Origin of the sequence: Collinsella sp. CLA-ER-H11 (assembly GCF_040092445.1) — a bacterium.
Classification (GTDB): domain Bacteria; phylum Actinomycetota; class Coriobacteriia; order Coriobacteriales; family Coriobacteriaceae; genus Collinsella.
On the sequence record NZ_JBBNLN010000013.1, the window covers coordinates 1 to 45,301 of the forward strand.

The 45,301-nt window shown below is 59.7% G+C and carries 39 protein-coding genes and 7 tRNA genes; 38 read left to right on the plus strand and 8 right to left on the minus strand.

Translation table 11 applies throughout. The annotated features are described in order from the left end of the window. Window positions 1-512 precede the first annotated feature (512 nt). Window positions 513-588 (minus strand) — tRNA-Val (locus tag AAAX35_RS08285). A 187-nt stretch (window positions 589-775) separates the two neighbouring features. Here AAAX35_RS08285 and asnB point away from each other — a divergent pair. From asnB to AAAX35_RS08380, 19 genes are all read left to right on the plus strand, one after another. Beyond that, window positions 776-2,656, plus strand: a complete 1,881-nt coding sequence (gene asnB, locus AAAX35_RS08290) for an asparagine synthase (glutamine-hydrolyzing) (protein WP_349117312.1) — start codon at window positions 776-778, stop codon at window positions 2,654-2,656. A 111-nt stretch (window positions 2,657-2,767) separates the two neighbouring features. Next, window positions 2,768-4,330: a UDP-N-acetylmuramoyl-L-alanyl-D-glutamate--2,6-diaminopimelate ligase gene (locus AAAX35_RS08295; protein ID WP_227790888.1), complete on the plus strand. Its 1,563-nt coding sequence runs from the start codon at window positions 2,768-2,770 to the stop codon at window positions 4,328-4,330. Between the two features lie 107 nt (window positions 4,331-4,437). Beyond that, window positions 4,438-5,349, plus strand: coding sequence for an HAD family hydrolase (locus AAAX35_RS08300; protein WP_227790887.1), 912 nt, complete (start codon window positions 4,438-4,440; stop codon window positions 5,347-5,349). Window positions 5,350-5,400: 51 nt separating this feature from the next. Continuing rightward, a complete protein-coding gene (murI, locus tag AAAX35_RS08305) occupies window positions 5,401-6,285 on the plus strand; it encodes a glutamate racemase (protein ID WP_117745775.1) in 885 nt (294 codons plus the stop codon). A gap of 53 nt (window positions 6,286-6,338) precedes the next feature. Next, window positions 6,339-7,064 carry a ribonuclease PH gene (gene rph / locus AAAX35_RS08310; protein ID WP_148331908.1) on the plus strand — a complete coding sequence of 242 codons (726 nt, stop codon included), beginning with the start codon at window positions 6,339-6,341 and terminating at the stop codon, window positions 7,062-7,064. A gap of 141 nt (window positions 7,065-7,205) precedes the next feature. Beyond that, window positions 7,206-7,847, plus strand: a complete 642-nt coding sequence (gene rdgB, locus AAAX35_RS08315) for an RdgB/HAM1 family non-canonical purine NTP pyrophosphatase (RefSeq protein WP_349091315.1) — start codon at window positions 7,206-7,208, stop codon at window positions 7,845-7,847. Between the two features lie 3 nt (window positions 7,848-7,850). Next, the gene (dtd, locus tag AAAX35_RS08320) at window positions 7,851-8,297 is read left to right on the plus strand and encodes a D-aminoacyl-tRNA deacylase (protein WP_055286755.1); all 447 of its coding nucleotides are present in this window, start codon (window positions 7,851-7,853) and stop codon (window positions 8,295-8,297) included. A gap of 183 nt (window positions 8,298-8,480) precedes the next feature. Then, window positions 8,481-8,777 (plus strand): Veg family protein, encoded by a 297-nt coding sequence (locus AAAX35_RS08325; RefSeq protein ID WP_006234957.1) that lies wholly within the window; start codon window positions 8,481-8,483, stop codon window positions 8,775-8,777. Window positions 8,778-8,779: 2 nt separating this feature from the next. Beyond that, the gene (ispE, locus tag AAAX35_RS08330) at window positions 8,780-9,676 is read left to right on the plus strand and encodes a 4-(cytidine 5'-diphospho)-2-C-methyl-D-erythritol kinase (RefSeq protein WP_271730202.1); all 897 of its coding nucleotides are present in this window, start codon (window positions 8,780-8,782) and stop codon (window positions 9,674-9,676) included. Between the two features lie 49 nt (window positions 9,677-9,725). Next, window positions 9,726-9,802, plus strand: a tRNA-Pro gene (locus tag AAAX35_RS08335). A gap of 112 nt (window positions 9,803-9,914) precedes the next feature. Next, window positions 9,915-10,190, plus strand: a complete 276-nt coding sequence (tatA, locus tag AAAX35_RS08340; protein WP_022094895.1) for a twin-arginine translocase TatA/TatE family subunit — start codon at window positions 9,915-9,917, stop codon at window positions 10,188-10,190. A gap of 106 nt (window positions 10,191-10,296) precedes the next feature. Continuing rightward, complete coding sequence (gene greA, locus AAAX35_RS08345; RefSeq protein ID WP_006234960.1) at window positions 10,297-10,767, plus strand: transcription elongation factor GreA; 471 nt, start codon at window positions 10,297-10,299, stop codon at window positions 10,765-10,767. Window positions 10,768-10,846: 79 nt separating this feature from the next. Next, entirely contained in the window at window positions 10,847-12,811 is a 1,965-nt protein-coding gene (gene lysS / locus AAAX35_RS08350; RefSeq protein ID WP_349117313.1) for a lysine--tRNA ligase, read from the plus strand. 441 nt (window positions 12,812-13,252) lie between these two features. Further along, complete coding sequence (locus AAAX35_RS08355) at window positions 13,253-14,821, plus strand: threonine/serine exporter family protein (RefSeq protein ID WP_216596217.1); 1,569 nt, start codon at window positions 13,253-13,255, stop codon at window positions 14,819-14,821. A gap of 311 nt (window positions 14,822-15,132) precedes the next feature. Next, window positions 15,133-15,681: a DUF2798 domain-containing protein gene (locus AAAX35_RS08360; protein ID WP_349117314.1), complete on the plus strand. Its 549-nt coding sequence runs from the start codon at window positions 15,133-15,135 to the stop codon at window positions 15,679-15,681. Window positions 15,682-15,962: 281 nt separating this feature from the next. Beyond that, window positions 15,963-20,402: an acyl-CoA dehydratase activase gene (locus tag AAAX35_RS08365; protein ID WP_349117315.1), complete on the plus strand. Its 4,440-nt coding sequence runs from the start codon at window positions 15,963-15,965 to the stop codon at window positions 20,400-20,402. After that, complete coding sequence (locus tag AAAX35_RS08370) at window positions 20,386-21,075, plus strand: TetR/AcrR family transcriptional regulator (RefSeq protein WP_138339585.1); 690 nt, start codon at window positions 20,386-20,388, stop codon at window positions 21,073-21,075. Before AAAX35_RS08365 ends, AAAX35_RS08370 begins: the two co-directional genes overlap by 17 nt. Before the next feature lie 197 nt (window positions 21,076-21,272). Then, on the plus strand, window positions 21,273-23,915 hold the full coding sequence (locus tag AAAX35_RS08375) for an ATP-dependent Clp protease ATP-binding subunit (protein WP_349117316.1): 2,643 nt from the start codon (window positions 21,273-21,275) through the stop codon (window positions 23,913-23,915). Between the two features lie 214 nt (window positions 23,916-24,129). Further along, window positions 24,130-25,587 (plus strand): aminoacyl-histidine dipeptidase, encoded by a 1,458-nt coding sequence (locus AAAX35_RS08380; protein WP_349117317.1) that lies wholly within the window; start codon window positions 24,130-24,132, stop codon window positions 25,585-25,587. 127 nt (window positions 25,588-25,714) lie between these two features. Here AAAX35_RS08380 and AAAX35_RS08385 read toward each other — a convergent pair whose 3' ends face one another. The 3 genes from AAAX35_RS08385 to AAAX35_RS08395 all read right to left on the minus strand — a co-directional run bounded on the left by AAAX35_RS08385 (window position 25,715) and on the right by AAAX35_RS08395 (window position 28,206). Continuing rightward, window positions 25,715-27,019 carry a type II toxin-antitoxin system HipA family toxin gene (locus AAAX35_RS08385; RefSeq protein ID WP_349117318.1) on the minus strand — a complete coding sequence of 435 codons (1,305 nt, stop codon included), beginning with the start codon at window positions 27,017-27,019 and terminating at the stop codon, window positions 25,715-25,717. Window positions 27,020-27,022: 3 nt separating this feature from the next. Beyond that, complete coding sequence (locus AAAX35_RS08390; protein WP_349117319.1) at window positions 27,023-27,493, minus strand: helix-turn-helix domain-containing protein; 471 nt, start codon at window positions 27,491-27,493, stop codon at window positions 27,023-27,025. A 128-nt stretch (window positions 27,494-27,621) separates the two neighbouring features. After that, window positions 27,622-28,206, minus strand: a complete 585-nt coding sequence (locus tag AAAX35_RS08395; protein WP_349117320.1) for a manganese efflux pump MntP family protein — start codon at window positions 28,204-28,206, stop codon at window positions 27,622-27,624. A 347-nt stretch (window positions 28,207-28,553) separates the two neighbouring features. Here AAAX35_RS08395 and disA point away from each other — a divergent pair, with 347 nt between their 5' ends. From disA to AAAX35_RS08425, 6 genes are all read left to right on the plus strand, one after another. Then, window positions 28,554-29,621: a DNA integrity scanning diadenylate cyclase DisA gene (gene disA / locus AAAX35_RS08400; protein ID WP_040359001.1), complete on the plus strand. Its 1,068-nt coding sequence runs from the start codon at window positions 28,554-28,556 to the stop codon at window positions 29,619-29,621. Next, window positions 29,621-30,349 carry a 2-C-methyl-D-erythritol 4-phosphate cytidylyltransferase gene (gene ispD / locus AAAX35_RS08405; RefSeq protein WP_349117321.1) on the plus strand — a complete coding sequence of 243 codons (729 nt, stop codon included), beginning with the start codon at window positions 29,621-29,623 and terminating at the stop codon, window positions 30,347-30,349. Before disA ends, ispD begins: the two co-directional genes overlap by 1 nt. Then, on the plus strand, window positions 30,339-30,833 hold the full coding sequence (gene ispF / locus AAAX35_RS08410; protein WP_349117322.1) for a 2-C-methyl-D-erythritol 2,4-cyclodiphosphate synthase: 495 nt from the start codon (window positions 30,339-30,341) through the stop codon (window positions 30,831-30,833). The genes ispD and ispF overlap by 11 nt, the downstream gene beginning before the upstream one ends. Window positions 30,834-30,836: 3 nt before the next feature. After that, window positions 30,837-32,303 carry a cysteine--tRNA ligase gene (cysS, locus tag AAAX35_RS08415; RefSeq protein WP_349117323.1) on the plus strand — a complete coding sequence of 489 codons (1,467 nt, stop codon included), beginning with the start codon at window positions 30,837-30,839 and terminating at the stop codon, window positions 32,301-32,303. Window positions 32,304-32,489: 186 nt separating this feature from the next. Continuing rightward, window positions 32,490-33,404, plus strand: coding sequence for a 23S rRNA (guanosine(2251)-2'-O)-methyltransferase RlmB (rlmB, locus tag AAAX35_RS08420; RefSeq protein ID WP_349117324.1), 915 nt, complete (start codon window positions 32,490-32,492; stop codon window positions 33,402-33,404). A 3-nt stretch (window positions 33,405-33,407) separates the two neighbouring features. Next, window positions 33,408-34,085 carry an NYN domain-containing protein gene (locus AAAX35_RS08425; RefSeq protein WP_055285223.1) on the plus strand — a complete coding sequence of 226 codons (678 nt, stop codon included), beginning with the start codon at window positions 33,408-33,410 and terminating at the stop codon, window positions 34,083-34,085. Window positions 34,086-34,112: 27 nt separating this feature from the next. On the opposite strand, the gene AAAX35_RS08430 is transcribed toward AAAX35_RS08425, so the two are convergent. After that, window positions 34,113-35,453, minus strand: a complete 1,341-nt coding sequence (locus AAAX35_RS08430; protein WP_349117325.1) for a DNA-binding protein — start codon at window positions 35,451-35,453, stop codon at window positions 34,113-34,115. Between the two features lie 162 nt (window positions 35,454-35,615). On the opposite strand from AAAX35_RS08430, the gene AAAX35_RS08435 reads away from it, so the two are divergent. After that, window positions 35,616-35,690: transfer RNA gene (locus tag AAAX35_RS08435), tRNA-Thr, on the plus strand. Window positions 35,691-36,300: 610 nt separating this feature from the next. Here AAAX35_RS08435 and AAAX35_RS08440 read toward each other — a convergent pair. The 3 genes from AAAX35_RS08440 to AAAX35_RS08450 all read right to left on the minus strand — a co-directional run bounded on the left by AAAX35_RS08440 (window position 36,301) and on the right by AAAX35_RS08450 (window position 37,961). After that, window positions 36,301-37,146 carry a hypothetical protein gene (locus tag AAAX35_RS08440; RefSeq protein ID WP_349117326.1) on the minus strand — a complete coding sequence of 282 codons (846 nt, stop codon included), beginning with the start codon at window positions 37,144-37,146 and terminating at the stop codon, window positions 36,301-36,303. A 310-nt stretch (window positions 37,147-37,456) separates the two neighbouring features. Further along, a complete protein-coding gene (locus tag AAAX35_RS08445; RefSeq protein WP_349117327.1) occupies window positions 37,457-37,591 on the minus strand; it encodes a hypothetical protein in 135 nt (44 codons plus the stop codon). Next, complete coding sequence (locus tag AAAX35_RS08450; RefSeq protein WP_349117328.1) at window positions 37,575-37,961, minus strand: hypothetical protein; 387 nt, start codon at window positions 37,959-37,961, stop codon at window positions 37,575-37,577. Before AAAX35_RS08450 ends, AAAX35_RS08445 begins: the two co-directional genes overlap by 17 nt. Before the next feature lie 363 nt (window positions 37,962-38,324). On the opposite strand from AAAX35_RS08450, the gene AAAX35_RS08455 reads away from it, so the two are divergent. The 12 genes from AAAX35_RS08455 (at window position 38,325) to rplA (ending at window position 45,070) form a co-directional block, all read left to right on the plus strand. Then, window positions 38,325-39,035 carry a hypothetical protein gene (locus AAAX35_RS08455; protein WP_349117329.1) on the plus strand — a complete coding sequence of 237 codons (711 nt, stop codon included), beginning with the start codon at window positions 38,325-38,327 and terminating at the stop codon, window positions 39,033-39,035. Continuing rightward, window positions 39,032-39,964 carry a DUF4268 domain-containing protein gene (locus tag AAAX35_RS08460; protein WP_349117330.1) on the plus strand — a complete coding sequence of 311 codons (933 nt, stop codon included), beginning with the start codon at window positions 39,032-39,034 and terminating at the stop codon, window positions 39,962-39,964. Before AAAX35_RS08455 ends, AAAX35_RS08460 begins: the two co-directional genes overlap by 4 nt. A 724-nt stretch (window positions 39,965-40,688) precedes the next feature. Next, window positions 40,689-40,770: transfer RNA gene (locus AAAX35_RS08465), tRNA-Tyr, on the plus strand. Between the two features lie 10 nt (window positions 40,771-40,780). Further along, window positions 40,781-40,856, plus strand: a tRNA-Thr gene (locus tag AAAX35_RS08470). Between the two features lie 3 nt (window positions 40,857-40,859). Next, a tRNA-Met gene (locus tag AAAX35_RS08475) sits at window positions 40,860-40,936 on the plus strand. 96 nt (window positions 40,937-41,032) lie between these two features. Next, window positions 41,033-42,223 carry an elongation factor Tu gene (gene tuf, locus AAAX35_RS08480; protein WP_035137538.1) on the plus strand — a complete coding sequence of 397 codons (1,191 nt, stop codon included), beginning with the start codon at window positions 41,033-41,035 and terminating at the stop codon, window positions 42,221-42,223. A gap of 279 nt (window positions 42,224-42,502) precedes the next feature. Beyond that, complete coding sequence (rpmG, locus tag AAAX35_RS08485; RefSeq protein ID WP_022093895.1) at window positions 42,503-42,652, plus strand: 50S ribosomal protein L33; 150 nt, start codon at window positions 42,503-42,505, stop codon at window positions 42,650-42,652. A 13-nt stretch (window positions 42,653-42,665) separates the two neighbouring features. Next, window positions 42,666-42,741: transfer RNA gene (locus AAAX35_RS08490), tRNA-Trp, on the plus strand. 76 nt (window positions 42,742-42,817) lie between these two features. Then, window positions 42,818-43,156 carry a preprotein translocase subunit SecE gene (gene secE / locus AAAX35_RS08495; protein WP_035137537.1) on the plus strand — a complete coding sequence of 113 codons (339 nt, stop codon included), beginning with the start codon at window positions 42,818-42,820 and terminating at the stop codon, window positions 43,154-43,156. Window positions 43,157-43,159: 3 nt separating this feature from the next. After that, entirely contained in the window at window positions 43,160-43,696 is a 537-nt protein-coding gene (nusG, locus tag AAAX35_RS08500; RefSeq protein WP_006234984.1) for a transcription termination/antitermination protein NusG, read from the plus strand. Window positions 43,697-43,816: 120 nt separating this feature from the next. Further along, window positions 43,817-44,245 (plus strand): 50S ribosomal protein L11, encoded by a 429-nt coding sequence (gene rplK, locus AAAX35_RS08505; protein WP_022093893.1) that lies wholly within the window; start codon window positions 43,817-43,819, stop codon window positions 44,243-44,245. Window positions 44,246-44,362: 117 nt separating this feature from the next. Beyond that, window positions 44,363-45,070, plus strand: a complete 708-nt coding sequence (rplA, locus tag AAAX35_RS08510; protein ID WP_022093892.1) for a 50S ribosomal protein L1 — start codon at window positions 44,363-44,365, stop codon at window positions 45,068-45,070. Window positions 45,071-45,301 lie beyond the last annotated feature (231 nt).

A 45,301-nucleotide genomic window follows, 5' to 3' on the forward strand; every position in this document is an offset into this window, starting at 1 on the left:
GCTCGGGCGGCGCGCCAGGGAGATAGTGGACGAGATAGTCGAGAGGCGCGGTCTCAAGAAGGAGTAACATCGGGACTTGCAGCGACGGACCTCAGGACGCTCTTACACCACGTCTGCGCGCGCCACCGACTATTAGTCCTTATAATGGACATATGTTGTGTAACTTAAGCAAATACTATCTTTTTATATGTTGCAAACAAAGCAGCAGTACTCATTTTTGCCATTATTTGGCCACGGACCTTGCGATAGATGTGCTGGCGGGTTCGAATCCCTCTGCGATGGGCCCAAAAAAGAAAGGCTCCCATTGCTGGGAGCCTTTCAAATCAGTGGTGGGCGATGAGGGATGTCCGCGTGCGGCTGGCGCCGCCCGCTTCCGCTTCGGGCCTGCGGCCCTCGCGTGCTGCGCTGGAAAACGCTTCGCGTTTCCTCAGCTCCGCACCCTTGCGGGTTCGAATCCCATGAAATGGGCCCAAACAAAAACGGTCCCCTTTCGAGGACCGTTTCCAATTCAATGGTGGGCGATGAGGGATTCGAACCCCCAGCCTTGTGCGTGTAAAGCACCTGCGCTAACCGTTGCGCCAATCGCCCGTGCGGAGAGAGTATAGCAAAACAATCGCCCCATTCACCTCATATCCATTAAAGGTAACTGGCGCGTGTCACAGCGGAGCTGATTCAGTTGAGATTGCCTGAACATTCCGCCCCTCTTTACGCCCTCGGGTATACTCAAAAGCTACTGATTCGATTTGATGCCCAGCAACAGCAGAGGGGATAGTATATGTGCGGTTTTGTCGGTTTTGTCGGTGGGACGGATAACCAATCCGAGGTGCTCACCAAGATGATGGACCGCATCGTCCATCGCGGTCCCGACATGGGCGGTCAGTTTATCGACGGCCGCGTTGCCCTCGGCTTCCGCCGCCTGTCGATCCTTGACCTGACCGAGGCTGGCGCCCAACCCATGGCCAACGAGGACGGTAGCGTCGTCATTGTCTTCAACGGCGAGATCTACAACTTCCAAGAACTCCGTTCCGAGCTCGAGGCCAAGGGCTACAAGTTCCACTGCGGCGCCGACACCGAGAGCCTCCTGCACGGCTACGAGGAGTGGGGCGAGGCCGTCCTCGATCGCCTGCGCGGTATGTACGCCTTCGTCATCTGGGACAAAAAGAAGAACAAGCTTTTTGGCGCCCGCGACATCTTTGGCATCAAGCCGCTCTACTACTATCCCATGGCCGATGCGGGCGACGGCGCTCCGGGCGTGCTCTTTGGTTCCGAGATCAAGAGCTTCCTGGACTACCCGCACTTCCACAAGGCGGTCAACAAAAAGGCTCTGCGTCCGTACATGACGCTGCAGTATTCGGCGACTGAGGAGACCTTCTTCGAGGGTGTCTACAAGCTGCCGTCGGCGCACTACTTTACCGTCGATATCCCGACCGGCAAGATGAACATCGAGCGCTACTGGGATTGCGATTACTCTGCCGTCGAGAAGCCGTTCGAAGAGTATGTCGATGAGCTGGACGAGGTCGTGCACGAGAGTGTCGAGGCCCATCGCATCGCCGACGTCAAGGTCGCGTCGTTCCTCTCCGGTGGCGTCGACTCCAGCTACATCGCCGCTTGCCTCATGCCCGACAAGACCTTCTCGGTGGGCTTTGACTACAAGAACTTCAACGAGACCAACTACGCCAAGGAACTTTCCGATAAGCTCGGCGTCGAGAACGTTCGCAAGATGATTACCGCCGACGAGTTCTTCGGTGCGCTCGAGGACATCCAGTATCACATGGACGAGCCGCAGTCCAACCTGTCTTCCGTGCCGCTGTGGTTCTTGGCCGAGATGGCCCGCAAGGACGTTACCGTCGTGCTTTCGGGCGAAGGCGCCGACGAGCTCTTTGGCGGCTACGCCTACTACGAGGACACGGTCCCGGTGCGCAAGTACAAAAAGATGGTGCCGCTGCCCATCCGTCGCGCGCTCGGTAACCTGGCGCTGCATATGCCGTACTTCAAGGGACATAACTTCCTGGTCAAGGGTGCCGAGATCCCCGAGAAGTCGTTCCTGGGACAGGCTCTGGTATGGCCGGAGCGCGAGGTCGACGGCGTGCTCAAGCCCGAGTACAACACCGGCGATGGCGCCTTCGAGCTTGCCGCTCCCATCTATGCGCGCGTGAAGGGTCAGCCCGAGCTGGTCAAGAAGCAGTACCTGGACATGAACATGTGGCTCCCGGGCGACATTCTGCTCAAGGCCGACAAGATGTGCATGGCACACTCACTGGAGCTGCGCGTGCCCTTCCTGGACCGCAAAGTCATGGAGTTCGCCGAGCACATTCCCGACCGCTACCGCATCAACGAGAACGGCAACAAACAGGTACTCCGCCACGCTGCCAACAAGTCGCTGCCCGATGAGTGGGCCACCCGTCCCAAGGTGGGCTTCCCGGTGCCGATTGTCTACTGGCTGCGCGAGCAAAAGTGGTACGACTATGTCAAGGAGTACTTCACCGCGCCGTGGGCAAGCGAGTTCTTCAATACCGACGAACTCATGCACCTGCTCGATCTGCACTTTGCGGGCAAGGGCGATTTCCAGCGCAAGATCTATACGCCGCTCGTGTTCTTGGTGTGGTACAAGCGCTTCTTTATCGACGAGGGCCAGCCTTCTGTTCAGGCTGCCTAGCCTCGGCTGACGAACGCCTGCGCGTAACGGCTCCTCCGGGAGCCGTTTTTGCGTGGGTGCGTTTCAGTTACTATAAAACCGTCCCTGCCAAATGGCTGAGAAAGGTGAAAGATGCACCATTCGGATTCCGCGACCGTGACCACGGTCGATACGCTTGCCAAGCTTCTCGATGTGTGCGGCGAGCTGCGCGCATCAGAGCAGGTTGACGAGCGTGCCGTGACCGGCTGCTCGTTTGATTCGCGCACGGTCTCGGCAGGTGACGTGTTCTTCTGCAAAGGTGCTGCCTTTAAGCCCGTGTTTTTGAGCATGGCGCTCGATGCGGGCGCCGTCGCATTTGTGTGCGAGGAGTCACTGGTCGAGTCTCTGGAGCCGCTGGCGCAGGAGAGCGGCGCGGCGATGCTGGTCGTGGATAGCGTCCGCACGGCCATGGCCCTGTTGCCGCCGGAGGTCTACAACCGCCCCGACCACGACGTTAAGATCGTGGGCATCACCGGTACCAAGGGAAAGACCACGGCCGCTTTTATGCTCCAGTCGATTATCAAAGCGGCGGGCGAGTCCTGCGGCATGATCGGCTCGGTGAGTACCGACGATGGCATCGAGTGCTATGAGAGCACCAATACTACGCCCGAGGCCCCCGAGGTCTGGCGCCATATCGCCAACTGCCGCACGTCCGGTCGCCAGTCCATGGTCATGGAGGTCTCGAGCCAGGCGCTCAAGTACCAACGCGTCGAGAATCTGCCGTTTGACGTGGCGTGCTTCCTCAACATCGGCCGCGACCACATCTCGCCGATTGAACACCCCACGTTTGAGGATTATTTTGAGAGCAAACTCAGGATCTTTGACCAGGCAAAGACCGCCGTGGTGAATCTGGGCACCGAAGAGGCCGACCGTGTGCTGGAGGCAGCGTCGACGGCCGAGCGCTTGGTGACCGTTGGCGTCGAGCATCCCGAGGCAAGCCTGTGGGCGAGCGACGTACGCATGGTCGGCTTTAGCATCGAGTTCAACTTGCATGGCCTGTGTGCCGACGAGTCCGAGGCGGGGGAGAAGATCCTGCTGGGTATCGCGGGAGACTTTAACGTGGAGAACGCGCTGGTCGCTATCGCCGCTGCGCGCGAGATCGGCATCGGTATCGATGCCATCAAGAAGGGCCTCTCCAAACTGCGTGTGCCGGGCCGTATGGAGGTCGTGGAGTCGAAGGACGGCCGCGTGATCTGCGTTGTCGACTATGCGCACAACCAGCTTTCGTTCCGTTCGCTTTTCTCGTCGGTCAAGCGCGCGTTTCCCGCTAGCCCGGTCATCGCAGTGTTTGGTGCTGCCGGCGGCAAGGCGCAGGAGCGCCGCGAGCAGCTTCCGCGTGAGGCCGCACCGTATTCCGACCTGATGATCTTTGCCAACGAGGATCCAGCTCACGAAGACCCGATGAAGGTCTGTCGCGAGCTTGCCGAGCATGTTCCCGACGATACGCCGAACAAGATCATCCTCGACCGCGAAGCCGCCGTGCATGCGGCGTTCAAGGCGGCGCGCGAGGAGTACGTCAACCCCGATGCTCCCACCATTGTCTTGCTGCTGGCAAAGGGTGACGAGGAGCTCATGCACGTGGGCGACGAGTTCGTGCCCGTCGAGAGCGACCTTTCGCTGGCCAATCGCCTAATCGATGTTACCCAGTTTGACTAATGAACCATGATGGCGGCGGCGCCCTGAGTGCGCTGTCGCCATAAGCGTGTTCCCTCAATCAAAACATGCCGTCCAAGTCCAAACCCTTCTACGTAAACGGAGTAACCATGTCCCACAACACCCTGCCGACCGTTGCCGAGCTTTCGGGCGAGATGCGCGAGCGTTTGGCCAAGGTCAAGTACGTCTTTACCGACCTGGATGCCACGATGCTCGCACCCGGCTCGTGCGTGCTGCGCGACAACGACGGCAACCCCTCGACCAAACTCGTCGAGGCCGTCGTGGCGCTCGCTCGCGCTGGTATTCAGGTGGTTCCCACCTCGGGCCGCAACCGTACCATGATCCACGAGGACGCGCGCGTGCTCGGCCTCAACTCCTACATTGGTGAGATGGGCGGTCTGGTTATGTACGACCTCAAAGCCAACGATTGGGAGTATCTGACCGGTGACATGCCTTACGACCCCGCCTGCGGCCTCACGCCGCACCAGGTGATCGAGCAGACCGGCGTGTGCGAGAAGATCCTTGCCCGCTGGCCGCACAAGATCGAGTACCACAACGACATGTCGACCGGCTACAAATACCGTGAGGTCACCGTCGGCATGCGCGGCAATGTGCCCGACGATGAGGTCCAGGCCATCCTGGACGAGGCCGGCTGCGGTCTGATCTGGGCTTGCAACGGCCATCTGACTCATCTGTCCAAGCCGACGACGCTCGAGCTCGATCGCGTCGAGGACGGTCGCGCCTTCAACATCAACCCCGCGGGCCTCAACAAAGGCGTCGCCATTGCGCGCTTCTGCGAGCACCTGGGGATCGAGCGCGAGGAGACGTTGGCGCTCGGCGATTCCGAGTCCGACTTCTACATGGCCGATCACGTGGGCACGTTCTGCCTGGTCGAGAATGGCCTGACGAGCGCCGGCGCGCCCGAGTTCCTGGCTGCTTGCGAGAACGCTTTCGTTACGCGCGGCAAAATTGTCGACGGTTGGGCGGCGACGGCAGAGCTGCTGGTCGCGGCGCGTTCGTAGCGCGGCGTCGCCGCACTTGGACATGTCTTTTCGAGAGAGACTGGTGAGGTAATGTCCGATATCGAGAATCCGGCAGGCGACACGCGCCCGATTGGCGTGTTCGATTCTGGTTTGGGCGGTCTGACGGTTGCGCGCGCGATTGCGACGGCGCTGCCGCACGAGTCCGTCTACTACTTTGGCGACACCAAGCGCTGCCCCTACGGCACCCGCACCGAGGATGAGGTGCGCTCGTTTGCGTTGCAGGCGGGCCGTTGGCTGTCGAAGCACGACGTCAAGATCATGGTCATCGCCTGCAACACGGCGACCGCTGCGGCCTTGCGTCTGGCCCAGCAGGTGCTCGACGTTCCCGTCATCGGTGTGATCGCGCCGGGTGCCCGTGCAGCAATCAACAGCACCCGCTCGCGTCGCGTGGGCGTGCTCGCCACCAACCTCACCATTCGCTCGGGCGCCTACACGCGCGCCATTCAGGATCTAGATGCCGGCGTCGATGTATACGGCTGTCCTGCCTCGAGCTTTGTCGAGGTTGTCGAACACGAGCTTGCCTCGGGTGCACATCTGCAGGAACAGTGGCTTGAGAACGAGGATATCTTCGATACGCCTGCCGTGCGTGCGCTGGTGGGTGCCACGGTTGAGCCGCTGCGCGACCACGGTATCGATACCGTGGTGCTCGGCTGTACGCATTTTCCGCTGTTGGTGGGACCTATCCGCCATGCGCTGGGGCCTGGGGTGCGCGTCGTGAGTTCCGCCGAGGAGACCACACGCGAGCTGACCGATATCCTCACGCGCCGCGAGCAGCTGGCGGGCGACGCCGCCGAGCCGCAGCATCGTTTTGCCACGACGGCCGATAACATTGCCGAGTTTGCGGTGGCGGGCAGCTTTATCTTTGGTCAGCCGCTCAAGAGCATCGAACATATCGATATCGATGAGCTGAAATAGATGTAAGGCAGCCGCCAAAGCCTTCGCCCATCTTTTGCCGAAAGGATATTTCTATGGAGTACATGCAGGTCAACCGTGCCAACGGCCGCGCCGCCAACGAGTTGCGCCCCGTTAAGCTCACCCGTGGCGTCATGAAGCACGCCCACGGCTCGTGTTTGGCCGAGTTCGGTGACACGCGCGTGCTGTGCGCCGCCACTATCGAGGAGGGCGTGCCGGGCTGGCGAAAGGGAGCTAAGGCCGGCTGGGTGACCGCGGAATACGCCATGCTGCCGGCGTCGACCGGCAAGCGCTGCAAGCGTGAGCACGCCAACCGCAAGGGTCGCTCCATGGAGATCGAGCGCCTCATTGGCCGCAGCCTGCGTACCGTCGTCAACATGAAGGCGCTCGGCGAGTACACCGTCACCGTCGACTGCGATGTGATTCAGGCCGATGGCGGCACGCGTACAGCGAGCATCACCGGCGCCTGGGTGGCGCTGCACGACGCCCTCGCCATGTGGGTCGAGGCGGGCAAGATCGAGCGCATCCCGCTTACCGGCCAGGTGGCTGCCATCTCCATGGGCGTTGTCGACGGCAATACGCTGCTTGACCTCGATTATTCCGAGGACAGTCATGCCGAGGTCGACATGAACCTCGTCGCCACCGATACCGGTGAGATGATCGAGCTCCAGGGCACCGGCGAGCAGGCGCCCTTCGACCGCAAACGCCTCAACGCCCTGCTTGACCTGGGCGACAAGGGTGTCGCCGAGCTCATCGAGCTTCAGCGCCAAGCCATCGCCTAACCTGCCAAAAAGGGACAGGTTTATTTTGGTAGGTTTTATCTGCTGAAATGCTGCGTTGAAAGGTCCGATCGCCTGAGAGGGGAGGGGTCAAGTGCCCAAACGCCCCTCACGCGGCTTGCTATAGAGACAAGGAGGCCAGTCATGGCACTTGAGAAGATTGACATCGACACCCTCGACCCGGCGGCGACCATCGTCGTGGCAACGGGCAACGCCCATAAGCTCACCGAGATCGAGGCCATTTTGGGCAAGGTCATGCCCGAGGTGCGCTTTGTGGCGCTCGGCCAGCTGGGTGATTTTGAGGATCCCGAGGAAAACGGCACGACGTTTTTGGAGAACGCCATCATCAAGGCCCAAGCCGCGGTTGAGGAGACGGGCCTTATGGCCATTGCCGACGATTCGGGCTTGGTCGTCGACGCGCTGGACGGTGGGCCCGGTGTGTATAGCGCGCGCTATGCGGGCGTGCACGGCGACGATGCCGCCAACAACGCCAAGCTTCTCGTGAATCTGGAGGGCGTGGCCGACGAGGACCGCACTGCGCGCTTTATGAGCGTCGTCGCGCTCATCGACACGGACGGTTTGGTCACCTATGGCGAGGGTGCCTGCGAGGGCGTTATCGCGCACGAGGGCCGCGGCGATCACGGCTTTGGCTACGACCCGCTGTTCCTGCCGGTCGACACGCCGGGCAAGACCATGGCCGAGCTGACGGCTGACGAGAAGAACGCCATCAGCCATCGTTTCCACGCGCTCGAGCATCTGTCCGCCAAGCTGACGGGCGAGGAGTAGACCGTGCGTGCGGTGGTGCAGCGCGTGCTCAACGCCGGCGTGACGGTCGACGGCGAGTGCGTGGGCCGCATTGGACGCGGCTACCTGGTGCTGCTGGGTGTGGGCCATGGCGATACGCGTGCCGAGGCCGACAAGCTGTGGGGCAAGCTCCGCGGGCTGCGTATCAACGAGGACGAGAACGGCAAGACCAACTTGGCGCTTGCCGATGTCGACGGCGAGGTGCTCGTGGTGTCGCAGTTCACGCTGTTCGCCGACTGCCGCCACGGTCGCCGCCCATCGTTTACGGATGCCGGCGCGCCCGATGTTGCCAACGAGCTCTACGAGTACTTCCTGACGCTCGTTCGCCAAGATGTCGAACACGTGGCGCACGGCATTTTTGGCGCCGATATGAAAGTCGACTTGGTCAACGACGGCCCATTCACCATCGTCTTGGACACCGATAACCTTTAGGTTACGCGGTTTTACCAAACCGCGTAACAACTGGTCATGCGAGATTGTCGTCTGGTACGTATTCGAGACCGGGCTTTTTTAGCTACTTGCGTATGGCCACAACAGGGTGCTATAGTACTAGAGTTTTGTCTATCTTAGGGGTATTATCCCCTTTTTGAATTGCACCTTCTGGAGGCCCTGTTCATGGAAGAGATGGAAGTCAATCACGTCGACGACATCCACGAGAAGCTGACCGATATGGTGGGCGATCGCGTCAAGGTTAAGGCCAACATGGGCCGTACCCGCGTCGTCGAGCGCATGGGCACCATCAAGAGCGTCCACCCGGCCGTCTTCATTGTCGAGGTTGACGAGCGTCGTGGCCGCAAGTCGCGTCAGTCCTACCAGTATATCGATGTGCTCACCGGTCAGGTCGAGCTGTTCGACCCCGAGAGCGGCGAGCATATCTTTACCCCGCTCGGCAATCAGCTCGAGGAGCATTAACGGTGACCGATCGGTCCCTGACTCTTTCCGCGCCGGCAAAGATTAACCTCTACCTGGGGGTTCATACCGAGCGCGATGACCGCGGCTACCACAGGGTCGATTCCCTGATGGCGGCCGTCGGTCTTTCCGATACCGTGACGGTCACGCCGGCGCAGGCGCTGACCGTCCAGACGGTTCCGGCATCAGATTTTCCCATGCAAAAGAATACGGCGTATCGGGTTGCGGTTGCTATGGCCGAGCATTATGGTCGCGAGGCAAACATCTGCGTGACGATTGAGAAGCGCATTCCATTGTGCGCCGGCTTGGGCGGCCCCTCGACGGATGCGGCCGCGGTCATTGTCGCCTTGGCAGAGCTCTGGGGCATTGATCGCACCGACCCAGCGCTCGACGATATTGCGCGGGGCATTGGTGCTGACGTCCCGTTCTTTTTGCACGCGAGTCCTGCGTTCTACGTAGGTGGGGGAGACGTGCTGGCAACTGAGTACCCCGCGCTGCCCGCGACGCCCGTCGTGCTGGTCAAGCCGCGCGAGGCAAGCGTTTCGACAATTGAAGCCTATCGACGTTTTGACGAGGCCCCGGTGCCTGCGGACAAGCCCGGCGCGATAGCTTCTGCCTTGCGTGCTGGTGATGCCGAGACGGCATATGCACTCATCCATAACAATCTGGGTGTCATTTCCGCACAGATGGAGTCGCAGATTCAAACGGTCCTCGACTGGCTGCGTAAACAGGACGGAACCGTTGCTGTAGATGTGTGCGGATCGGGTGCCTGCTCGTTTGCCATTTGCGACACCGCTGCCACGGTCGAAAGGCTTGCCGATGCTGCCCAGCAAAATGGCTGGTGGGCCTGCGCGACTGAGTTTATTCCCAACACGGTTCAAATCGACGCGCCAAAGAAATAAAAATTTCTCTAGCACGCGGCGAAAATCTTTGTTACTATAGTCGAGCTAACGGGTTGTGGCTCAGTTTGGTAGAGCACTGCGTTCGGGACGCAGGGGTCGCTGGTTCAAATCCAGTCAACCCGACCAGAGCATGAGGGGGGACCGCTTCTTGCGGTCCCTTTTTTTAGCTAGTGTTGTGATACCGCGATACCCGCGGTATACTCATTCGAGCTTGTCTCGCTGTATTGTGGAGGTCTACATGTTTGGACTGAGGGCTCCTGAGCTCATCATTATTCTCGTCGTTGTCCTGATTATCTTCGGGCCCAAGAACCTGCCGAAGCTCGGCAAGTCCCTCGGCTCTACCGTCAAGAATATCCGCGAGGGTATGGAGGGCGACGATAAGGCCGAGACCAAGCAGGCCGAGGAGGTCGTGGTCGAGCAGTCCGAGGAGGACAAGGAGATCGCTGAGCTCGAGGCCAAGCTCGCTGCTGCCAAGAAGAAGCAGGCAGAGGACAGCGACGCGGACGCAGAGTAGTCCCATCCCTTTGGGGTGAGCACCTGACCGGCTTGCCCGCAGGCTAGCCGGTCTTTTTCGTTTTGTTGACAGTTGATTGTTTGATCAGAGTTGGGGAGATATCCGTATGGACGCAAGCCAGATCGTACTGACCGCTGAGGGCCGCCAGAAGCTCGTCGAGGAGCTCGCCTGGCGTGAGGGCGATTACGCCAAGGAGATCGTCGAGGACATCAAGGAAGCCCGCGCGTTCGGCGACCTTTCGGAGAACTCCGAGTACGACGCCGCTAAGGACAAACAGGCCCAGAACGCCGCTCGTATCGCCGAGATCCAGGCCATTCTTGCCAACGCTCAGGTTGCTGCCACCACGGGCGATCTGACCGTCTCCATCGGTTCCACCGTTTCGCTGATTGATCCCAACGGCGAGGTCATGGAAGTCACGCTCGTTGGTACCACCGAGACCAACTCGCTCGAGCACAAGATCTCCAACGAGTCTCCGGTCGGTCACGCCATCATCGGTCACGGCGAGGGTGATTCCGTCGAGGTCGTTACGCCTTCCGGCAAGACTCGCGTCTACACCATCGCCAAGATCGCACGCTAGACCACGGTCCCGCGTAAAGGTATGTTTTCGCTCCCTGGGACCGAATCCTGGGGAGCGTTTTAGTTTGAGGAGCTAACTTATGGCAGAGAACCAGAACGCCGCCGATCAGGCATCGACGCTCAACGACGAGCGCGCCACCCGCCTGGCCAAGCGCGCCGCCCTGTTCGAGGCGGGCCAGAACCCCTATCCCGAGCACTCTGAGCTTGAGGACTACGTCGCCGATATCGAGGCTAAGTACGCCGAGCTTGCCGATGGCGAGGACACCGAGGACGTCGTGAAGATCGCCGGCCGCGTGGTCGCCAAGCGCGGTCAGGGCAAGATCATGTTCATCGTCGTGCGCGATGCGACTGCCGAGATTCAGCTGTTCTGCCGCATCAACGACATGGACGAGGCCGCCTGGAATACGCTCAAGGCCCTCGACCTGGGCGACATCCTGGGCGTGACCGGCGTGGTTGTGCGCACCCAGCGCGGCCAGCTTTCCGTTGCCCCTAAGAGCGCGACCCTGCTTTCCAAGGCCGTTCGTCCGCTGCCCGAGAAGTTCCACGGTCTTTCCGACAAGGAGACCCGCTATCGCCAGCGCTATGTCGACCTGATCGCCAACGACGACGTTCGCGAGACCTTCCGTAAGCGTTCGCAGATTCTCTCTACCTTCCGTCGCTTTATGGAGTCCGACGGCTACATGGAGGTCGAGACCCCCATCTTGCAGACCATCCAGGGTGGTGCCACGGCCAAGCCGTTCATTACCCACTTCAACGCGCTCGATCAGGAGTGCTACCTGCGTATTGCCACCGAGCTGCACCTCAAGCGCTGCATCGTCGGTGGTTTTGAGCGCGTGTTCGAGATCGGCCGCATCTTCCGTAACGAGGGCATGGACCTCACCCACAACCCCGAGTTCACCACGATGGAGGCCTACCGTGCCTTCTCCGACCTCGAGGGCATGAAGGCGCTCGCCCAGGGCGTCATTAAGGCGGCTAACAAGGCCATCGGCAACCCCGAGGTCATCGAGTACCAGGGCCAGACCATCGACCTTTCTGGTGAGTGGGCCAGCCGTCCCATGACCGACATCGTCTCCGATGTGCTCGGCAAGCAGGTCACCATCGACACGCCGGTCGAGGAGCTTGCTTCCGCCGCGCGCGAGAAGGGCCTGGAGATTAAGCCCGAGTGGACCGCCGGCAAGATTATCGCCGAGATCTACGATGAGCTGGGCGAGGACACCATCGTCAACCCGACCTTCGTGTGCGATTACCCCATCGAGGTCAGCCCGCTTGCCAAGCGTTTTGAGGACGACCCGCGCCTGACGCACCGCTTTGAGCTGGTTATTGCCGGCCACGAGTACGCCAACGCGTTCTCCGAGCTCAACGACCCGGTCGACCAGGCCGAGCGCTTTGCCGCCCAGATGGCCGAGAAGGCCGGCGGCGACGATGAGGCCATGGAGTATGACGAGGACTACGTGCGCGCCCTCGAGTACGGTATGCCTCCCGCGGGCGGTATTGGCATTGGTATCGACCGCGTGGTCATGCTGCTTACCAACCAGGCTTCTATCCGCGACGTGCTGCTATTCCCGCACATGAAGCCCGAGAAGGGTTTCCAGTCCGGTGCCGCTGCCGCCAAGGCTGCCGAGGCCGGCAACGCCGCGAGCCCATTCGTTAAGTCGCTTAAGCCCACGCTCGATTACTCCAAGATCGCCGTTGAGCCGCTGTTTGAGGAGTTCGTCGACTTTGATACCTTCTCCAAGAGCGATTTCCGCGCTGTGAAGGTCAAGGCATGCGAGGCCGTCAAGAAGTCCAAGAAGCTGCTGAACTTTACGCTCGACGACGGTACCGGTACCGACCGCACCATCCTCTCCGGTATTCACGCTTATTACGAGCCCGAGGACCTGGTCGGCAAGACCTTGCTCGCCATCACCAACCTGCCTCCGCGCAAGATGATGGGCATCCCCAGCTGCGGCATGCTCATCAGTGCCATCCACGAGGAGGATGGTGAGGAGCGCCTCAACCTGATCCAGCTCGACGCCTCCATCCCCGCCGGCGCAAAGATGTACTAACTTGTTACGCGGTTCTACGAACCGCGTAACGGCTCGACGCTGCGCGGGCCGCATTTGGACAATCTGACGTTCAACTTCAAGGGCGCGACCAAAAGGTCAGCGCCCTTTCGTTTCACGTCACCTTGTCACAAATGCGACCCGCTCGCTGACTTATGCTCAACCTGCGGCGCCATTTTTCTTGAAGGCACCTTGCTCGCTCTGGCGGGCTTTCGCTGTCCGTCCTCTATCTGCGGTGTTGCCCTGGTTGGCACTTAGGGACGTTCCTTTTCTGCCGGCACTTGGGGACAGTCCTTGTCGAGTTACTGGTAGTCATTGGGGACGTTATTAAACGACTACCCACGGCTATTGCGCACATGGCTCGCATGACAGCCGTCTCTTTTATGTTTCCTTTAGCCGTTGCTGCCTAGGATGGGGGTTAGTCGGTAGGAAGGGAGCGTCTATATGGACGACGCGAGCGAGCGTTCAATCGAAGAGGACATGCTCGATCAGTTCAATTACTTTGATGATGAGGACGAGGAGCTGATCGACCGTCGCGAGCCAGCGCCGCTTGATTCCTTTGATCTGGTCGATGAAGAGACTGATGAGGTTGAGGACGAATCAACGGAGCCCCCACAGCCTTCGCGCCTTGACTCGCTGCTTTCGAGAGCCCCCATGCACCACGGCGTTCGTGCCGGCGCGCTCCATATGAAAACTGACTGGCACCAGATCGTGACGGCAGGCGATGAGCTTGCCGTCGATGCGCCGCTCACCGATAAATCATCCATCATCTGCCGCACCGGCATGCTTATGCTGGCAAGCGGAACGGGTGCCTGGCGCGTGCGCGATACCATGAATCGTGTTGCCGCCGTACTCGGTGTCACCATCCACGTTGACTTAAGTCTTCTGTCGTTTGAGTGCACCTGCATCGAAGATGGCCACTGCTTTAACGAGGTTGTCAGCCTGCCCACAACGGGAGTCAATACCCATCGCATTTGGATGATGGAGAGCTTCTTAAAGGAAATCGAGACGTATGGGCGCCGGTTTACCGTGCACGAATACCACGAGATGCTCAAGACCGTTGAGAGTTCAAAACCCGATTACTCTCCCTGGCAACAGGGCCTTGCGGCGGCCTGCGCCTGTGGCGCCTTTGTCTTTTTACTTGGTGGCGGTCCTATTGAGATGGCATGCGCGTTCGTGGGCGCGGGTGTCGGCAACTTTGCCCGCTCCCATATTCTCAAGCAAGGCCTTGGTCAGTTCAGCGCGCTGACGACCGGCGTTGCGCTCGCTTGCGTTTCGTATCTGCTGGCATTGCTCGGCCTTGGCCAGGTCATACCGGGGGCAATGTCGCACCAAGAAGGCTATATCGGCGCCATGCTCTTTGTGATTCCCGGCTTTCCGCTCATTACGGCGGGCCTCGACATCGCCAAGCTCGACATGCGAAGCGGTATCGAGCGCCTTTCATATGCCGTATCGATTATTGTGATGGCGACGCTCGTAGGTTGGATGGTTGCCGAGTGTGTTGGCCTGGCGCCGGACGACTTTGCCCCACTGGGCCTTTCGCCGCTTGCCCTTACGCTCCTGCGCGTGGTGATGAGCTTCGTTGGCGTATTCGGCTTCTCGGTGATGTTCAACAGCCCGGTAAAGATGGCCGCGGCAGCTGGGTTGATCGGCGCCGTGTCCAATACCCTGCGTCTGACCCTTGTCGATGCGCCGACGATGATTCCCTTCCTGGGCCTCAGCACGGGAATGCCTCCCGAGGCAGCAGCGTTTATCGGCGCGCTGGTATCGGGTCTGCTGGCAAGCTTGGCCGAAGTCAAGCTCACCTACCCGCGCATCGCCCTCACGGTGCCTTCGATTGTCATTATGGTGCCCGGTCTGTATCTCTATCGCTCTATGTATTACATGTGCACCTTCGACACGGTCAACATGCTCGGCTGGTTTGTGCGCGCAGTGCTCATCGTGGCGTTTCTGCCCGTTGGCTTGGGCGTGGCGAGAACCCTCACCGACCCTCGCTGGCGCCATACCAGCTAATTGGTGCAAGGGGGACAGGTTACTTTGCACCAAATGAGTTGCGGTGAAATAGGGACTGAATTGTTGCTTAAAGGGTCAAAACAGTCCGTATTCCACCGCAACTTATGGGGTCGGGGGTTTTGGTGCCCTGCATCTCCACAAACTCAACGCTTACGAAGCGCGCGCCGTTCGTGTTAGGGTAGTTCCACCACATAAGTAGTCGCAGACGCGCGTAACACGGGCGGGCGAGATGAAGTCCCAACAGCTCCATCTTGCCCGCCCGTTTTTGTTGCGTGGTGCCGCGGCGTAACACAGAAAGGAATCTGCCCTTCATGCCTATCAACAAACGAGAGAGCCTGCTGTTCACCTTTATCATGTGCTTTTGCATGGTGCTCTGGATGAGCATCTACAACGTTGCCCTGCAGCACGGGGCCATCAACGGCGAGGTCGTTGCCGCTGCGTGGCTCGGCTTCCCCGTTGCCTACATTTTTGCCATGTGCTGCGACTGGTTCGTCGCCAGCCCGCTCGCCAAGGGTTTCGCCTTTAAGTACTTGGTCACGCCGGGCAAGAGCTCGCCGCTTGCCATGACGCTCGCCGTCAGCTCCTGCATGGTCGTTCCCATGGTTATCATCATGTCGCTGTACGGTGCCTGCGGGGGTCTGACGCACATGCCCGGCGGCATCCTTGCGAACCTGTATTCCGTGCCCGCAATCTGGATGATCAACATCCCGCATAATTTTGTGATGGCGCTGCCGTGGAACCTTTTGGTAGCCGGTCCGATTTCCCACTTCGTCTTCCGTCGCGCCTTCCCTGTGGGGACGGTTTTCGAGGAGGAGCATGCCGAGCTCTTGGAGCAGGCTATGGCTCCTGAGTGCGAGTAGCTCGCTTAGGGATCTGCTGAGCGCGGGCGACTTGCTTGGTTGGAGCCCTAAGCGTGGATAGCTCTCTCGGCGACATCGCGGGCGTGAGCGGTGCGCATGACCGGAGGGCCCGTGCTGCTCCGTTGCCCGACGTGCTAGCGCGCAGAACAATCTGTTGGTGCATTCGGCGGCTGCTGAAGCGTTTCGGCAGCCGCTTTTTATACGGAGTTTAAATACAACAGTCTGTTGCATTACGTAGAGTGGTATATCTCTAGCGGGAAAAATGCGAGAGACGGAGCATTATGGCGTTGCTAGTAGGATTGGACGTAGGGTCGACGACGACCAAAGTTTACGCGATGCACGAGGATATGACCGAGGCGTGGTGGGGATATCGCCGCCACGGGGCGTGTCAGACAGCGAGCGTGCGCGCCATGCTCGGCGAGCTCGCCGAGCGCTTTCCCCATGAGTCACTGCGCGTTGCGGTGACCGGCTCGGGTGCGCGCGATATCGCGACCGCGCTGGGCGCCTCGTACGTTCAGGAGGTGGTCGCCAACGCGCTCGCGATCAGCAGGTTCTATCCGCAGACGCGCTGCGCCATCGAGCTGGGCGGCCAAGACGCCAAGATGATCTTCTTCCGCACCAACGATAAGGGAGACATCGAGGTTGCCGACATGCGCATGAACGGCTCGTGCGCAGGCGGTACCGGTGCATTTATCGACGAGATGGCAAAGCTCATGGGGGTCGGCACCGAATCGGGCGAGTTCGAGCAGCTCGCAAGCCGGGGAACGACCGTCCACGAGGTCTCGGGCCGCTGCGGCGTGTACGCAAAGACCGATATCCAGCCGCTGCTCAACGAGGGCATTCCTACCACCGACCTGGCGCTTTCGGCGCTTCACGCGGTCGCCCGCCAAACGATCGGCGGTCTGGCCCAGGGTATCGACATCGAGCCACCGGTAATCTTCGAGGGCGGTACGCTCGCCTACAACCCCACACTGGTCCGCGTGTTCCGAGAGCAACTGAATCTATCGGACGATCAGGTTATCGTCCCGCGCGATCCGCAGATCATGGTCGCGCGCGGTGCCGCCCTGTCGCTGACCGACATGTTCGCATCGTCCCAACCGATCGACCTTCCCGACGCTTTTGTCCGGCTGGATAAGCTCGAGACGGTCGCGCCCGCAAGCGGGGAGGGACGTCTTGCCCAGCCCTTTTTTGCCACACCTGCCGAGCAGGCGGATTTTACGGCACGCCATGGCAAAGAGATGCCGGCAAAGGGTCCGGATGCGTATGCGCCCGGAGAGACGGTGCGTGTGGCGCTCGGTATCGATTCGGGGAGCACGACGACCAAGTTCGCCCTGGTCGATGAGGCGGGTGAGCTTGTCGATTCGTTCTACGCGTCTAATAACGGCAGACCGCTCGACGTCGCCCAACAGGGTCTTGTCAGCTTGAAGAACCGCTGGGAGACAGCGGGAGTCACGCTTGCGATCGATGCCGTGGGCACCACGGGATACGGCGAGGAGCTTTTCGCGCGCGCGTTCCACGCCGACTACCATACGGTCGAGACGGTCGCGCACGCCCGCGCCGCGTGCGTATGCGTTCCCGATGCGACCTTCGTGCTCGACATCGGCGGACAGGATATGAAGGCCATCTGGCTCAACCACGGCGTGCTGACCGATATCGTCGTCAACGAGGCGTGCTCTGCGGGCTGCGGCTCGTTCCTCGAGGGTTTTGCCAAAAACCTCGGAATAGCCGTTGAGGATATCGCGACCGAGGCATTTTCGTCCAAAGCCCCCGCCGTTCTCGGCAGCCGCTGCACGGTGTTCATGAACAGCAGCGTCGTTTCCGAGCAGCGGCGCGGTAAGGGTCCGGGCGACATCATGGCCGGTCTCTGCCGTTCGATTATCGAGAACGTGTTCACCAAGGTCATTCGCGTTTCAAATCTCAACCGTCTGGGCGACAAAGTCGTCGTCCAGGGCGGCACGTTCCGAAACGACGCGGTGCTGCGCGCATTCGAGCAGTATCTGGGCAAACCCGTCACGCGTGCGCCCCACCCGGGGCTGATGGGCGCTATCGGTATCGCCCTGCTCGCGCGCGAGGAATGCTGCAAGGGCGACGCCGGCACGTCGTTTATCGGGCTCGATGCCGTGGAGCGCTTCGAGCATCGCGAGTTCGGCGGCGTTACCTGCCGTCGGTGCAACAACCGCTGCCAGCGCGCGGTCGTGGCATTTGGCGACGGCTCGCTTTACGTCACGGGCAATCGCTGCCCGCGCGGCGGCGCCATCTCATGGGATGAGCTCGTGCGCGAGGTTCCCGCGGCGGAGGAGCTGCGTCCGCAGGGTGCTTGCGAGGCACAGGCACCCGGCACGGGGCGCGACCGGACCGCGGCTGCCCCCAATCTCTTTGTCGACCGCGAGAAGCTGCTGTTCGAGCCGTACCCCACGGTTCCCGTCTGCGGGGGGCGCGATGTCACGATCGGCATTCCCCGTGTGCTCGAGTTCTGGGACACCATGCCGTTCTGGTCGACGTTCTTCAGCACGCTCGGCTTTAAGGTGCGCGTCTCGGGACGCAGCACCAAGGCGATGTACGAGCGCGGTCTGGCGCACGTCACATCCGACACCGTGTGCTTCCCGGCCAAGCTCGTCCACGGGCACATCCGCAATCTCGTCGACGCCGGCGTCGACCGCATCTTCATGCCCATCATCACGACGGTGCCCACCGAAAACACCGCCTCTACCAGCGAGTGGATGTGCGCCGTCGTAAAGGGATACCCCTACGTGATGCGCAATTCCGATAACCCGGAGGAGCGTTTCGGCGTTCCGTTCGATACGCCGCTGTTCCACTGGTACGACGAGGGCGACCGAAACCGCCAGCTCAAGGCGTGGTGCAAGGAGACCTTCGATATCGATGCCGACCTGGTTGCCAAGGCGACCGAGCAGGCGGACCGCGCGCAGCAGACGTTTGAGAACCAGCTGCAGCTGCGCGGCAGGCAGGTGCTCGAGAACGTGCGCGAGGACGGCGGCTACGCGGTGGTGATCGCTTCGCGCCCGTACCACAACGACCCGCTGGTCAACCACGGGCTGCCCAAGCTCTTCTCTGAGCGCGGCATCCCCGTGCTGACGCCCGATGCGGTGCCGGGGGTCTGCAACGTCGATCTTTCCAACAGCCGCATCGACATCGTGAACAACTACCATGCGCGCATGCTGTCGTGCGCGGTCATCGTCGCATCGACGCCCGAGCTCGAGCTCGTGCAGATGGGCAGCTTCGGCTGCGGCCACGATGCGTATCTCACCGACGAGATCGCGCGCATGATGGGCGAGATGGGCTCCAAGGTTCCGATGATGATCAAGCTCGATGAGAGCGACGTCGCCGGTCCCATGGGCATTCGCGTGCGTTCGTTTATCGAGTCGGTCAACCGTCGTCGCGCGGAGGAGCGTGCCGAGGGCGCCCGGGTGCACGCGGTCCATCCGCTCGACGACCCGTATAAGGTCAAGTACACCAAGCGCGACCGGCACGACAAGATCGCGCTGGTCCCCAACACCTCCCATGCGTTCTGCAGGCTCATGACCGCGGCGATGCGCAATCAGGGCGTGCGCGCCGAGGCCCTTGATATCGGGCGCGAGGATGCCATCCGCCTGGGCAAACGCTATGTGCACAACGACATCTGCTTCCCCGCGCAAATCGTGATCGGCGAGGCGCTCGCGGCACTCAAGAGCGGTAAGTACGACCCGCACGACGTCGCCGTGGTGACTGGCAAGTATATCGGCGACTGCCGCCTGACGCACTACATGCCCCTGCTGCGCCGCGCGCTCGACGACGCGGGATACGACTATGTCCCGGTGCTCACCAACGACGACGTCGATGCCCACAATGCGCATCCGGGCTTCAAGCTCGGCCTTGGCCCGAGCATCCAGATCGCCTACGGTCTTCCCATGATCGATGCCCTCGAGGCCATGCTTAGGCGCATCCGTCCCTACGAGCTCGAGAAGGGCGCGGCGGACGCTGCGTTCGACCGCGCGCTCGATGAGGTTATCGAGGGCATGGAGCGCTCCGGGCTGAGAGGCCAGGCGACGGGCTTCAAACGCGCGCTTGCGATCATGGACGCCGTTCCGTACGACCGCTCGAACCCGCATCCGACCGTTCTCATCGTGGGCGAGTACCTGCTCAATTTCCATCTCGGCGCCAACCACGAGATCGAGCGCTACCTCGAGGACAACGGGCTCGAGGTCATCGAGGCGCGCATGACCGACGTGATCCGCAAGACCTATTTCTACAAGCATGCGCAGTCGCGCGAGTTCCACGTCGACCTGTCGCTGCCCGAAAAGGCCTGGTACGCCACGGCGGACAACCTGTTCGAGCTCGCGCACGACCGTTGCGACCGCCTGGGCGCGGCGAGCCCGCTCTACGAGCCGCCGACGCGCATGCCCGAGCTCGTGCGCGCGAGCGATAAGATCCTGCACCATACGTTCGATGCGGGCGAGGGCGTGCTGATTCCGGCGGAGATCCTCGAGCACGCCAAGCGCGGCTGCCGCAACTTCGTGATCCTGCAGCCGTTCGGGTGTCTGCCCAACCATGTCGTGGGGCGCGGGCTCATCCATGCGCTCAAGGAGCAGTATCCCACGGCGCAGTTCCTGCCGCTCGACTACGATCCCGACGTGAGCTTCGCCAACGTGGAGAACCGTCTTCAGATGCTCATCATGAACGCCAAGGCGCAGGGGTGCGGTGAGGCGCATGGCGAGACCGCGTAAGGACGCCGATGCGCCCGATGCGCGCACCCGTATCATCGAGGCGTTTTGGGAGCTCATCGAGAACAACAGCATCTTCGAGCTGTCGGTTGGCGAGGTGACCCGCGCCGCCCAGTGCAATCGCGGAACGTTTTACTACTATTTTCACGATTTCGATGAACTCGTCGCCATCGCCATGACCCAGCTGCTGCAGGATAACGAGCTTATCACCGATGCCCTCTGGCATTTTTCGAGCGAGGGCGACCTTTCGGCGTTCGACCGGCGCGACGTCCGCTGCCTGCTGCGGCGCATCGTCATCACCATGAGGGCGGGTGCCGCCGAGCAGGTCGTGCAGGGCATCCATACGATCATCATCGACCGCGTGAGAGAGATCGTCCACCCCGACGGAGAAGAGCTCAAGGCAGATTCGAGCTTTGCGGTGGGCTTTCTGGTCTCGGGCATCATGGGCTTTGTGATGGCGGTCGGCTTTGCCCGGGAGGGCGGCGAGGAGATAGACCTCGAGCAGCTGGGGGACAGCGCGTGCGCGTACCTGAGGGCGGTCGCCATGCAGACGGTTGAAACGGTCGCGCAAGTCGAGGGCGTCGATACATCCGAGCTGCTCGAACGCGTCTCCAAGGAGGCCGATGCCTATCGCGCATCGCGTGCGACGAGTCCCGACGTGGTGAAAGACGTCTAGGGTTTCTCTTGCGGGGCGCCCGTCGCGCATCGCGCGGTGAGTCCCGCGATGCGGTCATAACCTGCATTCATGTGAGCCGGGTTTATAGATATTCCTCCAGCTGTTAACATATACTCCATATGGGTAAAGAGACCAAAGCGCTGCCGCGGGGCGGCGCTTTGCGTTTGAAAAAACTAGCTCGTCTAAGAGGAACTAGCATGTTAGACCGTTTTACCGATCGTGCGCGTAAGGTCATGTCCATGGCCAAGCAAGAAGCGCTCGATCTTCATTCAAATAAGGTGGGCACCGAGCACCTGCTGCTCGCGCTTGCCAAGGAGGACGAGGGCATTGCCGCCGAGGCGCTGCGTTCGCTCGACATCTCCTATGATGACATCATGGATACTCTCAAAGAGGTCCAGACCACGGTTCCCGAGCCCAGTGAGGAGACCGAGGCGGCCAAGCTCGCCTTTACGCCGCTCGTCATTAGCGTGATGGAGCGTTCATTCCGCGTGGCGCGCGAGAACAACCAGACCTACGTGTCGACCGAGCACTTGCTGATCGGTATCGTCGAAGAGGGCAACGGCATGGCCATGGACATCCTCATGCGCCTGGGTGTGTCGTCCGCCTCCATCAAAAAGGCTATCGAGAAACTCACCGCCAAGGACCAGGAAAAGAAGCGTCCGCTCGCCGGCGCCGGCGCCGGCCGTCCCGGTGCGGGTCTGCCGTTCTTTAGCGGCTCGGATGGCTCTCAGCAAAAGGGGAGCGGCACCGACACGCTCAAGCAGTTTGCGACTAACCTCACGCAGAAGGCGCGCGACGGCGAGCTCGACCCTGTAATTGGTCGCGAAAAGGAAGTCCAGCGCATGATGGAGATCCTTTCGCGCCGCACCAAGAACAACCCGCTTATCTTGGGTGACCCCGGCGTGGGCAAGACGGCCATCGTCGAGGGCCTGGCCCAGCAGATCGCCGCCGGCAACGTACCCGAGAACCTTATGAACCAGAATATCTGGACACTCGACCTGCCGGGTCTGGTCGCGGGCGCCAAGTATCGCGGCGAGTTTGAGGAGCGCCTCAAGAACGTGATCCAGGAGGCCACCGAAGCTGACGACGTTATCTTGTTTATCGACGAGATGCATACCATCATCGGTGCCGGCTCTGCCGAGGGCTCCATCGACGCGAGCTCCATGCTCAAGCCCGTGCTTGCGCGCGGTGCCTTCCAGATTATTGGCGCTACCACGGCCGAGGAGTTCCGCAAGTACCTCACCAAGGACCCGGCCTTCGAGCGTCGCTTCCAGACCATTGATGTCGAGGAGCCGAGCGTTGAGGACACGGTCAAGATCCTGACCGCGCTCAAGCCGCGTTACGAGGAGCACCACCATGTGCGCTATACGCAGGGTGCTATCGAGGCCGCCGCGAACCTTTCCAACCGCTACATCCAGGATCGCTTCCTGCCCGATAAGGCCATCGACCTCATCGACGAGGCCGGTGCCCGCGCTCGCATCGCCGCGAATCGCGCGCCCGAGCCGGTGCGCGAGGCTGAGCATCGCATCGAGGAGCTCAAGGCCGCCGCGCAGGAGGCCACCGAGAGCGACGACATGAACAAGGCCGCCGAGATTACCGAGCAGCAGAAGGCCGCCGAGATTGAACTCGCCGAAGCCAAGGCCGCCTGGACCGCCGAGCTCGACGCCAGCCCGCTCACCATCGACGTGAGTCAGATTGCCGACATCGTGTCCGTGACCTCTGGCGTGCCGGTTTCCTCGCTCACCGAGAGCGAGAGCCGGCGTCTGCTGCAGACCGAAAGCGTGCTCAAGACGCGCATCATCGGCCAGGATGAGGCAGTCGAGGCCGTCGCCAAGGCCGTGCGCCGCAGCCGCTCGCCGCTCAAGGACCCGCGTCGTCCCGGCGGCAGCTTTATCTTCCTGGGTCCCACCGGCACAGGCAAGACCGAGCTCGCCAAGACGCTCGCCGAGTACCTCTTTGGCAGCAAGGACGCGCTCATCAGCTTCGACATGTCGGAGTTCGGCAGCGAGTTCGAGGTCTCCAAGCTCATCGGTAGCCCTCCGGGTTACGTGGGCCACGACGAGGGCGGTCAGCTCACCAAGGCCGTTCGCCGTCATCCGTACTCGGTCGTGCTGTTCGACGAGATCGAGAAGGCGCACCCCGACATCTTTAACATTTTGTTGCAGGTGCTGGAGGAGGGCCGCCTGACCGATAGCCAGGGCAAGACGGTCGACTTCCGCAATACCGTGATCATCATGACGTCCAACGTGGGCGCCCGCGAGATTGCGCAGGATGCGAGCGTCGGTTTTGGCACCACCGGTGAGCAGGGTCTCACGTCGAGCGAGATCAAGGGTCGTGCGATGGGCGAGCTCAAGCGCCTGTTCCGTCCCGAGCTGCTCAACCGTATCGACGATATTGTGGTGTTCCAGAAGCTCTCGGGCGAGAACCTGACCAAGATCGCTCACCTGCTGGTGGACGACCTGCGTCAGCGTTTGATTGCCAACGGCATGAACATCAAGCTTACCGATGCGGCCTACGACAAGATTGTGGCCGAGGGCACCGACCTCACCAACGGCGCGCGTCCGCTGCGTCGTGCCATCCAAAAGCTCATCGAGGACCCGCTGTCCGAGGAGCTTCTGGCCGGCGAGTGGGGCGAGGGCGATACCGTCCTGTGCGACGTGGTCGACGGCAAGTTTGTCTTTAGCCACGGCACGGGCGAGATCCCGGCACCGCGTCCGGCGGGCACACTCGGTGGCGATACCGTCCCGGCGGCACCGCACACCGGCAACGCCTCGCCCGTGAGCGGCGGCGTGACCTCGGGCCCCGGCGGCATGATGCAAGCCGGTTCCGGCGCGCTGTAGGGCGTGGCGACAATTTGATACGCGCAATCGAGGCGCTCCGGAAAGGGCGCCTCGATTTGTAGAGCTGCGGAAGTTGTGACCGTTGCGCTATACGGTCCACCGTTAGCCGATGATGCGAGGGCGCTCGGCGTTTTCGACTGGTTTATGCACGCAAAGTCTGGGAATATACAAGTCGCATGTCTTACTGTCTAACCAGTTGCGCCAAGGAGGCACCATGGACTACAAGATTACCGGCTACGAGCCCGCCCAGCTGTTCCATTTCTTTGAGGAGGTCAGCGCGATCCCCCGTGGGTCTGGCAACGAGAAGGGCATCAGCGATTTCCTGGTCGCGTTTGCCAAGGAGCGCGGCCTCGACGTGTACCAGGACGAGGTCTACAACGTCATCATTCGCAAGCCCGCATCTGCCGGTGCCGAGAATGCCCCGACCGTAATGCTGCAGGGCCATATCGACATGGTGTGTGACAAGTTGGGCTCCGTCGAGCACGACTTTACGACCGATGGTATCGACCTGGTCGTCAAGGATGGTGTCCTTACCGCCAACGGCACCACCCTGGGTGCCGACAACGGCATTGCCGTCGCGCTTATGCTTACCGTGCTCAACGATGATTCGATTGTCCATCCCGCCCTCGAGTGCGTATTCACCACCGACGAGGAGACCGGCCTGGTCGGCGCCGAGACGCTCGACAAGTCCCAGATTAGTGCCCGCACCATGATTAACCTTGACTCCGAGGAAGAGGGCGTTGCCACCGTCAGCTGCGCCGGCGGCGTCGTCGTTACCTACACCTGCCCCATCGTGCGCGAGCACAAGACCGGTAGTACCCTCACGCTCGACATCTCCGGCCTGCTGGGCGGTCACTCCGGCAGCGATATCAACCTGGAGCGCGGCAACGGCAACCTCATCATGGCCCGCATCATCGACCGCCTGATGGTCGCTGGCGAGCCCGCCATCGTCAGCTTTAACGGCGGCACTAAGGACAACGCCATCAACCGTGAGTGCAAGGCTGTTCTGGTCTACGCCGACCACGCTGCCGCCGAGGTCGCGGCCCAGATTGCAAAGGGCATCATCGCCGACGTCACTGCCGAGCTCGAGGTCTTCGACCCCGGCTTTACTTGCACCGTCGAGATTGCCGATGACGCCGAGGTCGAGGCCATGGACCAGAAGTCCGCGCTTGCCCTCATCCGCGCCCTGCGTCTTGCCCCTAACGGCGTGATTCGCCGCAACGTTGCCACCGACGGTTCTGTCGAGGTTTCCTCCAACATCGGTGTGGTTGCCACTTCTGACGACGAGGTCAAGATCATGCTGTCCCCGCGCTCCTCGATCACCTCGCTGCAGAACGAGTTCAAGGACCGCCTGCAGACGCTTGCCGATGTCCTGGGCTTCGACGCCAAGTTTGAGTTCGAGTATCCCGGCTGGAGCTATGCCGAGCATTCGCCGGTCCGCGACGTCTTTGTCGAGAGCTATCGCGAGCTCTTTGGCTCCGAGCTGCGCATCGAGTCCATTCACGCCGGCCTTGAGTGCGGCCTGTTTGCCGAGGCCCTGCACGGCCTGGACGCCATCGCCGTGGGCCCGACGCTCTCCGATGTCCACACTCCGGACGAGAGCATGGAGCTTGCTTCTGCCGAGCGCTTCTACGAGCTGCTCATCGACGTCCTCAAGCGCCTCGCTGCGTAAAGGTTGCGCTAGCAGCAGTTCGAGCCACGTGCTAGCGGATTGCAAATGACATTACGAGAGGGGACATCCGAGCTTTTGCGACGGGTGTCCCCTCTCTTTTGTTTGATAATTGCGAAATTAAGGCCACCTAGTCCATTTCTGCCTTGATGAGGTCGAGGGTGCGCTGGCAGTTTTCGCGGACGGGGCCGAGCATATGCTCGCGCAGGTCCGCCATGCCGGGCAGATCGGCGTATTCGTCCATGACCTCTTCCATGCAAATGGGCACTTCGTAGGCGAGGTCCATCATGGTCGCAAAGCAAAACTTCTCGGATAGCCCGGCATCGGTAAGCGCCGCCTCCAGCACGGGGTCGCCCATACCGTGGTATCGGCGGATAGCGCCTGGACCGATGCGCCCCACACGATTTTCGCCGCCAACGCTCATGGCAAGGCGCGCCCGGCGGCGCATGCGCTCATACGCCAAGCCCGATGCGACATCGTACATACGAGCCATCATGGCTGCGCCGTCGTTTCCAAGGAGCAGGGAATAGTTTTTCGCATGCGCATCCGGTGCGCCGGTGATGGCGTTAAAGAACAGTATCTGCGTAAACAGATACAGGTTAAGTTGATGGTGGCTCGTATTTACGAGGAGCTCTTGAATGTCGCGGGTGGTCGGGCCGCCGTCTGCTGTGTACTTTTGGGCAGGCATCACCCCAAGTGCCTGACAGAGGTCTTCTTGATGTAGGCGCCTGATCATTCCGTCTTCGACTTTCACGCGGTCATAGCGCTCAACAATGAGGGCAGGTTCGTCCTCAAACATACGATATTCGACGTTTGCCGTTGCGATACCGGCGCGCTGGGCGCTTTTCATGCAGACAAACTCATTGAGAGCCTCGAGTTTAAATCCGATAACGCCATTTTTGAAAATATGCGTTGTGGGCGAGGAGCCCATGCATTCGCACCAGCGGCCGTTTATGAACGCGAGCGCGAACTTGCCCTGGTTGCCTCCAAGTGACCAACTTTCATCTAGACCCATCCACGATGCATCGCGGTCATCTCTGATCGACTTGAGACGGAGAGCAATTTCGTGGTCGTCTATAGGGCGGTAGTCGCCAGCGCGATGCAGGACGGCGTCGGCATCTTCTTCGGCACAAAACTGCACTCCGCCCGGACAGTCGAGTCCGATATGGCTGAGCAACGCAACGGGATTGTTGGGCCTAACGTTGAATTCGGCGGCAATCGCTTTTCGTTGGTCCTCGCTGTCGGGTAGAAGGCCAAACAAGTACGGATTCATGACCTGTTGGCCGTATGTGCGATTTGATACGGGTATGTTGGTCGATAGGGTTGGCCCGTCATAGTCATGATCGTAGGTAAAGCTGATAAGACCGTTCTCATCTTGCGTGAGCGTTCCCGCAGGTACGCCGCAAATAATGGTCCGAAGTGATGTTCTGGCCATTGGCTATTTCCCTTCGGGCTTGGTTTGGTTAGATGCGTTTGCGGCAATCGAGACTCCGAGATTGGACATGGCGAAATCGGCGAAGGCCCTGTCGTAGAGCTCGGACGTAAAGGGGACATCTGCGAGAGCCGGAACGGCTGCGCTGCGACGGTTGCGATGGTGAAAACGTTGAGCGTGATGGCGCCTGGGGGTACTACGAGGTTGCAAATCAGCATGCGGGGCGTCGACTGGTTGCTCGTTTTTCGATTCGTCGATATCCCCTTGAGCGGCGAGCGCCAGTCCAAGAGCACCGAAAACTGCCAGCAGCTTGTCGAGCCGAATGCCGATGGCGTCTCCTAGCTCGAGCGATGCGAGCAGACGCTCCGAAACACCGGCCTTTTTGGCGAGGGCGGCACGGGTGAGACCCTGAGTCTCGCGTGCCTGACGCACGTAGATGCCAGCTTGGCGCGGTGTGGTGATGGGAAGGATATCCACGGCGATCTCCTAACGTGCAGGCTTTTGCATATCAGTATGACATGCAAAAGTCTGCATGAAAAGGCCTCATGCAAAACTCTGCATGAGGCCTTGTGCTGGCGTTGAGTTTTGAGCGATTGTGTTTGGCGTTACAGCGCCAAAATCCCCAGATGCTCAAGCAAAATCTTAAGCCCAATAAGGATGAGCACGACGCCGCCCACGATGGTGGCGGGTTTTTCGTAGCGCTCGCCAAAGGTGTGGCCGATCGCTACGCCGGCGACGGAGAAGATAAACGTTGTGACTCCGATAAGCGATACAGCGGGAACGATGTCAACCGAGAGCGCAGCAAATGAGATGCCCACGGCCAGGGCGTCGATTGAGGTGGCGATAGCCAGAATCAGGTACTCACCCAGGTTAATCTTTTCGGCATCCTTGCCGTCGCTCTCGTCCTCATCCTCGTCTTCGGTAAAGGCCTCCCACAGCATTTTGCCGCCGATAAAGGCCAAAAGGATAAAGGCGATCCAATGGTCGATGGGTCCGATGATGCTCATGAATTGACTGCCGAGCGCCCATCCGATTACGGGCATGCCGGCCTGGAAGCCGCCAAAGAACAGGCCGAGCACCACGGCGACCTTAAGGTTGATCTTCTTCATGCCAAGGCCCTTGCAGATGGATACGGCAAAGGCGTCCATCGAAAGGCCGATAGCGAGCAACACAAGCTCTGCGAGTCCCATAGTCTGGCTCCCTCTCTGCGGGCGGGCCCGCGTGTACCTCTTGGGGGAGTAACAAAAAAGACCCGTGGCGTACGCGTTGTGCGCACAGCCACGAGTCTCGTTCATTAAGGCAAGCCAGACCGCATCGGCCAGTGTGTTGACTTGCCGCGCCACCGGAGGCGAACCCGGTCACGCGACTACTCCCTCATTTATGCGAATCCCGATGCTACCACACAAGCAGCTCATTTGGATTGGGGCTCTCAGCTGTGTTCGCTCATTCTGTAAGCATCGGATTTTGCGGGCGTCACAGGGGCAAACCGTGAGAAACTTATTGACGTTTATGGAGCGTATACGATGGGAGCGATGCCTTGGATAAGAACGAGCTGCAAAAGCGTATGGAACAGGCCATTCGCCTGACGGCACCTGGCCAGCCGATCCGCACCGCCCTCGACATGATCATTGCCGGTCACCTGGGTGCCCTTATCTGCGTCGGCGACACCGAAAACGTGCTCGCTGCCGGTAACGACGGCTTCCCGCTCAACATTTCGTTTACCTCGAACCGCCTGTTCGAGCTTTCCAAGATGGACGGTGCCATCGTTATCGATGGCGACCTCACCCAGATCCTGCGCGCCAACTTCCACCTCAATCCCGATCCCTCGCTTGCCACGAGTGAGACGGGCATGCGTCACCGTACTGCCGCTCGCATGTCGGTGCTCACCGACGCCATCGTGATCTCGGTTTCGGCTCGTCGCGCCGTCGTTAACGTGTACGTTCACGGCAAGAGCTACGAGATCCAGCCTGTCACCACCATCATGAGCTCGGTCAACCAGCTCGTCGCCACGCTCCAGACCACCCGTCAGTCGCTCGACCGCTCCCTGCTGCGTCTGACGGCCCTCGAGCTCGATGACTACGTTACGCTCGCCGACATCACCGGCATTTTCTCGAGCTTCGAGATCATGCAGCAGGCAAAGACTGAGCTTAAGGATTGCATTGTCAAGCTGGGCAACCAGGGCAAGCTCGTGCAGATGCAGCTCGAGCAGCTCGCCGGCTCCAGCATGGATACCGAGTACGACTTGATGATCCGCGACTACGCAAGCGATTCCTCTGAGGCCAACGCCGAGAAGATTCGCGCCGAGCTTGCCCGTATGACGCCCAAGGACCTGTCCGACCCACAGCATGTGGCGGCAGTTCTGGGTTATGACGACCTGGACGAGGATTCCGTCATGACGCCGCTGGGCCTGCGCACGCTTTCGCGCGTGTCCGTCGTGCGCGACGGCGTGGCCGAGAAGATTGTCGACGAGTACGGCTCGCTGCAGGAGCTCATGGACGACATCAGCGAGGATCCGGAGCGTCTGGGCGACTTTGGCGTCAACAACCCTGCCATTCTTGCGGACTCCCTGTACCGCATGAAGGGCACCAAACAGGGGAACGCATAATGGCGCCCGTATGCGCCGTGGTCGTTGCCGGTGGCAGCGGTCAGCGCTTTGGTAACCCCGGTGGCAAGCAGCTCGTCAATGTAGCGGGCCGTCCGCTTATGAGCTGGTCCATCCGCGCATTTGACCGTAGCGATAAGGTTGGCCACATCGTCGTGGTTTGTCCTGCCGAGCGTCGTGCCGAGATGTGCCGCCTGGCCATCGACCCGTTTGACTATGACACGCCCATCAGCTTTGCCGATGCCGGCGATACCCGTCAGGATTCCACCCGTGCCGGCGTGCATGCGGTTCCGGCGGGCTTTGAATACGTCGCCATTCACGATGGCGCTCGTCCGCTCATTACGACCGAGGCCATCGACCACGCTATCGACGTGCTCGTGAGCGACCGTGCTCTCGACGGTGTCGTGTGTGGTCAGCCCGCGATCGACACGCTCAAGATCGTCGATGGCGACAACATCGTCGAGACGCCGCCGCGTGAGCTCTACTGGGCAGCGCAGACGCCGCAGATCTTTAGCGTCGATGCTATGAAGCGCGCCCACGCTGCAGCCATTGCTGAGGGCTTTATCGGCACCGATGATTCGTCGCTGGTCGAGCGCATGGGTGGGCGCGTCCGCTGCGTCCAGAGCCCGCGCGATAACCTTAAGGTGACGGTGCCCGAGGACCTGCGTCCCGTAACCGCGATTCTGCTTGGCCGCATGGCCGAGGGAGAGGACCTTCCCCATGTTCAGTAACCTGCGCATTGGCCATGGCTACGACGTTCACCGTCTGGTGGAGGGGCGTCGATGTATCATCGGCGGTGTCGACATTCCCTACGAGCGCGGCCTGCTGGGCCACTCGGATGCCGATGTGCTCGCGCACGCCTTGGCCGACGCTATTCTGGGCGCCTGCCGCGGGGGAGACATCGGCAAGCTATTCCCCGATACCGACCCCGCCTATGAGGGTGCCGATTCGATGGTGCTGCTCGCTCGCGTGATGGACTATGCGCGCGAGCTGGGCTTCGAGTTTGTCGATGCCGATTGCACCATTGCCTGTCAGCAACCCAAGATCACCCCGCACCGCGATGCCATGCGCGCCAACCTTGCCCATGCCCTGGGCGTTGACGTCGAAAACGTGGGCGTCGCCGCCACTACGACCGAAAAGCTCGGTTGGGAAGGCCGGGGCGAGGGAATCGGCGCCTGGGCCGTCTGCCTGCTACAGAAAACCGTTAAGGAGTAACGAATGCGTATCTACAATAGCGCTACCCATAAAAAGGAAGAGTTCCAGCCCATCGAGTCCGGCAAGGTCCGCATGTACGTGTGCGGCCCCACGGTCTACGACAACATCCACATCGGCAACGCCCGCACGTTCATCAGCTTTGACGTGATTCGCCGCTGGCTCATCGCGAGCGGCTACGAGGTCACGTTCGCCCAGAACCTCACCGATGTCGACGACAAGATCATCAAGCGCGCCAACGAGCAGGGCCGTACGGCCGCCGAGGTCGCGACGGAGTTCTCCGACAAGTTCATCGGCGTCATGCGCGCCGCCAACGTGCTCGATCCCGATGTGCGCCCCCGCGCCACCAAGGAGATCGGCCCCATGATCGCCATGATCAAGACGCTCATCGAGCAGGGCCATGCTTACGCCGCCGATAACGGCGACGTGTACTTTGCCGTGCGCAGCGATCCCAACTATGGCCAGGTCTCGGGCCGCAACATCGATGACCTTATGGTTGGTGCGCGTATCGAGGAGAACGAGGACAAGAACGACCCGCTCGACTTTGCCCTGTGGAAGGCCGCCAAGCCCGGCGAGCCCAGCTGGCCGAGCCCCTGGGGCGAGGGCCGTCCCGGTTGGCACACTGAGTGCGCCGCCATGGTGCACCGCTACCTGGGCACTCCGATCGATATTCACGGCGGCGGCTCCGACCTTGCCTTCCCGCATCACGAGAACGAGTGCGCCCAAGCCACCTGCGCCTGGCACCAGGGTTTCTCCAACACCTGGATGCACACGGGCATGCTGCTGGTCGACGGCGAGAAGATGTCCAAGTCGCTCGGAAACTTCTTTACGCTGGCCGAGGTGCTCGAGCAGCACTCTGCCGCGGCCCTGCGCCTGTTGATGCTGCAGACGAGCTATCGCTCGCCGCTCGACTTCTCCTGGGAGCGCCTGGAGGGTGCCGAGAATTCGCTCACGCGTATTGCCGGTACGGTCGAGAACCTTCGTTGGGCTGCGAACCATGCGACGGCCGATGCCGATGCGGCTGCCGCCGAGGCGTTTGCCGCCAAGGCCGCCGAGACCCGCGCCGCCTTTAAGGAGTGCATGGACGACGACTTTAACACCGCCGGTGCCATGGGTGTCGTCTTTGGCTTTGTGACCGAGTGCAACCAGTACCTGGAGCAGGCGGGCGATGCTGCCGACAAGGCCGCAGTCCTGGCTGCCGCCGATACGCTGGCCGAGCTGCTCGATACGTTTGGCGTTGAGCTTCCCGAGCCCAAGGTCGAGTTGCCGCTGGGCCTGCTGGGCGTTGCCGCCGGTTTGGTTGCCTACACGGGCGACGACGTGGATGAGGCCGCTGCTAAGATTCTCGAGGCTCGTGCCGAGGCTCGTGCCGCCAAGAACTGGGATCTGGCAGATGCCATCCGCGATCAGCTCAAGGACCTGGGCCTGACGATTGAAGATACGGCCGCCGGCACTCGTATCAAATCTCTCTAATCCCCGCGGGTTTCCCAAGCACCCGACCTTGCCGTTCAAACCGTCGCTCGCGTACTCAAGTACGCGTCGCTCCTCTTTCACGGCAATCTCGGGCACTTGGAAAACCCGTACCGACCGCTTGAGCTATTCGTCTTAAGCGGTCGCTTCTTTTGTCCTGTTTGAAAAGTATTTAAAGGAGGCCGTCCTATGGCCGACAATCGCAAACGTGCGCCTCGTGGCGGCAAGCAGGCCGCTTCTGGCTCGCGTCCGATTCACCGCAACGATCGCGCTGCCGCTCCCAAGGGCCAGCGCGATCGTACCCAGGCTGCACGTCCGCAGCGCGAGCGTGGCCGCGACGCTGTCCAGGCTCCCAAGGGTGAGTTTATCGAAGGCCGTCGTGCTGCCGCCGAGGCGCTGCGCACCGGTTTTCCCATCAAGTGCGCGCTCATTGCCGAGGGCGGGGAGCGCGATGCCGCCCTGTCGCGTCTGGTCGATGACCTCAACGCCGCGGGCGTCCGCATTAAGTATGTGCCGCGCGCGCAGCTCGACGCACTGTCGAGCCATGGCGCTCATCAGGGCATCGCACTCGAGGTTGGCAACTTCCCCTATGCCGATGTCGCCGATATCCTCGACCGCGCGGGCGACGGTCCGGCGCTCGTCATCGTGCTCGACCATGTGACCGACGACGGTAACTTTGGCGCCATTGTGCGTTCCGCCGAGGTCGTGGGCGCCGCGGGCGTCATCGTTGCCAACAAGCGTGCCGCCGGCGTGACCGTGGGCAGCTACAAGACCTCTGCCGGTGCCGTCATGCACCTGCCTATCGCGCAGGTGCCCAACATCGCCCGTGCGCTCGACGACCTCAAGGCCGCTGGCTTTTGGGTGGGCGGTGCCTCCGAGCACGCCGAAGGCAGTTGCTGGGATGCTCCCTTCGAGGGTCGCGTGGCGCTCGTCATGGGCTCCGAGGGCGACGGCATCTCGCGCCTGGTGCTCGAGAAATGCGACTTTTTGACCAAGCTTCCCCAGCGTGGCATGACCGAGAGCCTCAACGTTGCCCAGGCAACGACGGCCCTGTGCTTTGAGTGGCTGCGTCGCAACGCCGGCGAGCTCATGGGGGAGGAGTAGCGCATGTCCAAAAAGAACCGTGCCAAGTCCAAGGCCAAGCGCTTTGGCGAGGGCTCGGCCAAGCCGATTGTTTCGGCCGCGACCTATGGCGTGGGCGGCAATGCGTTTGCGCAGGCCATCGCCGATCCGGTCTCGACGGTGCACTCCAATAAGCCCGAGCTGCTGGTGGTCGACGGCTACAACGTGATCCACTGCACGCCGCGCTACGAAAAGCTCGTCTACGACCATTCCGACGATCCATACTCCAGCGACGTTCACGATATGGCGCGCACCGCCCTCATCAACGACGTTGCCGCGTTTGCCCAGGGCCGCTACGAGGCCGTAATCGTGTTTGACGGTGCGGGCAATATCTCCAGCGAGCGCCCCAACCTGCCGGCCCGCGGCGTGCGCATCGAGTTTTCGCCGACGGGCGTCTCTGCCGATACCGTGGTGCAAAAGCTCTGCATCGAGGCACGCGAGGAAGGCCGCGCGTGCTCCGTGGTATCGAGTGACGGCACAATCCAAGCCGTCGTCATGGGCAAGGGCGTTACGCGCATCTCGAGCCGTATGCTGGTGGACGAGATCAAACAGATCGATAACGACGTTCACGAGGCCGAGGAGGCCCCGCAGATCAAGATGACCCTGGGCAGCCGTCTAAGCCCCGAGGCCCTGGCAAAGCTCAAGGCCCTCCGCGGGAGGTAGGGGAGTTGGCGGGGCGATGCTGTCTCGCTAACTCCATTCAGCGATGTCGATCATTCTTTTGAGGCGCCACGTTAGCGCCTCTTTTAGATAAGGCAGCCTTGCCGTGAGCGCGTCGTTTCTGGACAGAATCTCGATTGCCTCGTCAACGAAGCCTTCGAGTTTGTCCCCGTCAAACCAGCCCATGTCCTCGACGAGCAACATTTGTTTGGCGGGACTTGAATGAAATTGTGCGCTGGTAAAACTGTGCTCTCCCGCCCTAAGCTCCTCTAGCGATATGTTGCACCAGAGTGATGAGCCCGAATCGAAGATGGGGGCAGGTCTGCAGGCTTGCGTGTTGACGTTTCGCACAAGGCCAAAGTTACGCCAATGGCGGTCATAGTTGGCGATGATGTCGTCGCATACGATCATGCGGTCAAGGGCATCCTTGACGCCTGTCACCCCGAGCTCCTCGCAGTTTGCTACATATCGCTCGTAGTCGGTTAGCCGTTCATCTGCGTTCGCGTGCTGGTTTACATAGAACGCAGGGACATACTCTTCTTCATCAGTTAAGAAGACATCGCATATGCTCAGGGCGGAAGTGCCCGTGCCCTCGAGCGAGTAAGGCACATAATCGCAGGCGTTTAGGATGCGACGGTGAAGTGCAGTCGCCACCAGCTCGTTATAAGGTTCCTGGTTCAGGTGCGCTCCTGCCTTATGCAGAATTCGACGCTCGCCCTCGCACGTCCAGTACTTTTGAAGATTGCCGTCCGAGGTGTTATCGGGCTTTGCGGCAGCCGCTTTTCCCTCTGGGGCAAAGGGTGCAATGGACAGTGAGACGTCATCAAAGGCGTTATTGAAGAAGTTAATATCTTCCCACGCGAGACCGGAACCCTGGGGTCTAATCCAATACTGGTCGGATAGGGAGAGGCCGAGATTTCGCTGGACGAGTTCATCGGGAACATCGACTGCGGCTTCTGCAAGCAGGGAGGCTAGCCCAATGCGCGCGAGCGGGATACCGCGTCCTCGCCACCAAGTGCGGAAGGAGTCGAGCGATATGGGGCTATTGGGGCCAAATACTCCAATAGGGGCATGGACGTAATCGATGTTGGCGCCGATGTGGGTAAAGTCTTTTCGCGATGTGCTGTAGACCAGCTGAGCGACTTCGTGCGTGCGATTCATGAGGGTGAACGCGATCTCGCTCTTACCGTGGCCGCGACGGGGGCGTCCCCCCGTTTTGGTCACGGAGCGGAGTCGCGTGTCGACGCTGTCTTTGTCGATGAGCCATACACCGGAAGCCTTGCGGGCCTCAAGTGCTCCGTTTTTTATGAGCTCCTGCACCCTGCGCGGAGTGATGCCGAGCAGCTCGGCGGCTTCCTTGGTAGTAAGCATCGCGAAACCCTTCGCCAGAACGAATAGTTTTATATATAGCAATTGTAATTAAAACTATTCGTTCTGACGAATGGTTTTGAGATGTGGTCGGTCGAAGGGTCTGTTGCGTCCCGTCCGCAATTCCTTTATTCTTAACAGGCTTCGCGCGAAAGCGCCAAGTGTGCCAGTGTGGCGCAACGGTAGCGCAACTGATTTGTAATCAGTGGGTTGCAGGTTCGATTCCTGTCACTGGCTCCATGAGAGTTTCGGGCTCTGTTCCCTTGTGGGACAGGGCCCGTTTCTATTTATGTCTATAAGTCAGCGTGTATGGCGCCAACCAAGCTTCAGGTTTGTCTCGATCTGTAACACGAAGGGGCGGAAAACCGTTCTTACTGTTACAGATCGAGATGGAAGGTTGAGGATCTGTCCATTTGTTTCAATCTGTAACAGTTAGGAGGAAATAACCTGCCTAGTTGTTACAGATTGAGACAATGCAGGGGGCTAACCATTTTGGCTGGTGCTGCGCAAAAGAATCTGGTTGATGTTAGAGAAAAAGCCCCGCCCATTTGGGCGGGGCTAACAGACCTGCTCGTCTACCCCCTACGACGTCGTAACTGTAACCATTGTCATCGGGGAGGGGATCGTCGCCTGGGTTTAACAGATAGTCTTCTTCGGATTCATAAATGTTGGTTACGGAGATACTGTTCTTGTAACCACATTCAGTGCAAACCCACGTGTACTTGTGATCGTCAAAACTTGGCTGATTGCTGAGATGGGCGTTGCAACGATCGCATCACCAATCAACATCGGGAAATCTATCGCTCATATCTACACCCCTTTATCGCCAGTTGATATGAGCGATAAAAAATTACTTGTCGAGCCTGATGAGTGCCTGTTCAACGTTGCTCGTCATGTTGTTTTGCTGCGATGCGGCAAGATGGCAGGAAGTGCGAACCACACAGGTGCCAACAACCTTGTGCGAACCGGGGTCTAAGATCGAATTGCCGTCAAAGCTGCTCAAGTACTCATCGCGTTTTTTGGCATCTTTGACGTTTGCGTACACCTCGACGGCTCCGCCGGCATCGCATCCGCCGTCCACGACGGGGGTGTAATCTCCGCTAAGATACACGTCGGAAGAGTCGACCAAATCGGAATTAAAGTAGACGCATGCGGTGTAACCGCCCTGTTTGCCCAACTTATTATTTGGATCGTTGCCCTCCGAAACAGCTTCCAGTGCCGTGATGTTGGCAATGCCCGTGAGCCGTTGCAGGATGAATTGCTCTGAGGGGTTGGTCACCTGCTTGAGCTGGTCGATGCTGTCTTGAAGGTTGGATTTGGCGGTGGAAAGATCGCCGATGACGGAATCGTATTTTCCCATCTTGTCGATCTTCTTTGCCATAGTGTTTATCTCGTCGGTATTACCTGGCATTGCGGGGATATCTTCTTTGGCGGCCTGAGCTTGGGCTACCGCATTGGTCGCGGAATCAGACGTCGACGAATCATAGGGCTTATCCTTCGATTTGTTCAGTTCCTGAAGCTCTTTGATTGCGGCGTCTAAGTCATCATTGCGGCTTTGAAGTCCGTCGGCAGCGGTGTTGAAGGCCTCAACCGCTGCATTGTGCGGTATCTGGTAATTGACGTACCAGTACGCTCCGATAGCAACGATTAAGACCGCGACGACAGAGACGATGGCTGTCCTTTTCTTTTTGTCCATAATGAGTGCTCTCCTTTCCCGATATGAAAATGCTAGCGCTTTCTGGCTATTCCGCAGATGCCATGGCTTTCTATTCGGTAAACGGATTCCTCTCTTGCTGCGACATCAGTCGAATAACTGCGCGCTTGAACTGAGGCCGCCCGAAATGACGGTGGATGCGATGGGGGTGGCGAGGCAGTGCGTGACCGAGTGAGTCTACTTGCACATATGGGTATGGTGGACGAATGGTAAGACTAAGCTGGCGAAAAGCGAACCTGGTGCTCCTTGTCGGATTGGATCGTGCCGATTTCATTAGGCATCACACGGCAAATTATCGGTAGAACACGTCGAATTCAATTGTGTGAATGCGTGCGTTGTCGGGACCGGCGTCAATCGTAGAATGTTCGGCGTCGCTCACTTCTGCCCAGACTTTATGGCCGCCGTTGATCCTATCGACGATTTTCATGACGGCTGCCTCTTCTTCTGCCGTCGCGCTCCAGAGGATGTCGCAGAGTTTTTTCGCCGTCTTCAGAGATGGCGTCGAGCCAAGCAGCATCCTTTGGAATGTCGGGGTCTTGTTCGAATCGAAGGATGGCTCCAGGTTTAAGCGCTTCGCGCTGGACTTCTACCTCATCTGGTTCGTACATCCAATCGGTGCCTTCAAATTCCTTTTCCCAAAGGTATCCGTATCCGATTGTTTTCACGCTTACAATGTACGTTTTGCCAGAAGAGAGGCCGATGGCTGTTTTCGGCTTAATAAAGAATGCTCCGAAAGCTGAGGCCGCGAAAACCGTAAATCCGCGTCGAGTTAATTCAAGTTCTTCTAAGTTGCCCATTTGGATCTCCTTCTTTAAGAGCGGGCTGTTCGTTATTGAGAAAAATAGACGTTCGTGGGGATATAAAACTGCAGCCAATTCCCTCTGCTCAATGACGTTGGAAGCTCTAATACAATCGATGCGCTAATACCAATCTGGCTTTGAATATTGAAGGTAGACATGAACACGGAGCACTCCTCGATTCGCTCACTGCACTCACCGATTAATAGACGTTTCGCTGTTACGTTTTACGCTGCAAGAATTAAACTGCTTGCTTAGGTGTTAGAGGCATTCGGCATAGACATGAGAAGCCGCGCCAAGTGCCTGGTGCTTCTTGAAAGTCGTGGCCGATCCGGAAAGCGGAATGGCGAAAGGAATAGTTGGATGGCTGTAAATCTTAAAAACGTCAAAGATACGGTGAACCTTGCGGCGGAGGTCCTGGGTGCTGCGGCCGCCGTCATTGAGGGTGCAAAGCAGCTCGGTGTCGATGTTGATGCCGTCGGCGGTGCCGTAAAGGATGCGGCGGGCGGTGCTGCTAACGGCGCTCGTGTCGTTGCCGATGGTATTGGTAAGGGGTTCGGCGCGGCGGCCGATGGCGTCGGCGCGGCAGTTGGCGCACTGGGCGGTGCTGCGAAAGCGTTTCAGGATTCAAGAGAAGCTGCCGAGGCTCGTAAGAAGATCAACGCTGCAAGGCAATCGATTTTTGAAGGAGCGTCGACGGTGATGCCCCTACACAAGTTTGTCTGTCAGCAGGACAAAGCTGCCGATGCTGCGTTTAACGGTTTCGATATGCCCGGCTGTTACCTTATCGCAAAGTATCAAAAGGGCGACCACGATAAGAACTACAGCGATTACCTGGGTATTTACGTTGGTTCGAGCGAGCACATGTCGGAGGATATCGTATCCACGCCCACGCGCCAGGGCGATCCGGACGTTTATGCCGACTACAAGTACCATCAAAATGTGATGCTGTTTGTGTTCCCCTGCGAGCTGAAAGACCTCGAAGAGCGTCGTGATCTTCTTCTGCGCTCGTTTGATGGCAAGAGGCTCTACAACGACGCTGATGCCTCCCTTGGCCGATGGGGCGACAGATGAAGTCCTATAACCTTGATACCATTCAGAAAGTTCCCCTGCGCGAGGTGTGGCCGCATGAGGCCCACGACTTTACCAAATGGCTGGCCGAGGAGCAGAACCTCGCAACCCTCGGGATGGCGGTCGGAATCGAGCTCGAGCTCATAGAGACGGAGTCCTCGGTCGGATCGTTCAACGTGGACATCTACGCGCAGGAGTCCGGTACGGGCCGCAAGGTGATCATCGAGAACCAGCTCGAGGACACCAACCACGACCACCTCGGCAAGGTGATCACGTACGCCGCCGGCAAGGGCGCCGAGGTCGTCATCTGGGTCGTGGCTCGTGCCCGCGACGAGCACCGCCAGGCCATCGAGTGGCTCAACCAGCACACCGACAGCGACTTCGGGTTCTTCCTAGTCGAGGTCGAGCTCTGGAAGATCGGGGACTCCCTGCCTGCCCCGCGCTTCAACGTGGTCGAGCAGCCGAACGAGTGGACCAAGACCGTGAGGCTCTCCGAGGGGCTCAGCGAGACCGAAAAGGTCAAGCTGGCGTACTGGACGGCCTACCGCGAGGTGGCGGACGGCCATCCGGAGTTCCTCAAGGAGTTCAGCCCGCAGAAGCCCAGCAAGGACCATTGGTCGACGCTCCGCCTGGGGGTCTCGGCATACCATCTCGCCCTGCTCATCGATACGCACAAAGGCCGCACGGGCATCGAGCTGTACGTGGACGACGACAAGGAGATCGGGCACCGCGCCATCGCCAACAGCGGGGTCTTCGAGGAGCGCCTCGGGCTGACGGCGGCACCCTTCGATGCGAAAAAGGCCTCGGGACTGCGCTTCTACAAGGCGGGCCACCCCATCAAGGGCCACCAGGACGCATGGCCGACGTACATCGAGGAGCAGCTCGGATGGGCCATCGAGATGAAAAAGATAATCGCGGAGATTGGGCTCTAGGGCAAGTGCGAAGCCGATCGTCGGGCCTTGTAGATACAGTCGCTCAGAGTATTGAGACAAAACTAGATAGAGGGATGCCCCCAACCTATGAATGGCACTTTCTTTAGACTACGTCGTAACAATTATTGGTGGGTGCAGCTCTGAATGTCTCAATCTGTAACGCTGGGGCATTTGCTTCAACCTGTTACAGATCAAGATGGAAGGATGCAGATGGATCAATTGTCTTAATCTGTAACAGGTAGGGGAGGAAAACCGTTCTTACTGTTACAGATTTAGATAACGAGGGAGGCCGGCGGCGAATCGTCTTGATCTGTAACATCTGGACCAATAATCAGCGTCTTGCTGTTACAAAACAAGACAAAAGCGGCGAGGCACCTGACCGTCCTGTTTAAGCGTGGATTTTCCCACGCTCGATTTCAAACGGGAGAAAATCAACTCTCGTACCTATATGTAGGTACGAATAAGCCGATCTCGAAGATGCGGCAAGGCACGTTCACTCCACTACGCAAAAGTGTTACCTCGGAAAACGTCACCTCAGTATCCAAAACCACCGTCCTTCATATCCAAACTCAACAAAACCGCAGGTCACAGCTATATAGATACGCCCGGCACCGTGTATCTATAGGTTTTCGTTGACAGCCCCCAAGGTTGCATCGTATTATCTTTTTCGTTCGCGGGGGCGGCGGTCCAAAAGACCAAAGGACCTGCGGATACTTGAACGATTGGGAGTTTGCCCGAGTGGTTAATGGGGACGGGCTGTAAACCCGTTGGCTCTGCCTACATAGGTTCGAATCCTATAGCTCCCACCCGTCAAGTGCCTGTATAGCTCAGTCGGTAGAGCACTTCGTTGGTAACGAAGAGGTCACCAGTTCAAGTCTGGTTGCAGGCTCCATCCGGCGGTGTAGCTCAGTTGGTTAGAGCACACGGTTCATACCCGTGGCGTCACTGGTTCGAATCCAGTCACCGCTACCATAGGTAACACGGTGGCTTCTCAATAGTATGTTGAGAGGCCACTATGGTATAAAGGCAAAGTCCCGTCCGGGGACGACCTGTTTAGAGGAGGGCTTTATGGCCAAAGAGAAGTTTGAGCGCACTAAGCCGCATGTTAACATCGGCACCATTGGTCACGTCGACCACGGCAAGACCACGCTGACCGCTGCCATCACCAAGGTTCTCTCCGAGACCGAGGGCTGCAAGGCTGACTTCACTGCGTTCGAGAACATCGACAAGGCTCCGGAGGAGCGCGAGCGCGGCATCACGATCTCCGTCTCCCACGTTGAGTACGAGACCGCTGCCCGTCACTACGCTCACGTTGACTGCCCGGGCCACGCTGACTACGTCAAGAACATGATCTCCGGTGCTGCTCAGATGGACGGCGCTATCCTGGTCATCGCCGCTACCGACGGCCCCATGGCTCAGACCCGCGAGCACATCCTGCTCGCCCGTCAGGTCGGCGTTCCCTACATCGTCGTCTTCCTGAACAAGTGCGACATGGTCGACGATGACGAGCTCATCGACCTCGTCGAGATGGAGACCCGTGAGCTCCTCTCCGAGTACGATTTCCCCGGCGACGACATCCCCGTCATCCGTGGCTCCGCTCTGGGCGCTCTCGAGGGCGACGCCAAGTGGATGGACGCCATTCGCGAGCTCATGAAGGCCGTCGACGAGTACATCCCGACGCCTGCTCGTAACAACGACCTCCCGTTCCTGATGGCCGTTGAGGACGTTATGACCATCTCCGGCCGTGGTACCGTTGCTACTGGCCGTGTCGAGCGCGGTGAGCTCAAGCTCAACGAGCCCGTCGAGATCGTCGGCATCAAGGATACCCAGAACACCGTCGTTACCGGTATCGAGATGTTCCGTAAGTCCATGGACTTCTGCGAGGCTGGCGACAACGTCGGTCTGCTGCTCCGCGGCATCAAGCGTGAGGACATCGAGCGCGGCCAGGTTCTCTGCAAGCCCGGTTCGGTTACCCCGCACACCAAGTTCACCGGCGAGATCTACGTTCTGACCAAGGAGGAGGGCGGCCGTCACACCCCGTTCTTCGATGGTTATCGTCCTCAGTTCTACTTCCGTACCACCGACGTTACCGGTACGGTCAAGCTCCCCGAGGGCACCGAGATGGCTATGCCTGGTGACCACATCACCATCGAGGGCGACCTCATCCACCCGATCGCCATGGAGGAGGGCCTGCGCTTCGCTATCCGCGAGGGTGGCCACACCGTCGGTTCGGGCATCGTCTCCACGATCATTGAGTAAATTAGCTCTTTGATATAGCTGACTTAGAGAACCCGGCACTTATAGGGGTGCCGGGTTCTTTTCTGCAATGGATATTGAGCCGTTGCTGGTGTCGAGAGGATCGATAATGGTCCTGGATGCACCGTCGATTAGATCTCGATGGCTTCATTGATGTGTTCCAAATATGAATGGATCCACCGAGAACCAATTGACTCGAGGTTTTCATTGACAGCACTTACGTGGAGCTGATAAAGTAACAACTCGTGCCCGTACGGGGCGGAAATGAAAGGTTCAGGATACATGCGTACTCTAGTTACTCTTGCGTGCACTGAGTGCAAGCGCCGCAACTATACGACCACCAAGAACAAGTCGACCATGCCTGATCGTATGGAGATCAAGAAGTATTGCCCCTGGTGCCGTCACCACACGCTGCACAAAGAGACTCGCTAGTCTCTAGTCACATACGCCAGTAGTTCAATTGGTAGAGCATCGGTCTCCAAAACCGAGTGTTGAGGGTTCGAGTCCTTCCTGGCGTGCCAGTCATTATTCCGTAAGCTCCCACTTGGGGGCTTACGGTTTACTCATGTATAAGCGCATTGCGCGGAGGTAACCCAAATGGCCAACAAGAAGAACAAGAAGAAGGCTCAGCAGCCGGCACCTGCCAACAAAGCTGCCGCCAACTCCAAGGTTGAGGCCAAGAAGGCCGTTGCCAAGAAGAACGAGAAGGCTGCGAAGTCCAAGAAGAACGAGAAGCCTGGTTTCTTCGCCCGCACCAAGAAGTATTTCGCTTCGGTCAAGTCCGAGATGAAGCGTGTCACGTGGCCCGATAAGAAGGAGCTCGTGAACTACTCGGTTGTCGTTTGCGCTTCTCTGATCGTCGTCGGCGTCGTCATCGCTCTGCTCGATGCTGGCTTTGGCGAGGCTCTTGCTCTGTTCTCTGGATTGAGGGGCTAAACCATGTCTAAGCGTTGGTACGTCGTTCACACTTACTCTGGATACGAGAACCGCGTTAAGTCCGATCTCGAGCATCGCATCGAGACTATGGGCATGCAGGACCGTATCTTTGATATCGAGATTCCTATGGAGCGCGTCACCGAGATTAAAGAGGGTGGCAAGCGTGAGACCAAGGATTCCAAGATCTTCCCGGGTTATGTCCTGGTCCGCATGGAGATGGATGACGATGCTTGGACGTGTGTTCGCAACACGCCCGGCGTCACCGGTTTCCTAGGCGGCAACGGCAAGCCCGCTCCGCTTTCCCGCGACGAGTACAACAAGATGACTCGTCGTCCCGGTAAGGGCGATTCGCCCAAGCGCACCTCGGTTGATATTCAGGTCGGCACGTCCGTCCGCGTCACCGATGGCCCGCTTACCGACTTTGATGGCAAGGTCTCCGAGGTTAACACCGAGGCTGGCAAGCTCAAGGTCACGCTGATGATCTTTGGCCGCGAGACGCCGGTCGAGCTCGACTTTAACCAGGTCGCTGTCATCGCTTAAGTTTTCGTCCGTTCGCGCGAGCGTGCTTCTTCTGTGACTGCTCATCTCAGGAGTGCTTCTAACACGTGCGTGCTTACGATATAGCAAGTACTTCACACTCGTGATTCGAAAGGAATGACCATGGCTGAGAAGAAGGTTGCCAACGTCATTAAGCTCCAGATTCCTGCTGGTGCAGCAAACCCCGCTCCTCCCGTCGGCCCCGCCCTGGGCGCTGCTGGCGTGAACATCATGCAGTTCTGCCAGGCCTTTAACGCCGAGACGCAGGACAAGAAGGGTGACATCATCCCCGTTGAGATCTCTGTCTACGAGGACAAGTCCTTCTCCTTCATCACCAAGACCCCGCCGGCGGCTCACCTTATCAAGAAGGAGCTGAACCTCAAGTCTGGTTCCGCTAAGCCCCAGGCTGACAAGGTTGGTCAGCTCTCCCAGGAGCAGCTCACCAAGATCGCCGAGATCAAGATGCCGGACCTCAATGCCAACGACATTGACGCCGCCAAGAAGATCATCGCCGGTACCGCCCGTTCCATGGGCGTCACCATCGCTGAGTAGCGATTTCTTATGGTAACGGCGGGTGCTCCGACCGGGGCGCCCGTTAAATGTGTGCAATAGGGCACACGATACGATGTGGGAGGGCTCACGCCCGTTTAACCACAGGAGGTAATGCACATGGCTAAGCATGGTAAGAGCTATAACGCCGCTGCCGAGAAGATCGACCGCGCCACGCTCTACACCCCCCTTCAGGCTGCCAAGCTCATCAAGGAGCTCGACACCGCCAAGTTCGACGAGACCGTCGAGGCTCACTTCCGTCTGGGCATCGATACTCGTAAGGCTGACCAGAACATCCGTGGTTCCATCTCCCTGCCCCACGGCACCGGCAAGACCGTTCGTGTTGCCGTCTTCGCCGAGGGCGAGAAGGCCCGTGAGGCTGAGGCTGCCGGCGCCGACATCATCGGTTCCGACGAGCTCGTCGCCCAGATTCAGAAGGGCGAGATCAACTTCGACGCCGCTATCGCTACGCCGAACATGATGGCCAAGGTTGGCCGCATCGGTAAGATCCTTGGTCCCCGTGGCCTCATGCCGAACCCCAAGCTCGGCACCGTGACCATGGACGTCGCCAAGATGGTCTCCGAGCTCAAGGCTGGCCGCGTTGAGTACCGCGCCGACCGCTACGGCATCTGCCACGTGCCCCTGGGCAAGAAGTCCTTCTCTGAGCAGCAGCTCGTCGAGAACTACGCTGCCCTGTACACCGAGATTCTGCGCGTCAAGCCCTCTTCTGCTAAGGGCAAGTACGTCAAGTCCATCTCCGTGTCTTCCACCATGGGCCCTGGCGTCAAGGTCGATCCCGCTGTCCAGCGTGACTTCCTGGCTGAGTAACTGCTAGTTACTGCCTGAGTACAGCAAGCATTGCTAAAGAAACCCGGTTCTGCCTTGTGAACTGCGCCCCAAATCTTGGACGCCCTAAATAGCGACTAGGCCGCAAGGGCCTGATTCCGGAACTCCTCCGGGGTCAGGCCCTTCAATCTTACCTGCCTCCGGCTCGTGTTCCAGTGGACTATGTATTCCTCCAGGTCGCGTTTGAAATCCTCGAACGTCTTCCACTCGCGG

Excerpts from the sequence above, each read along its gene's own strand:
- asnB (WP_349117312.1), top strand. The coding sequence starts at position 776 with ATGTGCGGTTTTGTCGGTTTTGTCGGTGGGACGGATAACCAATCCGAG.
- AAAX35_RS08295 (WP_227790888.1), top strand. The coding sequence starts at position 2,768 with ATGCACCATTCGGATTCCGCGACCGTGACCACGGTCGATACGCTTGCC.
- AAAX35_RS08300 (WP_227790887.1), top strand. The coding sequence starts at position 4,438 with ATGTCCCACAACACCCTGCCGACCGTTGCCGAGCTTTCGGGCGAGATG.
- murI (WP_117745775.1), top strand. The coding sequence starts at position 5,401 with ATGTCCGATATCGAGAATCCGGCAGGCGACACGCGCCCGATTGGCGTG.
- rph (WP_148331908.1), top strand. The coding sequence starts at position 6,339 with ATGGAGTACATGCAGGTCAACCGTGCCAACGGCCGCGCCGCCAACGAG.
- rdgB (WP_349091315.1), top strand. The coding sequence starts at position 7,206 with ATGGCACTTGAGAAGATTGACATCGACACCCTCGACCCGGCGGCGACC.
- AAAX35_RS08325 (WP_006234957.1), top strand. The coding sequence starts at position 8,481 with ATGGAAGAGATGGAAGTCAATCACGTCGACGACATCCACGAGAAGCTG.
- tatA (WP_022094895.1), top strand. The coding sequence starts at position 9,915 with ATGTTTGGACTGAGGGCTCCTGAGCTCATCATTATTCTCGTCGTTGTC.
- greA (WP_006234960.1), top strand. The coding sequence starts at position 10,297 with ATGGACGCAAGCCAGATCGTACTGACCGCTGAGGGCCGCCAGAAGCTC.
- lysS (WP_349117313.1), top strand. The coding sequence starts at position 10,847 with ATGGCAGAGAACCAGAACGCCGCCGATCAGGCATCGACGCTCAACGAC.
- AAAX35_RS08355 (WP_216596217.1), top strand. The coding sequence starts at position 13,253 with ATGGACGACGCGAGCGAGCGTTCAATCGAAGAGGACATGCTCGATCAG.
- AAAX35_RS08360 (WP_349117314.1), top strand. The coding sequence starts at position 15,133 with ATGCCTATCAACAAACGAGAGAGCCTGCTGTTCACCTTTATCATGTGC.
- AAAX35_RS08365 (WP_349117315.1), top strand. The coding sequence starts at position 15,963 with ATGGCGTTGCTAGTAGGATTGGACGTAGGGTCGACGACGACCAAAGTT.
- AAAX35_RS08370 (WP_138339585.1), top strand. The coding sequence starts at position 20,386 with ATGGCGAGACCGCGTAAGGACGCCGATGCGCCCGATGCGCGCACCCGT.
- AAAX35_RS08375 (WP_349117316.1), top strand. The coding sequence starts at position 21,273 with ATGTTAGACCGTTTTACCGATCGTGCGCGTAAGGTCATGTCCATGGCC.
- AAAX35_RS08380 (WP_349117317.1), top strand. The coding sequence starts at position 24,130 with ATGGACTACAAGATTACCGGCTACGAGCCCGCCCAGCTGTTCCATTTC.
- AAAX35_RS08385 (WP_349117318.1), bottom strand. The coding sequence starts at position 27,019 with ATGGCCAGAACATCACTTCGGACCATTATTTGCGGCGTACCTGCGGGA.
- AAAX35_RS08395 (WP_349117320.1), bottom strand. The coding sequence starts at position 28,206 with ATGGGACTCGCAGAGCTTGTGTTGCTCGCTATCGGCCTTTCGATGGAC.
- ispD (WP_349117321.1), top strand. The coding sequence starts at position 29,621 with ATGGCGCCCGTATGCGCCGTGGTCGTTGCCGGTGGCAGCGGTCAGCGC.
- ispF (WP_349117322.1), top strand. The coding sequence starts at position 30,339 with ATGTTCAGTAACCTGCGCATTGGCCATGGCTACGACGTTCACCGTCTG.
- cysS (WP_349117323.1), top strand. The coding sequence starts at position 30,837 with ATGCGTATCTACAATAGCGCTACCCATAAAAAGGAAGAGTTCCAGCCC.
- rlmB (WP_349117324.1), top strand. The coding sequence starts at position 32,490 with ATGGCCGACAATCGCAAACGTGCGCCTCGTGGCGGCAAGCAGGCCGCT.
- AAAX35_RS08425 (WP_055285223.1), top strand. The coding sequence starts at position 33,408 with ATGTCCAAAAAGAACCGTGCCAAGTCCAAGGCCAAGCGCTTTGGCGAG.
- AAAX35_RS08430 (WP_349117325.1), bottom strand. The coding sequence starts at position 35,453 with ATGCTTACTACCAAGGAAGCCGCCGAGCTGCTCGGCATCACTCCGCGC.
- AAAX35_RS08440 (WP_349117326.1), bottom strand. The coding sequence starts at position 37,146 with ATGGACAAAAAGAAAAGGACAGCCATCGTCTCTGTCGTCGCGGTCTTA.
- AAAX35_RS08445 (WP_349117327.1), bottom strand. The coding sequence starts at position 37,591 with ATGAAAATCGTCGATAGGATCAACGGCGGCCATAAAGTCTGGGCAGAA.
- AAAX35_RS08450 (WP_349117328.1), bottom strand. The coding sequence starts at position 37,961 with ATGGGCAACTTAGAAGAACTTGAATTAACTCGACGCGGATTTACGGTT.
- AAAX35_RS08455 (WP_349117329.1), top strand. The coding sequence starts at position 38,325 with ATGGCTGTAAATCTTAAAAACGTCAAAGATACGGTGAACCTTGCGGCG.
- AAAX35_RS08460 (WP_349117330.1), top strand. The coding sequence starts at position 39,032 with ATGAAGTCCTATAACCTTGATACCATTCAGAAAGTTCCCCTGCGCGAG.
- tuf (WP_035137538.1), top strand. The coding sequence starts at position 41,033 with ATGGCCAAAGAGAAGTTTGAGCGCACTAAGCCGCATGTTAACATCGGC.
- rpmG (WP_022093895.1), top strand. The coding sequence starts at position 42,503 with ATGCGTACTCTAGTTACTCTTGCGTGCACTGAGTGCAAGCGCCGCAAC.
- secE (WP_035137537.1), top strand. The coding sequence starts at position 42,818 with ATGGCCAACAAGAAGAACAAGAAGAAGGCTCAGCAGCCGGCACCTGCC.
- nusG (WP_006234984.1), top strand. The coding sequence starts at position 43,160 with ATGTCTAAGCGTTGGTACGTCGTTCACACTTACTCTGGATACGAGAAC.
- rplK (WP_022093893.1), top strand. The coding sequence starts at position 43,817 with ATGGCTGAGAAGAAGGTTGCCAACGTCATTAAGCTCCAGATTCCTGCT.
- rplA (WP_022093892.1), top strand. The coding sequence starts at position 44,363 with ATGGCTAAGCATGGTAAGAGCTATAACGCCGCTGCCGAGAAGATCGAC.